A 40,446-nucleotide genomic window follows, 5' to 3' on the forward strand; every position below is an offset into this window, starting at 1 on the left:
AAACCCGAAGCGGCTCCGGTGGCTGCAGCTGCCGTGCCGACAAGCCCGGCCGTGGCCACGCCAGCCGTGGTTGAAAAGGGCTTTTTTGGCTGGCTGAAAAACATCTTTTCACCCGCGCCAGCAGTTGCCCCTGAACCCACCCCTGCGGTGGCACCCGCTGCACCACAAGGCGAAGAAAAACGCAACAACCGCGAAGGCAGGCCGCCTCGGGATGGTTCACGCCGGGGTGAAGGTCGCTCTGAGCGCGCACCACGCCAAGAAGGCCGTGGACCACGCGCCGAGGGTCGTCCAGAGGGACGCAACGAACCTCGCAATGGACGCAACCGGGGTGAACGCACTGAGCGTGGCTCTCGCGAACGTGCCGAGGCTCAAACAGACAGCCTGGTGGCAGAGAACATGCAAAGCACAGCCCCTGATGCTTTGGCCATGGCTGGCAATGTGCGTAATGAAACGCGCACCGAGCGTGCCCCTCGAAACCCTGATAGAACTGAGCGCGGCAACCGCCCGGAACGGGGTGAACGTCGACCACGTCAACCCCGTGCTGAGAATGATGCCACCGCACATGTCGTCGAAAACCAACCTGAGCAGGGCACAACCGATGTCGTTTTAGCCAACCTGGAAGGTGCCGAGGCACCCACAGCACCAGATACCGCTGCGGCACCACGCGAGAAACGCTCGCGTGACCGCTACGGACGCGAACGCAGACCACGTGGCGAACGCGCCGAGCGCGCAGATGCTGGCAATGCCACTGAGCTGATGGCACCTGAACAAGCTGCTAGCGCTGAAGAAGCCCCCAGAAAGTCGTATTTCACGACCTCTGCACCTGTGGCTGAGACGGATGTCACATCCCCCAATGAGGTGAGCACGGTTGCTGCGGAAACACCCGCTGAAACGCTGGTGCAAGAAAGTGAACCCACAATACCTCTCCAACCCTCAAGCGTAGAAACAAGCCAGCCAGTTGAAGCGAGTCCTGTGCCCGCCAACACAACCACCTCTTCCACGCCAGCGCCAGTGGCTGCAAAAGTGATGGTCGAAGTGCCAATCGCCATCCCTAAAGTGGCGGCCTACGAATTGCCTTTGGCAGATTTGGCAGCCTTGGCGCAGCAGTCTGGTTTGAATTGGGTGAACTCAGACCCTGCCAAAATTACAGCCGCACAAGTGGCCATCGCAGCTGAAGTCAAACCAGTGCGTGTGCCACGTGAACGCCCAGCAACGGTGAAACTTGACTCGCAACCTTTGATTTTGGTGGAGACCAAGCTGGACTTGCAAAAGATCACCTTGCCGTTTGAGAAAACCCCTCAAGCCTGAGCTTATGCAAAATGACAAAGGGCACTCAAGGTGCCCTTTTTTGTTTTGGTGAAGCCTCACAGCTTAGCAAAAGTACCGGTCGTGGCAAGCAAGTGCCAACGAGCCATTTGCGATTTCTGCCTCTCTCAAACCACTTTCACCTCCTGAGTGGGCTCAGGCACCCCAAAAAATCCTCGTTGAGCCAAGCCAGGATAACTGCAAGCTTTATTGCCCCCACTGCGTTTGGCAAAGTCCACCGCCTTGACGGTTTTATCAAGTGCACTGCGGGGCGAGTCATCGGCCAACACATTGGTGAAACCACAACTCACCGTGACCCGACCCACTTGGGTGAAGGTGTATTTTTCGACGTTCGATTTGAAGCGCTCAAAAGCACCCAGCACCAAAGCCTCATCAGGGCAATGCAACAGCACCCCAAAGTGGTCATCTGAGAGCCGATAAAGCCGGTCATATGTACGAAACGTATTGCTAAAGATGCGCGCCACCCGCGACAAAATCTCGTCTGAAGCTGCCCGACCGTGTTGCTCGGCAATCAAACTGAAATTGTCAATCTTGACTGAGCCCAGCCAATAATTTGCAGGCACATGGTGTCTGCGCTCTTGGTGGGTCAAATTTTCACTGGTACGAGTGCCAGGCAATTCATTCATGTCTTCGAGCACCGCACTGTAAAAAGCATCGTCAAGCGATTTGCGGTTTAACAGACCCGTGAGGGCATCTCGGTCACTGAACTCCAGCAAGCTGTACATGTTGCGGTAAATGCGGCACATGCTGTCTATCACCAACAAATGCGCTTCATTCAAGGGCGCTTCGGAATGCAGCTCTAACACACCCTGGTCTTCTTCTCTGAGTTGGGAGAACAAGGGCAGCAGGGTGATGCGTGGCCCCTCAGCGCCAGCCCAGGCAATTTCAACCCGGTCACGCAGCGCAAGGCACTTGACCCGATCCGGGGCATCGTCAAATTTGACCAACGCAGAAAAATCAATGCGCGTGGGGTCGATGACACGACCACCGCCTTTGGCGTCGAGCCGAGCCACTTCAAGCCAGCGACTCTCGCCTTCTTCGCGCATGACCCGAGCAATCACAATTCGGCTCACCGGCAATAGCTCCAACAACGCTTTGGACAGCGTAAGCTCCAACAAATCGCGGTCCCGGTGATCTGTCAACCTGACAATGTGTTCAATGAAAGTACTCATGGGTAAATGATAGACGCGAAACCCAGCCACGTCACGAAATAGCTGGCGCTCAATTGAATTGCATCAGCCCGATCTGCATCCCTCAGACTACGCTAGCCCTTGCGACGCAACCTCAGCTGTGCTGCCTCACGCCAAGCCGCGGCAGCTTGGGGCTCATCGCCCAAGCGCTGTGCCAGTTCAGCCAAAATTTGCCAAACTTTGGCTTGTAGACCTTCATCTTCCAATCGTGGCAAGGCTTGGGTGAGCAGTTGGTGTGCTTTGCCCCACAGTTGGGCATGGAAACAAGCCACACCGGCTAAATACTGAAACACCACTTCGCCAGGATAAGTCTCGCGCGCACGCTCAACGCGCGCTAACCAAGGCGACTGCACCACACCTTCGCTGGCTGAAAAAGCGTTCTCCATGACTCGCACCAACATCGTTTTTTGCTCTGATGAAAAATCTTGCGGCGCTTTGACCAAGTGATCCCACACTGGCAACAACCAGTCAAACGCCAGGCCTGGGGATCCACCCAAGCGCAAAGCTCGGCCAGCACCGGCACAAGCCACCTCGGGCATGGACTTTTCATGGGCTTCAAGCTGCGCCCAAACCTGCTCGAGCTGCGACACATCAAACGTGTTGAGGAGCCAGTCTTGTGCCAACGAGCGAATCAAACCCTTGGCAGAATCCGGTGAAAAAGCCCTGTGCTTGGCCAGCAACCGCGCTGTCTCCAAAGCCAAGGCTTGTTTGCCAGCTAACCGAGCCACTTTCAGCCGCATGCGCAACGCCACTGTGCGGCGTGCCACCCCTGAAGGCAACAGCTCCAGCCACCGCAGTGCTGCATGTGCATCTGAATCTTGCAAAGACCAACGCACAGCTCGCAACAACAAGCCTTCTTGTATGCCCCCACTGTGCCGCAGGTGTGACAACTGCATGGCTTGCTGAAAATGCGACTCGCGTGCCGGATGATCTTGCAGCGCTTGCGAACTTTCTGCCGCCAGCAAGTGGGCCATCACGCGCAAGCGGGTGGCTTGCGGCCAATCCTCACCACTTTGCGACAAAGCGGCCTCTTGTTCCAACAATGTCAGCGCGGCCTTTCGTGCCCGCAAATATCGACCAGCAACAAAATGAAAGATGGCATCCAGCAAAGCGCCATAAATCATGCGCTCCTGATGCCGCAAACGCCAAGACCGCGCCTGCGTGGGCAAATCAAACAAAGCAGACAGTGCCTTCAAAGCCAAATGCAACAGCACAAACAACAGCCCCAACAACAGCACCACCATGTTGAGCGACAAATCGACCCGGTGCGGTGGCCAAAACACCGTGATGGTGGCAGTGTTGTGGCTGGCAAACAGCGCCAGCGCCACCGCCACACCAAACAAACCTAAAAACCACAATGCCAGCCGCATGGTTAACGCCCAGCCGCGGCAGTGGCCAGAACCGCCAGCGTTTCGTCAACCCTTGGGATTTGCAACGCACGCATTTGCACCTGCACCTGTTGCAGCAAAGCAGCGCTGGCTTGCGTCGGGCGGGCATTGGCCTGAAAGTATTTTTTCAACATGCGCTCAGCATCGGTCAAGTCAGCACGCGCTGACTCAATTTGCCGTGCCAGCAAGCCTAAACGCGCATTGAGCAGCTTGAGTTTGAAATTTTCTTTGAGGAAAAAGGCTTGTCCTGGTGACAACAACGCCGCCTCTGGCGACTGAATTTGGCTGACCCTGACGAGGTTTTTGGCTTCCCCCAAAAACACCTCCAATCCGGTTTGCCACCAACTTACTGCAGCCTTGGGGGGGATCGCCACATTTTTATCATGTTGCCCTGTAAGCAGGGGAGCATTGGCGGGCTGAAGTTCATCGGCCAAACGCACCAATTCATCGAGCTTGATAAGCAGCATGGGGGTGTCGCTGACGGCTGCGGCCTTGACCCGGTCAATGTCACGCGCTACGGCGCGCTGCAGCAATGTCAAGCGCGGTTGAGCCGCCCGGATGATGCGCTGCTCAGCACTTTTAAGCGCCGCCAGCAAAGGCTCCACACTGCCCGTCAGCTGCGCTTGTTGTTGTGCCAAACGGACAGCAGCTTCTATATCTACCACCAGATTTTCATCGCGTGAGCGCGACATGCTTTGCATCAATTCATCCAACTGGCTGCGCTGCAAAGCCACTTCAGTCAAGCGGGCATCAAGCACAGCAGCGCGGGCGGCAGACTCTTGCGCCAAAGAAACCGCCTGTTTGGCCATGGCATTGGCTTCTACCGCTTGCACCTGCGTTTGCGCGCTTTGGCGCGCCAGCGCTTCTTGCATGCCACTGACTTTTTGCCACAACACCACCACGCTCACCAAAGCGATCCCGCTGACTCCCGTCAGCAGCGGCAACAACCAACGTGAAGACCCAGCGTGCACAACGCCTTCAACCACAGTGGGAGCGGGACGCGCAGGCGCAACATCTAGCGACTCTGCGGGTTGGAGGGTGTCTGGGGCAGGCGCAGAATTCATTTGAAGGATTCTATCGAGGCCAATACATCCGCCACCACCGGGCGCGCTTGGCGCACCTGGCCAAAACCCAAGCTGCTTGCGGCCTGGGCAATGCGTGGATGGGTGGCAACGGCAACGGCTTGCGACCAGTCTTGCTGGGGCAGGAGTTCATTCAAATAACCAATCGCCTCGGCACTGCTGAACAGCCACACTGTGCCGTCCACGGCTGCCGTTTGCGCCTGCGTGCGTTGCTCATCCCCCCACACCGGTGCACCGCGTTGGTAGCTGACCACAAAATCAACCTGCACACCCGCTTCAGTCAAGCGCTGTGCCAACCAGTCTCGCCCCACGCCCGCCTCAGCAGGCGCGTCTTCCAGCCCGGGCAAGGGTTGACTAAAACCGCGCACAATCAGCACCAGGTCGTCCCGCTGCACCTGGCTCTGCACCCGCTGCCACAGCGCTTCAGAGTCAAACTGCCCGGACTGCTCATCGGGCGCGTCCAGCACGCTGGCGGGCAAACCTTGCGCTAACAGCGCTTTGGTGGTACCAGGCCCAGTTGTCCATACTCTTGTTTTTATAGCTAATTGTGCTTTTATATCAAGCGCTAGAACCTGATTTTCTTTAAAAAAATAATTGACTGCATGATGGCTGACAAACATCACGGCGCGGTAGCTAGACCAACGCCGACCTGCAGCCTGCACGGCACTGACATCGGTCAAGGCGTGCACTTCAATCAGGGGCAAGGCCTGCGCCTCATGCTTTGCAGCACACAGCTGGCGCACCCAGGCATCGGCCTGCGGCTGCACCCGGGTCACCAAAAGTCGCATGGGTCAGGCGGTTTAAGCCGCCGGCAGGTCAAGATGCGCCAAACTGCCGCCTTGTGCCAGCACCAACCGGCGCAGCTCTTGCGCAGCTTGTTCCCCTATGGCCGCAGCGCTGTCCAAGTCTGTCACCTGGCCAGACAGCCGCACCCGCACCAGTGGCAAAACACCCGCAGTGTCGCCCCAAGCGGCATCCAGGGTGAGCTGGTCTTGCGCCAACGTGGCATAAGCCGCCAAGGGCATGGAGCAACTGCCCCCCATGGCACGGCTGACCGCACGCTCGGCGGCCACCGCCAGCCAGGTGGTGTGATGCACCAAAGGCGCAAGCGCCTGCACCACATCGGCGCGGTTGGTGCGCACTTCAATGCCCAAAGCGCCCTGCCCGGCTGCAGGCAACATCACCGCGGGGTCAAACTCAGACCGAATGCGGGCGGACAGCCCCAAGCGCTTCAGCCCTGCAGCGGCCAGCACAATGGCGTCATACAAGCCGTCGTCGAGCTTGCGCAGGCGGGTGTCAAGGTTGCCACGCAAGGGCTCAATCTTCAAATCTGGCCGCAACGCGCGCAACAAAGCCACCCGGCGCAGGCTGGATGTACCCACCACCGCGCCTTGTGGCAAGGCATCCAGGCTGTCATATTGGTTGGAAACAAAGGCATCGCGCGGGTCTTCCCGCACCATCACACAAGCCAGGCTAAAGCCCTCAGGCAACTCCATGGGCACATCTTTGAGTGAATGCACCGCCAAATCCGCGCGCTGCTCGTGCAGCGCCACTTCCAGCTCTTTGACAAACAAGCCTTTGCCGCCCACTTGGCTAAGGGCGCGATCCAAAATTTGATCGCCCAGGGTGGTCATGCCCAACAGGGCGACTTGGTGCCCTTGGCTGGTGAGCAACGATTGAACGTGCTGCGCCTGCCACAAAGCCAATCGGCTTTCGCGGGTTGCAATGGTGAAGGAGCTGGTTGGGGTGGTGGTGATGGTCATCGCGCAAGGCCTGGAGCCGTAACTTTGTGGTAATTGATCTTGAGCGGGGAATGCTAGCATGGCTTTTGCTTACCTTTTGAGCTTACCCCCTACCGAGACCCGCCATGACCCAACGTGCGCCCGTGCCTACTTCCAGCCCCTTTTCTCCAACCGAACGCCCTTTGGTGGAAGACATTCGACTGCTTGGGCGCATCTTGGGCGATGTGATTCGCGAACAAGAGGGCGACGCGGCCTTTGCGCTGATCGAACAGATTCGCCAGCTCTCCGTCAGCTTTCGCCGCCATGCCGACACCGCAGCCGACAAAGCGCTCAACACGCTGCTGAAATCGCTCAGCAGCGACCAAACCGTGAGCGTGGTGCGCGCCTTCACCTACTTCAGCCATTTGGCCAACCTGGCCGAAGACCGCCACCACATTCGCCGTCGTGCGGTGCACGAGCGCGCCGGCAGCACCCGCCCGGGCAGCATCGAGATGAGCTTGGCCAAGCTGCAAGCCCAAGGCATCACACCCCAAGCCATACGCGACATGTTGGCACGCAGTTACGTGTCGCCCGTGCTCACGGCTCACCCAACCGAGGTGCAGCGCAAAAGCATTCTGGACGCCGAGCGCGCCATTGCCCAACTGCTCACAGCTCGCGACGACATCCTGGCGCAAGCCAGCGCCCAACACGTGGCACATGATGCGTTGACCCCGCGTGAACTTGCCGCCAACGAAGCCCAACTGCGCGCCCGTGTGCTGCAGCTGTGGCACACCCGCTTGCTGCGCTTTTCCAAGCTGACAGTGGCCGATGAGGTGGAAAACGCGCTGAGCTATTACGAATCCACCTTTTTACGTGAAATACCCAAGCTTTATGCCAACTTGGAACAAGCCCTGGGCACCGAACCGGTGCACAGCTTTTTACGCATGGGGCAGTGGATTGGCGGCGACCGCGATGGCAACCCCAACGTCAACGCCCAAACCCTGACCCACGCCCTCAGCCGCCAGGCCGACCTGGTGCTACGCCATTACCTCACTGAAGTGCACTACCTGGGTGGCGAGTTGTCGCTCTCGGCCATGCTGATGGACTTCCCCGCTGAAATGCAAGCCCTGGCCAGCCAGTCGCCCGACCACAACGAACACCGCAAAGACGAGCCTTACCGACGCGCCCTGATTGGTGTCTATGCCCGGCTGGCGGCCAGTTTGAAAGCGCTCAGCGGGGGCGATGCTGCCCGCCACGCTGTGCCACCGCAAAACCCTTACCTCACCCCTGAAGAACTGCTGCACGACCTGCGCGTGATTGAGGCTTCTTTGCTCGGGCAGCACGCTGCCGCGCTGGTGACACAGCGCTTGCAGCCCCTGATTCGCGCTGTGGAAGTGTTTGGTTTCCATTTGGCCACGGTCGATTTGCGTCAAAGCTCAGACCAACATGAAGCCGTCATGACCGAGCTACTGGCCACCGCCCGACTTCACCCAAGCTACACCACGCTGGATGAAGCCGCCAAGTGCGTGCTGCTGCAGCGCTTGCTGTGCGATGCCCGCCCGCTGCGCGTGCTGGGACACAGCTACAGCGCCCACGCAGTCAGCGAGCTGGGGGTGTTTGAAGCGGCAAAAGATGCCCGTAAGCGCTTTGGCAGCCAGGCCATTCGGCACTACATCATCAGCCACACCGAAACCGTGAGCGATTTGCTGGAGGTGATGCTGCTGCAAAAAGAAGTCGGATTGATGCATGGCACGCTGGATGCGCAAGCGCGCTGCGACCTGATCGTGGTACCCCTGTTTGAGACCATCGAAGACCTGCGCAACGCAAGCCAGATCATGCGTGAGTTTTACGCCCTTCCTGGCATTTTGGCCATGGTGCAGCGTGGCGCAGCTGACCAGTATGGCGAGCAAGACATCATGCTGGGCTACTCAGACAGCAACAAAGACGGCGGCATTTTCACCAGCAATTGGGAGCTCTACCAAGCTGAAATAGCGCTGGTCAATGAATTTGACGGCATCAACCAAACCACTGGTGGCCATCCGATTCAAATCCGCATGTTCCATGGCCGTGGCGGCACGGTGGGGCGTGGCGGCGGCCCCAGCTTTGAGGCCATTCTGGCGCAGCCCCCGGGCACAGTGCGTGGGCAAATACGCCTGACCGAGCAAGGCGAAGTGATTGGCTCCAAGTACGCCAACCCTGAAATTGGCCGCCGCAACCTGGAAACCCTGGTGGCCGCCACGCTAGAGGCCACGCTGCTGCACCCCACCGAGTCTGCCCAACCGGCCTTTTTGGAAAGTGCTGCTGAATTGTCGTTGGCCAGCATGGCGGCCTACCGTAAGCTGGTGTACGAAACTGCCGGTTTTACCGAGTATTTTTTTGAAGCCACCCCAATCCGTGAAATTGCCGAACTCAACATTGGCTCGCGCCCGGCATCGCGCAAAGCAACGCAAAAAATTGAAGACTTACGCGCCATACCCTGGGGCTTCAGCTGGGGTCAGTGCCGTCTGACGCTGCCGGGTTGGTTTGGCTTTGGCAGCGCGGTAGAGGCGTTTTTGAACCCACCAGCGGCATCCGCCAAGCTCAAAAAACAACGCCTGGCGTTACTGCAGCAGATGCAAAAACAATGGCCTTTTTTCAGCTCGTTGCTGTCCAACATGGACATGGTGATGGCCAAAGGCGACCTGGCGCTGGCCTCGCGCTACGCTGAGCTGGTAGAAGACAAACGGCTGCGCAAAAAAATCTTCAGCGCCATTGAAGCCGAATGGCACCTCACCGCCCAAGCCCTGGAGTTGATCACCGGCGACAAAGAGCGTTTGAGCCACAACGCGGCGCTGCAACGCTCCATCCGGCACCGCTTTCCCTACATTGACCCGCTGCACCACTTGCAAGTGGAACTGGTGCGCCGTTTCAGAGCCGGCCAAAGCGACGACCGGCTCAAGCGCGGCATTCACATTTCCATCAACGGCATTGCGGCAGGGCTGCGCAACACGGGTTAACTAACCGGTCAGACCGCGCGCTGATTAGCGCGCGTAGCGCAACTTGCGCAGGGGCAGACCCAGGTAATACTTGCGGAAGAACTCAAATCGGGCGGCGAATGAAAACGTGTACGCCGTGCTGGCGGGCACATACCAGCTGTTCAAGCCAGTGCGCAGCAGCAGCTGGTAACCAGCTTGCGTCATGAGTTGGTGTTTTTTGTGGTGGGTCACGTGGTCTTCAATCAACACCAAACGTGGCCGCCAGGCGGCAAAGTCAAACCCTGACAACGCCACCAGCTCATGGCCTTCAATGTCAATCGACAGCAGATCAAAACCCACGGGTGCGTGGTGCGTGCGCAAAATCGTGTCCAGGGTTTCGCACTGCACCGACACCGTGGCACGCACCACCGCACCAATGGCAATGGGTTGGTCTTCCAGCGTGGAATGGGGGCCGGCGCGATTGAGCTGCAGCTGTTTGCCCGCATTTTCCGGGCTGGAGCAGGCCATTTCCACCACCACACCCTGGCGTGACTGACGCAACAGGGCGCAACAGTCTGGGTCTGGCTCGACCAGCAGCCCGGTCCACCCCAACGCTTCCAAATGCTGCGATTGGGAGTCGAGCACTGGGTCGTTGGCACCCACATCCACATAAAACCCGTCAGTTTTGTTGAAAAAAGACTGCACCAGCGCTTGCTCAATGGCCGGCTCGTTGTTGAATTGATGCACGTGGCGGCCGACAAAATCAGCGCGGTCAGACAAAAGTGAGGACATGGGCGACCTGAAAAATAAAGGTGTGCAGATTATCCTGCGCCCGCCCCACCCAAAGTCGCACTACAGCCGACGCACCAACCCGCGCACCGCGGCCAGCTGGCGGCGTGAGACAACCAGCACTTCATCAATGCCATCAAGCCGCACCGCCCAACCCTCGCCCTCTTCCGGGTCATGGTGCTTTTCCAAGGCTCGCACGGCGCGCCGTGCCACCAGCGCATTGCGGTGTATGCGCATGAAACGGCTGGCATAACGCGCCTCCAGTTCAGCCAGGGCGCCCTCCAGAATGAAGCTGCGTGCAGCGGTGCGAACGGTGATGTATTTCAGCTCGGCCTTTAAGTACAACACCTGTTCTAGCGGCACCCGCTCGGTACGGCCACGCTCTTGAATCACCAAATAATTATCAGTTAAATCAGGCTCTAGAGCTTTATTTACTTGCGTAAGCCGCTCTACTTTTTGAAGTGTTGCCTGGAGCCGCTCAAGCCGTACTGGCTTGGTCAAGTAGTCCAGTGCTTCGAGCTCAAAGGCCTGCACGGCGTGCTCTGCATAGGCCGTGACAAACACCACCACAGGCGGTTTGGGCAAGGCACGCAAAGTGTGAACCAAAGCCAGCCCATCCATGCCTGGCATGTGAATGTCCAGCAGCACCACATCAGCCTCATGATGCTGCAAAAACGTCACGGCTTGAACCGCGTTGGCCGCCTCGCCCACTGTGATGGCAGCAGGCTCGGTGCAATCGGCCAGCAGGCAACGCAAGCGCTCACGGGCCAGGGTTTCATCATCAACCAGCAACACTTTGATGCTCATGTCACCTCCTCGGCTTTCCTGATTTTCATAGGGGCAACTCAATTCTGACCTGAAACACACCGTCTTTCAGGCCACTTTGAAAGCGTGCCTGCACGTCGTGCAACAAGCTCAAGCGCTCACGCACATTGGCCAGCGCCAAACCACTGCCCTGCGATGCCTCTGGCACAGGCACGGTGTTGGTCACTTTGATCACCACCCGTGAGCCCTTGCGCTGGGTGCTGACGCGAATGTCGGCACCACTGGCGCTGGGCTCCACGCCATGCTTGACGGCGTTTTCAACCAAAGGTTGCAGCAGCAAGGGCGGCAAGCGAGCGGCATTGGCCTGCGCATCCAGCGCCCAGTCAATGCGCAGCCGGGAGCCAAAACGCACGGCTTCGATGGCCAAATAACGCTGTGCCAGTTCAATCTCTTCTGCCAAAGACACGGCTTCGCCCTGCTCGATCAAGGCATGGCGAAACAGGTCGCTCAAATCTTCCAGCAAGCGCTCGGCTTTGCGCGGCTCTTGGCGCACCAGGGCAATGGCACTGTTGAGGGTGTTGAATAAAAAATGGGGGCGAATGCGGGCTTGCAGTTCGGCCAGGCGCGCCGCCGTGTGGGCGGGGGTGCGGCTTTTGACCCGCCACACCAAAGTCATGACCAACACGCCCGAGAGCAATGCTCCGGCGCAGGCACTGGCCCACCAGGCTCCGGTCGTCAACACCCCGGCCCAAACCAGCACCCCACACCCATACAAGCCAGCCAATGCGCCCAAGCCCACACCGGCGGCTTGCTGCCACAGCTCGGGTAAGCGTGCCAGCAGTTTTTTCAGGCTACAAGCCACCAGCAACCAAAGCAGCGTGGCGGGCAAGGCGCCGCCAGTGAGCAAGGCCGCCCGCATCAGCGCGTTCCACACCGATGCCGCACCAAACAGAGCCGCCACCGCCATCACGGATTCAACAAACAACAATGCCCGCAGCACCACCCCCACGTGACACGCATCAAACAGCAAAGCCGGCGGCGGGCGTGGCAGCGGTGGTGGCAAGGTGGGGTTTTGGAAGACCGATAAAATTTGGCTGTCTTGCATTGATCTGTCTGGCGCACACCAAGCGCGTCAAGGTCAATCATTATTGATGATTCACCAGGCTTGTGTCCTGTCCAACTTAGAGGCCTCCATGAGCCAAAACCAATTTGACAAAAAATCCCAAGCCTGGTCGGCACTGTTTTCTGAACCCATGAGCGATCTGGTCAAGCGCTACACCTCCAGCGTGTTTTTTGACCAACGCCTGTGGCAAGCCGACATCACAGGCTCGCTGGCACACGCCAGCATGCTGGCCGCTCAAGACATCATCAGCGCCCAAGACCTGGCTGACATCCAGCGCGGCATGGCGCAAATCAGCCAAGAAATCGAAGCGGGGCAGTTTGACTGGAAGCTTGACCTGGAAGACGTGCACCTGAACATCGAAGCCCGTTTAACCCAACTCATAGGCGATGCCGGCAAGCGCTTGCACACCGGGCGCAGTCGCAACGACCAGGTGGCCACCGACGTGCGGCTTTGGCTACGCAGTGAAATTGACTTGATCAGCGCTTTGCTGGTGGATCTGCAAAAGTCGTTGCTGGAAGTGGCACAACGCCATGTCGACGTGATCTTGCCGGGCTTTACCCATCTGCAGGTGGCGCAGCCGGTGAGCTTTGGCCACCACATGCTGGCTTATGTGGAAATGTTCAGCCGCGATACCGAGCGCATGCAAGAGGTTCGCGCCCGGGTCAACCGCCTACCACTGGGTGCGGCGGCTTTGGCGGGCACCAGCTACCCGCTGGATCGCGAGCGGGTAGCTACCGCACTGGGCATGGTCAATGCGCAAGGCTTGCCACAGGTCTGTCAAAACAGCTTGGATGCCGTCAGCGACCGGGACTTTGCCATCGAATTCACCGCTGCTGCCAGCCTGTGCATGGTGCACATCAGCCGCATGAGCGAGGAACTGGTGCTGTGGATGAGCCAAAACTTTGGTTTCATCAAGATTGCAGACCGCTTTACCACCGGCAGTTCCATCATGCCGCAGAAAAAAAACCCCGATGTGCCCGAACTCGCACGTGGTAAAACAGGGCGTGTGGTGGGGCATTTGATGGGCTTGATCACCCTCATGAAAGGTCAACCGCTGGCCTACAACAAAGACAACCAAGAAGACAAAGAACCGCTGTTTGACACGGTAGACACCCTCAAAGACACGCTGCGCATCTTCTCGGAAATGCTGGGCGGCCAGCTTGACCCAGCCACGGGGCGCAAAGAAGGTGGCATCAGTGTCAATGCAGCTGCCATGGAGCAAGCCGCTCTGCGCGGCTACGCCACCGCCACCGATTTGGCCGACTACCTGGTGAAAAAAGGCCTGCCGTTTCGCGATGCCCATGAAACCGTGGCGCATGCGGTCAAAGCCGCCATCACACACCAAGTGGACTTGTCGGAACTGCCCTTGACTGTGTTGCAAGGCTTCAATGGCAGCATTGAAAAAGATGTGTATGAAGCGTTAAGCTTGCGCGGTTCGCTCAACGCGCGCAACACGCTGGGTGGTACGGCACCGGCGCAAGTGCATGTTCAAATTGCCAAGCACTTTGCACGCTTGGCTTGATCGTTTTGACCTCAGCCCCTCACCCCAGCCCCTGATTTAAAGCACATGATGATCTCAACCCCCTCTGTTTACACCCTGGCTGCAGCGCTTTGCCTCACCTCTTTCACAGCTTTTGCGCAAAGCGGCAAAACGCCGGTGGATTTGACCGCTCGCTTGGCACAGTCGCAGACCGATGCCAGCTTGGCGACTGAGCTGATGAGCAAAGGCCGCCGTGCCGCAGCGGTTTGCGCCAATTGCCACGGTGCCGGCGGCAACAGCACCAAACCCGACATTCCCAACCTGGCCGGACAAAACCCAGCCTACTTGCTCGATCAAATGCGTTTGTTTGCCGATGGCAAGCGCCGTTTTGAGTTCATGGAAGGCATGATCAAAGCCATGAGCGCTGACGAAAAAGTGGGCGCAGTGCTGTTTTACGCCGCCCAACCCGTGATCACCTCGCCGGCAAAAAACGCCGCGCTGGCCGACAAAGGCAAGGCCTACTACGACAAAGTGTGCTTTCGCTGCCACGCCAATGACGGCCATGGCAACAACACCTTTGCCCGCATTGCCGGTCAACAAAGCGTGTACCTGACCACTACCCTGAAAAACTACCGTGATGCCAAAGGGGGCCGCACCAACCCGCTGATGGCCGACAACACCCGCCACATGTCCGATGCCGACATTGAGGCCGTTGTGACCTACGTCTCTTCCATGAAATAACCTGAACTTAAATTGACCTATGACTGAAGCCACCGCCCCAACGCCCGAAGTGATCCCCCCTTACACCACTGGCTGGCGGCTGCTGGCCATCAGCTTGCTGGTGGTGGTGGCCGTGGGCGCAGCCACTGGCGTGGGCATGTATGAAATGTTCAACGCCCAAATCACCCACTTGCAAGCCAAATTGAAAAATGTGCCGCAAACCAAATACGTGGCGGTGTTGCTGGATGCCAAGCAAGCACCGGGCATGCTGGTGACGTTTGACCCGCAAGACAGTTTTGTCATGCTGCAACGCCTGACAGACATCAAGGAAGGTCCTGACGACAGCATGCAGTTGTGGGACAACACCGACCCCGCTCGCCCCGTGTCGTTGGGGGTGCTGACCCCCAAGTTGCGCACTGCGCAGTTGCCCATGACCGAAAAAACCCTGGCCAAGGTCACGCAACTGGCCATCAGCGTGGAAAACCGGGGTGGCACTGAGCCCGGCAACATGCCCTTGTTGCCCTACTTGTACAGTGGCGCGCTGATTCTGAAAGCCTTGTAACAGCCCTTGGCGTCGAGCCAATTCGCAACCGCTTGCGGCCGTTTCAATCATTTATTTGATAGCTGCTAGCGCTTTATTTATAAGCGCTAGAGCACTAAAAGATGCTTAAGATTCAGCTCTGGCAGACTGTCAAATTGATGCCAGGCTGACGCTCAACCACGGTGCCAATGTCTGCCGCGTCGTGAAAGCCCAGGCGTTCAAAAATAGCCAGCACTTCTGGTACCGACTCAGGCGCACAGCTCACCAGCAAGCCACCGCTGGTTTGGGGGTCAGTCAACAGCGCTTGGTCTAGCGCTGAAAAACCGTCTGGCAAGTGCACCTCGTGCCCATAGGCAGCCCAGTTGCGCCCGGAGGCACCGGTGGTGCAACCCTGCTCGGCCAGGGTGCGCACACCAGCGAGCAACGGCACGTGGTCCCAATCCAGTTGCACCGTGCAGCCCGCACCACGCGCCATTTCCAGCGCATGTCCAGCCAGGGCAAAGCCAGTGACATCGGTCATGGCGTGCACGTCGTCAAGCGCCGCCAGCACCGGTCCCGGGGTATTGAGCTGGGTGGTGACTTGCAGCATGTGGGCATAGCCTGCGGCATCGAGCTTGTCTTTTTTCAGCGCCGCCGACATCACGCCCACGCCCAACGGTTTGCCCAAAATCAGCCGGTCGCCGACCCGGGCACTGGCGTTGCGTTTGACCCGTGCCGGGTGCATCAAGCCCATGGCCACCAGCCCGTAAATGGGCTCGACCGAGTCAATGGTGTGCCCCCCTGCAATAGGGATGCCGGCCGCCTGGCACACGCTGGCGCCACCCGCCAGAATCTGGCCGATGGTTTCCACCGACAGCACCGCAATCGGCATGCCCACCAGCGCCAGCGCCATGATGGGCGTGCCGCCCATGGCGTACACATCGCTGATGGCATTGGTGGCAGCTATGCGGCCAAAGTCAAACGGGTCATCCACAATGGGCATGAAAAAATCGGTGGTGGCAATCAGCGCCTGCGTCTCATTGAGCTGGTACACCGCCGCGTCGTCAGAGGTTTCAATGCCAACCAGCAGCTCTTTGGGCATGGGCATGGCCGTGCTGCCCTTGAGAATGTTGGTCAACACGCCTGGGGCAATCTTGCAGCCACAGCCGCCTCCGTGTGACAGGCTGGTCAGGCGTGGCTCTTGGCGAGCAAGCTGTGGCGCGGGGTTAGAGAATGACGGCGTGGTGTGTGACGACATGATGGCGGGTATTTCTGAAGAGTTTTGAGGCGAGCTGTGTTAAACAACTTACTCCGATTATCTGGTGCGCAAGCGCCGCCAAGCGGGTCACTTGACCCCACTTGCCCTTGCCGCCATACTCGCGGCCAAATGACTGGAGCCTGACATGACCCAAGAGACAAACCCCCTGCCAGCAACGCCCCTGCCCGCACCGAATTTTTTGACCGCGGCGCTGCCGCACATTGGCGCTTGGACACACTATTTTTTAAGCGCCGACATCCCCATTTTGGCCAGCACCGCACAAGCGCTTGAAACGCTGCGCGCCAATGAAGATGATGTGGATGCCAATCAACTCACTTCAGTCATTCAAGTGGATCCCCTGATGACTTTGAAACTGCTCTCACGCATGGCCAGTCTGCGCCGCCCTGGCAGCAACACGGAAACAGAGTCCATCACAACATCGCTGGTGTTGATGGGTATTTCGCCTTTTTTTCGTCATTTTGGTCCCCAGGCGACCATTGAAGAATGGTTGGTCAATGAACCAGAGGCCAGGCAAGGCCTGCAACAGTTGCTGACGCGCGCCGAGCGGGCAGGTCAATTTGCCCTTGGCTTTGCGGTGCACCGCGCCGATACGGATGCCACCATCATTCACCAAGCGGCTTTTCTGCACGATTTTGCTGAAATGCTGCTGTGGCTGCATGCACCCGCGTTGATGGTCAAAATCCGAGATGCCCAGGCCGCAGATGCCACCTTGCGCTCCAACGTGGTTCAAAAAGAGGTGTTGGGGGTCGAAATCAGCGACCTGCGCCAGGCGCTGATGAAACTCTGGCACTTGCCCGAACTGCTGGTCAATATCAGCGATGAACGCCATGCGGAGCAAGGCAGTGTGAAATGTGTGGTGCTGGGTGTGCGGGTGGCGCGCCACAGCGCCAACGGCTGGGACAATGCCGCATTGCCGGATGACTATGCTGACATTGCCGCTTTGCTGAACGCATCGGTGCGCGTGGTGCCATCGTTTTTACACAAAATCGACCACCCTATTTTGGAAGCCGCCACGCTGGGTGACCACACTGAAACGCCCCAACCCACAGCGCCTGCGCCACTTTGACCTGAAGCCTTGTGCATGAGTGCGTCTGCAGTGACTTAAAACCTCTCCAAGCTGTTCTAAAAGTTCAAGCAGGGATGATTGAACTTTTCAATTAGCACTCACTCATACAGAGTGCTAACATACCCCTGATTCAGCATAAGGAGGTTTGAAATGACGACTTTGTCTGGTGTTTCTGATTCGGCACTGACGCTGCCTAACCCTTGGTCTATGGTGCCTGCACTGGGTCACCTTGAGGCCTATATTGCTGCGGTCAATCGCATGCCCATGCTGACCCTGGAAGAAGAGCAATCTGCTGCACGCAAACTGCGCCAAGACAACGATGTGGAAGCCGCAGGGCGCTTGGTTTTGTCGCATTTGCGGCTGGTGGTGTCGGTATCTAGGCAGTATTTGGGTTATGGGCTGCCGCATGCTGATTTGATTCAAGAAGGCAATGTGGGACTGATGAAAGCCGTCAAGCGCTTTGACCCGGATCAAGGTGTGCGTTTGGTCAGCTATGCCATGCACTGGATCAAGGCGGAAATTCATGAATACATTGTCAAAAACTGGCGCATGGTCAAAATGGCCACCACCAAGGCGCAACGCAAACTGTTTTTCAACTTGCGCTCGATGAAACAACGTTTTCGCAGCGAAGACGCTGCGGCCGACCTGGACACTTACCGCGACACGCTGACAGAGCATCAAATTGATGCCATGGCCACTGAGTTGAACGTCAAACGTGAGGAAGTGATCGAGATGGAGGCGCGCCTGTCTGGCGGTGATGTGGTGCTGGACCCCACTTCAGCAGATGACGGCGAAGACGCTTTTGGCCCCATTGCTTACTTGACAGATGCCGCGCATGAGCCCACGGCCATGCTGGAAGCGCAACACCGCGATGGCCTTGCCAGCGACGGCTTGACCCATGCACTCAGCACGCTTGACGCGCGCAGCAGGCATATTGTGGAAGAACGCTGGCTGAAGGTGAATGACGACAATTCTGGTGGCATGACCTTGCATGATTTGGCTGCAGTGCATGGCATCAGCGCCGAGCGGGTGCGTCAAATTGAGGTTGCAGCCATGAAGAAAATGAAGAAATCGCTGGTGGAATTTGCCTGATTCAACCCTATCAAAGTAAGCCTGCCCTGCCGGGCGCACCATAAAAAAGGCCGCCAGTTTCAACTTGGCGGCCTTTTTTTGGAGCTGAAATTACTCTTGCACTGCCCGAATGGTGTCACGGGCGTTGCGGTCTTTGGCACGACCCAAGTCGTTGTCAAGGGCACGCTCAAGCTTATCAATAGCAGCCACAAATGCGGCCGCCATTTTGTCGGCTTCAGCGGTGACAGTCACGGGTTGACGACCTGCGACACGGGCTTCAGCACGGCAACGTTTGTCATTGACACCTGATTTGGAGCCATCCAGGTCAGACAAAAACACTTCAACGCGCGTGACGTTTTCTTTAAAACGCGACAAACGCGTGCTAGCTTCGTCTTGAATCCATTTGGCTAAAGATTCGCCACCTTGGATATGGTCATCGGTATTGACTTGGATTTGCATGGTATTTTTCTTTAAATGAGTCGGCTTAAAACCGAACGAGTGGATGAAACAGCGTAACTTTACCTCATGACAGAATGCCAAATGGCTGCGCCAGGGGTGATCAAAGCGGTGGTAACAATTGCTTGATGTCTGCCACGGTGAGCGCAGGCGCGGTGCCATAGCGGGTGAAAAGTCGGAGCTTGCCTTGGGTGTCATACACATAGCTACCCGCTGTGTGGTCAATGGTGTAGCTTGTGGGGGTGGGACCCGCCACCTTTTTGTAATACACCTTGTACTCTTTGGCCAGGAGTGCCGTTTGCTCGGGCGTGGTGTAGAGCGCCAAAAAAGTGGGGTCAAAGTTTTCCATGTAGGCCTTGAGCATGTCGGGCTTATCGCGTTCGGGGTCAACCGACACAAACAAGCACTGAATGCGATCACCGTCTTTGCCAAGCAATTTTTTAATCTCGGTCATCTCGGCCATGGAGGTGGGGCACACATCAGGGCACTGGGTGTAGCCAAAGAACATCATCACCACCTTGCCCTGAAAGTCTTTCAGACTGCGGGTCTGGCCATTATGGTCAGTCAAGACAAAGTCTTTGGCATAGTCAGCGCCGGTGATGTCTATCGCCGTGAATTTGGGGGCATTTGGGGAACAACCATAAAAAACACCTGTAGCGCTTATAAACAGTGCACAAGTAGCTATTTTTTTTAGAGCATTTCTTTTGTTCATGAATGTCATCATACGCGGAAATGAAGCGTATTCTGGCGTGCCTCAGAGGTAATGATCCAGCAACAAAGCAGCAAACAGCAAGCTCAAATGAATGAGCGAAAAACGAAAGGTTTTGCGCGCCAATGCGTCAGAGTATTCACGCCACAAAGCAAAGGCGTAAAACACAAACCCAGCGTTAAGCAGCAACGCAGCGCCCAAGTAAAGCCAGGAACTCATGCCGTAAATGAAGGGCAACATGCAAGCGGCCAACAAAATGAAGGTGTAGAGCAAAACCATCAACCGGGTGAAGGCGTTGCCATGCGTCACCGGCAGCATCGGCAAGCCAGACTTGCGATAGTCTTCCACCCGGTACATGGCCAACGCCCAAAAATGCGGGGGGGTCCAAAGGAAAATAATCAAAAACAAAATCAACGCCTCAGGCCCCACCTGGCCAGCCATGGCCGCCCACCCCAACACAGGTGGCATGGCACCTGACGCGCCACCAATCACAATGTTTTGCGGGGTCAGGGGTTTCAAGATCACGGTGTAGATGACGGCATAACCAATGAACGTGGCAAAGGTCAGCCACATGGTCAAAGGGTTGACTTGAAAGTACAACAACGCCGAACCCAACGCGCACAAGGTGGCAGAAAACAGCAGCGTTTGACGGTCTCCCAACTGGCCTTTGGCAGTAGGACGCCAGGCGGTACGCTTCATTTTGGCGTCAATACTTTTTTCAATGATGCAATTGAATGCTGCTGCAGCGCCCGCCACCAGCCAAATGCCCAAGCAGGCCAGGGCCGCTTTGCCTGCCTCATGCCACGAAGGCACCCCTGGCACGGCCAGCACCATGCCGATCAAGGCACAAAACACAATCAATTGAATGACGCGGGGCTTGGTCAGCGCGTAGTACTGTGCCAAGACTGACCAGACCGGGCTGGTTGGAGCAACAGGACTCACGACAGCGTTCCTTTGAGTGAGGCGGGCATCGTTTCAACATGTCGCACTGCAACAGCAGATTTTTTGCTGGCGATGACGCCCACCAAGGTCACAACCAGCGCAGCCGCACCCCCCGTGTGCAGCAGGGCAGCCAACAACGGCCAATCGAACACCACATTGCTTAACCCTGTTGCAAACTGCAAACCCACCAATGCAGCCAATACGCGGCTGTGGCTTCGCCAAGGCGCTTGGCGATTCAGTTGCCAAGCCAGCGCAGCAAGCACCCCCAACACCAGGTAAGCCATCAAACGGTGCATGTAATGGATGCCCGTGAGTGCGGCGAAACTGATGGGCTCGCCAGTGCCGGTCACGCCCAAATGCCGCCACAACTCAAAACCCTGCGTTAAATTCATGTCAGGCCACCAATGTTTTTGACATTGCGGGAAATCACTGCATGCCAGCACCGCGTAATTGGTGCTCACCCAGCCCCCCAGCAGCACCTGAAACACCAGCAGCACGGCGGCCACCCACAGCCAACGAGCCAGCCCCTGCGAGAGCGGCAAACGACCCGCCCACCCCAAGTCGCGCACCACTTGCACTCCCAGCAGCGCGAACAACACCAAAGCACCAGCCAAATGCAGGGTCACAATGGCGGGGAACAACTTCATGGTCACCGTCAGCGCACCAAAAGCGCCTTGCAAGCAAACCCATGCCAGGGTGAAGGTCGCCCAAAGCGCGGAGGAGAAAAGTACAGCGGCATCGGTGCTGCGGCAAGACGACATAGCCCGGCGGCTGTCACGCCAGGCCTTCCAACCAAACAAGGTCAACATCAAAATCAAACCGCCCACGGCCGTGGCCAAATAACGGTGAAGCATTTCGATCCAGGCTTTGGCTTGTGTGACCGGCCCAGTGGGCAACGCTGCTTGAGCCGTGGCAATGGCATGGTTGGCACCCCAGGGGGAGGTGCTGCCATAGCAGCCAGGCCAATCTGGGCAGCCCAGGCCAGAGTCAGTCAACCGGGTGAATGCACCGAACAAAATCAGGTCAAAGGTTAAAAAAAGTGTGAGCATGCGCAGCGCTTGAATGCGTTGTGTAGACGCTTGGTGCGGGCTGCGTCGGTACACCCAGATGACGGGTCCCAAAGCCAAAACCAACCCCACCAGCAACAAACTGGCAAGCGGCGTGAGGTCGTAAAGGGGTTGAGTGTTCATGATGTAAAAACAAACACTGTCAGCGCCCCGGGGCATCCCAGGCCAATGAGGCACGCAGCAAGTGCTCCATGTCACGCTTGGCCTTGGCTGCTGCAGCGCTGTCAAGCTGCGCAGGGAAACGCATCATGGTGTTGCCCATGGGGTCGACGACATAAAAATAGTCTGACTGGACTTGACTGGGTGGCGTGGGCAGCCAGGCTTGCAACACCTTGGCATCAACCCGCAAGATTTTGGCTTGGTCACGTTGGAGCAAGGTTTGAAGCTTCTCATCGACCACAGCTTGGTCATTGATCAACCACAGCCAATCCACCCGCTCCATGTCTTTGCCCAGCATCAAGCGAAACTGACGCAACACCGTCAGCTGTTTTTGACAGTCATTCATGCAAGCGCCAGCATCCACCTTTACCAGCAACCACTGCGCCTTGAGTGAAGACAACGGCATGGCGCGCCCTTGCAAGTCTGTGGCTTGCACATCAGGCATGGTGCGAACGGGGGTGATGAGTTCACCAAATGCGGCCTCACCATGCGGGCGCACTACATAAAAGACAAAATAAGCAACCAGCAAAGGCAATGAACAGGCCACCAAAATGGCCAACAACTTCAGTCGTCCGGTCAATGCCGAGCTTGCCGCGACACCCGGCGTAGGCATCGAGTGCACCGCCAAACCCAACATCTCTTGTGACGGTTCACTCATAAGGATCGACCTTTGCGAAAACTGGCAAACGCATAAAACAAAAACAATGCCACGGCCATGCCATACCACTGAAAAGCATAGCCACGGTGTTTGCCCACACGGTCATCCGGTGGCGGCCAGTGGCGCACCAAGGCATCAGGGGCATCACCCCCCGTTTGCAGCAACACCACAGGCTGCAGCGGTGTGCCTGTCAACTTTTGAAAACGCGCCATATCGAGCTTAGACCAAAGCTTGGCAGAAGCCTCGGGGTGGTCTGGCATCAAAAAGAATTTCTTGGTGGACGGCGTGCTGGCCAGCCCCACAATGTGAACGCGTCCCGAAGGGGTAGCCACAACGGGAAGCACCGAGCGCCCCAAAGTCCAGCCGACCCAACCACGGTTGATCAAAATGCGGGTTTCCGAGCCTTCTATCTTCAAAGGTGTGATGACATGGACACCAGGCTGGTCATTTTCTTGGCGGTTATCCAAAAACACCTGATGCTGTGCGTCATAAGTGCCCACCACAGCAAAAGGTGCATCTTGCGCAGCCTGAGGATCAAGCAGCTTGTCAGTCACCCATACCGGCCCCAACTTGCCACGCTCGGCACGCTGCGCCAACTCAAGTTCCAAACGATCGCCCTTACTCCCTTGCCACGCACCGAGGTAAACAAAAAGGGATACACCCAGCAGCATGGCTAGTGTTGGGATCAATCGAGGTTGAAAAAGCATGGCACTGAAGAAAGTGGGAGAAATAAGCATAATGCGGTCTCTCATCAATGAAAGACCGTCATGCTTGCAAAAATTTTAATTCTGTCGACCTTGGCACTGATCCTTGCAAGCCTATTCAGCGCATTGGCCATGTTGTTTAAAAAAGATAACGAGGACAAACGCAAATTGGTGGTGCAAGCCTTGACGGTGCGGATCAGTTTGTCCATTGCGCTGTTTATGGCTTTGATTGCAAGTTTTTATTTTGGCTTGATCCCTGGGCGGGTTTGAAAAATCAGCTCTTTAAGAGCACACGCCAAAAAACACAAAGCCACTGACTGTTCAGTGGCTTTTTTGTGAAGGTGTGACTGACAACTCAACCGACAGCTAAGTCAGTTGAACCGACCAAGCCACATCAAAGAATGTAGACGAAAACAAACAAAATTAACCAAACCACGTCCACAAAGTGCCAATACCAGGCCACTGCCTCGAAAGCGAAATGGTTGTGCTCTGAGAAATGGCCTTTCATGCCGCGCCCCAGCATCACGATCAACATGATGGTACCCAAGGTGACGTGCAAGCCATGGAAGCCGGTCAGGATGTAAAAAGTGGCACCATAAACACCCGCTCCCAGGGTCAAACCCATTTCTGAATAAGCATGGGAGTATTCAAAAATTTGAAATCCCATGAATGTCGCCCCCAAAGCCACGGTCAAGGCCAAGCCTAAATTAAGTTGACTGCGTTTACCTTTGATCAAACCCCAGTGCGCCCAAGTCAGTGTGGCACCCGAAGTTAACAGCAACATGGTGTTGATGGCTGGAATGCCCCAGGCATGCATGGGCGAAAAACTGTCACCCAAGGGGCCTGAACTGGGCCACACGTTGGTGAATTTGCCATAGGGAGACAGAGACTCTTCAAACCCGGCCATTTCAGGCAACGAAATACGTCGAATGTAGTAGAGCGCGCCAAAAAAGCATGCAAAAAACATCACCTCAGAAAAGATGAACCAAACCATGCCAATGCGGTATGAACGGTCTTCCCAGAGCGAATAGGCACCGCGCAAATTTTCGGCAATGATTTCACCAAACCATCCCACGATGACATACACAATGAGTGCAGCGCCCAGCAACATGCTCCAGATGCCTGGGGGCGTGCCGTTGATTCTGAAGATAAAACCAAGCGCCAGCATAAAAATCCCCACCGACAAAAAGGTGGAGTAATGACTCGCCGCAGGCACAAAATAGTGCCCACGAATGGCAGGTTGAGCGACGTGTGACATGCTTGTTTCCTTATCAAATCAGCTTTTAGGCTTGATGGCTTCAAAAAATGTGTACGAAAGCGTGACAGTTCCAAAGTCTGGGTCAAGCTTGGGGTTGACCACAAACACCACCGGCATGGTGCGGGTCTCGTTGGGCGCAAAGGTTTGTTGACTGAAACAAAAACATTCCAGTTTTTCAAAATATTGTGCCGCCACAGCCGGGGTAATGCTGGGAATGGCCTGACCGACAAAAACCTTGTCTGTGGTGTTGGTGATGGTGTAGTTCATGCGAGAAATTTCACCCGGATGCACCCGAATAGAAAAACCTTCAGGCTTGAATTGCAACCCGACACCTGGCATGGAGTGGCTTAAAAACTCCACCTTGACCGAACGTGAAAAATCGACCTGGGTGTTTTTGTCGGCCACCATCGCCACTTCGTTGGTTTTGCCATTGAGCCCGGTAATGCGACAAATCAAGTCGTAAAACGGCACCATGGCAAAACCAAACCCAACAAAAAACAAAGCAACAAAGCCAAGTTTGAAGCCCAAGCGCAAGTTGTGACGCTGGCGCTCGGCGGCAGGCATACCCATCAGAACGGGCGGTATTTCCATATGGAACCTAAAAATATCGCCAGCACAACAGCACCAAAGATGTAACCCAAGCGTTTGTTACTGCGCTTGCGTTTTTCCCATTCAGCCGCATCCATCACAGGCACATTGGACTCAAACAATTTCATATTCCGTTTCCGTGTTCGAGTTAAGCAATCACTGGCGGTTTTTCAAAGGTGTGGTAGGGCGCTGGTGAAGGCACTGTCCATTCCAGACCCTCTGCACCTTCCCAGGCCTTGTCAGCGGCTTTTTCACCACCTTTGACGGTGCGGTACACGTTGTAGATGAAGATCAAGTGCGCAGAACCCAACACAAATGCCCCCATGCTGGAGAGCATGTTCCACTCGGCAAACATCACTGGGTAGTCAGGAATACGACGCGGCATGCCGGCCAAACCCACAAAAAACTGCGGAATGAATGTCAGGTTAAAGCCCACGATCGTGACCCAGAAGTGCCACTTGCCAATGGTTTCGTTGAGCATGTGACCCGTCCACTTGGGCAGCCAGTAGTAAATGGCGGCCATGGCACCCATCACCGCAGTGGGGTAAAACGCGTAGTGGAAATGCGCCACCATGAAATACGCGTTGTGGTATTGCGGGTCTGCCGCAGCATCCGACAAAGCCAAGCCTGTCACACCGCCCCAGCCAAACAACACCAGTGAGCCCAAGGCAAACAGCATGGGTGTCTCAAAACTCATGGAACCCTTCCAGATGGTGGCAATCCAGCAGAAGAACAGCACTGCCAGCGGGAACGAAATGGCCATGGTGATGTACATGAAGTAAATCTGGCTACCCAGCGACATGCCGCTGGTGAACATGTGGTGTGCCCACACCACCAAACCCAAGCCAGCAATGGCCCAGAAAGAATAAACCTGGGCTTTGTAGCCATAAATCGGTTTGCGGGCAAAAGCCGAGAACACGTGAGGCAATGCGCCAGCAATTGGCAACAGCAGCACATACACCTCGGGGTGACCCATGAACCAGAAAATGTGTTGCCACAGCACCGGGTCTCCACCACCAGCAGCATTGAAGAAGTGGGTGTCAAAGTGGCGATCCATCAGCACCATGGTCACACCACCGGCAAACACCGGCATGATGGTGATGAGCAGCACAGCAGTCATCAGGAAGCCATGGGCAAACAGCGGCATTTTCATGAGCGTCATGCCAGGCGCGCGCATGTTGAGGATGGTGACAATGACGTTAATGGAGCCCAAAATGGACGACACACCCAACATGTGAATGGCAAAAATGGCAAAGTCCATGCCCCAGCCGCTTTGAATGGACAACGGTGCATACATTGTCCAGCCGGTATCTACTGCACCAGGCCCGACACCCATCAAGCCCAAAAAGAACGGCAAGGTAAGCATGATGGCGGCAGGCGGCAAAATCCAGAAACCCCAGTTGTTCAGCCGGGGCAAAGCCATGTCAGGCGCGCCAATCATCATCGGCAACATGTAGTTGGCCAGACCTGTGGCCGCGGGCATGGCAAAGCCAAACACCATCACCAAGCCGTGCAAGGTGATCAACTGGTTGAATAACTCAGGTTGCACAAATTGCAATCCCGGCTGAAAAAGTTCGAGACGCACCGTCAAAATCATGCCGCCACCCACAAACAGCATGACAAAACCGAAGATCAAATACATGATCCCGATGTCTTTGTGGTTGGTGGTTTCCAACCAGCGAACCCAGCCACCTTTGTAATGCCCGTCGTGCGAATCACTGACCGGCAAGCCGTGCGTCATATCATGTGCCATTGACAACTCCTTCTACTTGATTTTTAAAACGGATACGCGTTTACTGAGCTTTGGCTACAACCGCAGCTTTGGGCGACTCAATCACTGCCACGGGTGCAGCAGGTGCGACTGGTGGTGCAATGGCGGCTGCAGCGGGTGCAGGTGCGGCAGCTGCTTTTTTGCTGGCAAGCCACGCCGCAAATTCCTCTTGACTCACAACATTGACCACCACCGGCATGAAGCCGTGCTCTTTGCCACACAGCTCAGAGCATTGCCCACGGTAGGTACCTGTTTTTTCAACAGTGGCCCAAAACTCACGCAAAAAGCCAGGAACAGCGTCGCGTTTGACACCAAAAGCGGGCACCCACCAGCTGTGAATGACATCATTTGACGTGGTCACAAAACGAATTTTTTTACCCACTGGCAGCACCAACGGGTTATCAACCTCCAGCAAGTAGTTCTCGCCTTTGGCGGCGCCACTGTCGATTTGGTCACGTGGTGTTGTCAAACGGCTGGTGTAGCTCACACCCTCTGCCGGGAACTCATATTGCCAGAGCCACTGGCTGCCAGTGACCTTGACCACCATCTCGGCATCGGTTTTGGTGTCTTCATACAGCACCACCGCATGAAAAGCCGGAATGCCAAACACGCCGTAGTCGATCACAAACAACAGCGCAAAGGGTGACAAAGCCCACAGCCATTGTTTGCGGTTGGTGGGACCTGAGAACTGAGCGGCTTTGTAACCTGCAGCCTTGTTGTGGGTGCGAAAAGAATAGATCAACATGCCCAGCACCACAAAAAACATGATCAAGATGACCACCATCACCAAGTTGTGCATGTGCAATGTTTCTCGCGCAATGGGGGTCACGGGCTCAGGAAAGTTGAACGCATACCCTGCCATGGCAGCCACTGAACACAGCGTCAAAATGACACCCAGACCAAACCTGTAGAAGCTACGCATAAACCGATGTCCTTTGATTAAGATTAAATCAATACAAACAAAAATTTGATATTTGTCAAACAATTGTAGGAGATCATCGTCTAGCCAACCCACAAAAACTACAGGGGAAAACCCGATAACTGAAATTCTTTAAGCGTTGACTCCCTGACCGTCAAGGTGTCCAGAACATGCGAGCGGTGGGCCACACCAACAGCAGCACAATCACGCACGGCGCTACTGTCCAAGCCATCTCAACGGCCAGCGAGCTGTGAAAGTTGAGTCGCTCGGGTGAGCCGGCACGGTGATGTTGCCACGAAGCCCACAGCAGGGCGATGAACGATGCCCCCAAAATCACCAGGCACACCATCATCAAAGCCCATCTGAAGCTCAATTCGGTCATGTGTTTCCTCAATTTGAATGATGTCCACCTGTCAACTGACTGCGCTTCAAAGCGCTGCGCATCTCGCTCAAAGAAATTTCACTTTGAGCGCTGACTTTTAACCTTGGCGCTGGCTTGAACGCGTGGCCATACAGCACTTCAAACGTCAATTGCAATGGCTTTTTCGCAAGCTCAGCAAGCAGCCGTTGATGCCACGCGTGCCCGCGCAGTGAGGTGAAGCGCTGCACATGCAAATTGCGCCCCAGCCCCCGCAATTCTTGGAGCAAGCGCTCAGGCGTTTCAAAGGTGAGCGTGATGCGCTCCATGTCCATCACCGGCTCGGCAAAACCTGCCGCAACCAGCTGGTCACCCCAATCATGCATGTCAGTGAACGCATGGCAGGGCGCTAACCAGCCCAGGCTGCGATAAAGGTGCTGGAGCTCTTGCAGGGAATCAGGCCCCAGGCATGAAAACATCAAAAACCCATCCACTTGCAACGCACGGTGCCAATCGGCCAGCACGGACTGCGGGTCAGATGCCATGTGCAACTGCATGTTGGCCCACACCATTTGAGCGGGCTGCACCACGCTGTCAACCACTTGCACCCGTGGGCGCAACCAGCGTTGCGCAGTCCACCAAGGCGATTGCAACAGCTGGGTGACATGGTGATGGGCAGACGGCGCTTCTAGCACCGTACAAGATGCCTTGGCATAGCGCTGCATCAGCGCGTCGTGCGCCTTCACGCCACCTTTCAGGGGCTCCCAGTGCACCCAACTTTGCGGCTGCTGCTTGATCAAATCAAGACGCTCCTGCATGCGCTGCGCTACCTCTTCATGCAGCCAAGGTGATGCTGGCAAACGCAAACGCTGCCAGCGCTGGGCGGCAACAGGGTCAATGGTGGGCGGGCGGGATGAGTTCATAGGCAGCAGGGCACAGAGTATATTGATGCCATGCTGTCCAAGATGTTCACAGGGCTGATTGACACCGTGGCGAGCCAATGCCAGGTTTGCCGCCAATGGCCTGCTCATGCCATTTGTGAAGACTGTGTGAACCAGTTTGCCCAACCCCAACCACGCTGCTTGACTTGCGCACTGCCCGTGCCAGCGGGCTTGACGCAATGTGGTGCCTGCTTGAAAGCGCCACCCCCACTGGATCAGTGCCTGGCGGCGGTTGACTATGCCTACCCTTGGTCAAATTTGATTGCAGACTTCAAATTCCGCAGCCACACTGGTTTGGCACATCACTTGGCCAAGCTGCTCAAAGCCAGCCCGTGGGTCGAGCCCACTTTAGACGAAGCAGATGTGTTGCTCCCCATGCCCTTGTCCAAAGAACGTCTGGCTGAACGCGGCTACAACCAAGCACTTTTGTTGGCCAAAGCGCTCTGCCCCGCCAAAACACAGCCTGAAGTTTTGCTGCGGTTGTTGCACACACCCGCCCAACACACGCTGGGCAGGTCAGAGCGCCTGCACGCGCTTGACCATGCCTTTACGCTGGAGCCGTTTTTGGCGGCCGGCCTCAGTGGGGCACATGTGGTGTTGATCGACGATGTCATGACCACCGGCGCATCCCTTTATGCCGCGGCTCAAGTGCTGCGCAGCGGCGGTGTCAAACGCATCACGGGCATGGTCTTTGCGCGCACTTGCTAAGGCGTGTACGACAATACGTGCCATGTTTCACATTGTTTTGGTTCAGCCCGAAATCCCACCCAACACCGGCAACGTCATCCGCCTGGCAGCCAACACCGGGTGCAGCTTGCACCTGATTGAACCCCTTGGCTTCTCCATGGAAGACAAGCACATGCGCCGTGCCGGGCTTGACTACCATGAATATGCCAGCGTCACCCGCCATGCCAACTGGCAAGCTTTCATGACCGCACAACAGCCCCAACCCGCACACATGTTTGCCATGACCACACGCGCCAGCAAAAACCTGTTTGAGGCCCAGTTCAAACCCGGTGACTATCTGGTTTTTGGTTCTGAAACCAAAGGCTTGAGCGATGAGGTGCGTGCGTGCTTTGCCCCAGAGCAAGCTGTCAAACTGCCCATGCTGGCTGGCCAGCGCAGCTTGAATTTGTCAAACACTGTGGCTGTGACGGTGTTTGAGGCATGGCGTCAGAACAACTTTGCAAGATGAACACGCCAACCATCAACCACATTCAACTTTGGGGCGAAACGCTGCGGCTGCTGGTTGAACTCTCTGGCACCGCAGCGTTTGCCTTGTCAGGCATCCTGAAAGGTGCTCAAAAGCGCCTGGACGCGGTGGGCGTGTGCGTGGTCGGTTTCCTGGCCGCTTTTGGTGGCGGCACGGTACGCGACCTGCTGCTCGATGAACGCCCATTTTTCTGGGTCAAACACGTCGAAATGCTTTGGGGGGTGTTGATGATGTGCGTCTTGGCCATGGTGTTCATGCGCCGCCACCACTTTGACCAAACCCGCAAAGCCATCGAATGGCCAGACGCACTGGGCTTGGGTCTGTTCACTGCCAGTGGCGTGCACCAAGCGTTGACAGGGCACTTGCCGGCGCTGGTGGCGGTGCTGATGGGCTTGATCACGGGTGTGTTTGGTGGCGTATTGCGAGACATCGTGTGCAACGAGATTCCAGCCGCCTTCAGCGACCACCGGCCATACGCGGTTTGTGCTTTTGCGGGTGGCTGGGTTTACATAGGCTTGTGGCAACTGGGCACACCGGGCTGGCTGTCACTGGTGGTGTGCGTGGCTGTCACGGCCGGGTTGCGCGTCATGGCCGTCTGGCGCAACTGGCAACTGCCCGCCTGGCAGCTGGATTAAGCAAAACTCTCACATCTTCAAGTCAAAGCACCCGCCCCATGTTCAACCCATCGCAAGCTGACGTTCGCCGTTTTTTTTGTTCTGTTTATGCCAAATCCAAGGCGGGAAAAGCGCTAGAAGCTATTGAAAGCATAGCTAGCTTATGGATTGACGAGCACCCCGAATACCATTTGGCGCTGTCAGATGTCGATGCAGCCTTGCAAAATATGGGGCAAACCGAGGCCGGTACAAGCAACCCTTTTTTGCATTTGTCCATGCACCTGTCGATTACCGAGCAGTGCAGCATTGACCAGCCGCGTGGCATCCGGCAGGCCGTGGAGTTGCTCACCCACCGAGTCGACTCATTGCACGACGCACACCACGCCGCCATGGACTGCCTGGGACGCATGCTGTGGGAAAGCCAGCGCGCCGGCCGCCCACCAGATGGCGATGCTTACGTGGCCTGCGTGCAACGCCACGCCACCCAGGACTGAAAGCCGTTTTATTTCACCCGGTCGCGCTGCACGGTTTGCATCTCGCCGGGCAAACTGCCCACGTAATCCGCCAACACTTTCAATTCTGCATTCGAGAACTGTTTGGCCACACCGCCCATGATCGGATGGCCACGGCCGATCAAAGGCTTGTCGTTGGTTTTGTATGAGCGCAACGCCACATACAAATAGTCACTGTGCTGACCGGCAATTTTGGGGTAAGAAGGGTCAATGGGTTTGCTCAGGTTGGCACCATGGCAAGACGTGCACCCCCCCTGTGTGACCAACGCCGCTGCTTTAGCAGTGCCCTCAGCAGCTTGCGCTGGCAAGGTCACACCTGTGCCTGTGGACTCATAAAAAGCCGCCAAATCGGCAATGTCTTGGTCAGACAAACTGCCAGCCAAGGTGCGCATGGAGGGGTGCTTGCGATCACCCGCCTTGTAGGCATGCAAAGCAGAGCGAATATAGCCAGCGCCTTGACCATTGATTTTCGGCACCTGGTGCACTTCAGGAAACCCGATGTGATAGCCTTTGATGCCATGGCAGCCAATACACAGCGCATTTTTCTTGCCACCCGCAGCTGCATCACCCTGCAAGTCTTGAGCATGAACCGTCAACGAACTGGCGCAAGCAACCACCAAGGAAGACAGGACTAACTGAAATGAGTTCATTTTGTTAAGACAATCCATAAAAATATGTTGCACGATTTGATAAATGTCAAATAATTATAGAAACCCATCTGGCATGCACAACATGGCGTAAACCCGATGGTCAGCGCCAAAATCACTACCACAAACCTCTCCCACTTCACCACGCATGCCCCCTTCTGCGCGCACACCCAACCCTATTTATGAAATTCCAAGGCACCTCCAACTACGTCGCCACCTCTGATTTGATGCTGGCCGTCAACGCCGCCATCACCCTGCAACGCCCGCTGCTGGTCAAGGGCGAGCCCGGCACTGGCAAGACCATGCTGGCCGAAGAAGTGGCCACCGCCCTGAACCTGCCGCTGCTGCAGTGGCACATCAAAAGCACCACCAAAGCGCAGCAAGGCCTGTATGAGTACGACGCGGTCAGCCGTCTGCGCGACTCACAACTGTCTGACGTAGACGGCGGTGAGCGCGTCAAAAACATCCATAACTACATCGTCAAAGGCGTGCTGTGGCAAGCGTTCACGGCCGATGCGCCGGTAGCACTGTTGATCGACGAAATCGACAAAGCCGACATTGAGTTCCCTAACGATTTGCTGCGTGAAATTGACCGCATGGAGTTTTACTGCTATGAAACCCGTGAGCTGATCCGCGCCAAACACCGCCCGCTGGTGTTCATTACCTCCAACAACGAAAAAGAGTTGCCTGATGCGTTTTTGCGCCGCTGCTTCTTCCACTACATCAAGTTTCCCGATGCCGTGACCATGAAGCAAATTGTGGACGTGCATTTCCCCGGCCTCAAAGCCGAGCTGCTCAGCGCCGCGATGAAGACGTTTTTTGATGTGCGCAACCTGCCCGGTCTGAAGAAAAAACCCTCTACCAGCGAACTGCTGGACTGGCTCAAGCTGCTGATGGCGCAAGACATACCCGCCTCTGTGTTGCAAACCAACGACGACAAGGTGGCAGTGCCGCCACTGGTGGGTGCACTGCTCAAAAATGAACAGGACGTGATGCTGTTTGAGAAGCTGGTGTTCATGCAAAGCCGCAATCGCTGAACAGCAATAAGCGCCACTCAGCGTTTGAAGACATTTTTTATCGGAGGACTTGATGACTTTTGTTGAACCTGTCACCCTCAACGCAGGCGGCATCACGCTGGTGCCCCTGGCGCTTGCGCATGAAGCGGGTCTGCGCACAGCCGCTGCTGACGGGGAGCTTTGGAACATTCGAGTCACTTCCGTGCCTGAGCCAGAGAACACCCGCCAATACATCGAAGACGCGCTAGCCATGCGCGAGGCTGGCAATCGGTTTGCGTTCGCCGTCACCGCGACCGACACCGACAAAGTACTCGGTTGTACCAGCTACCACGACATCCTACCTGCCGTCAAACGAGTCGAAATTGGCTGGACTTGGTACGCCCAAAGCGTGCAGCGCAGCTTTGTGAACACCACCTGCAAACTGCTGCTGCTGACCCATGCTTTCGAGACCCTCGGGTGCAACACCGTGGGCTGGCGCACAGACAATTTCAACTTTGCGTCGCAAGCTGCCATTGAGCGATTGGGAGCCAAAAAAGACGGTGTCATTCGCGGCCACGCGTTGCGCCGCGACGGCACCATCCGCGACACCGTGATGTACAGCCTGACGTGTGGTGAATGGCTTGAGGTGAAGAACCACTTGCGCTACTTATTAAGCAAACCGCGTTGAGGGTTTTGCCAAGTTTTTTTATTATTTTGATAGCTGCTTATGCTTTATCTATAAGCGCTAAGAGCCAATTTGGCATATAAATTTTTCATGACCATTGATCACTCAAACACCTTTAAATACAACCATATACAATTTGTATATGGCAACTTTGGGAGTACACCATGACCACCGCCACTGCCGCCGTTTTCATGTCTGGCAACAGCCAGGCCGTGCGTCTGCCCAAGGCGTTTCAGCTCAAATCCAAGCGCGTCACCATCGAGCGCCAGGGCGATGAGATTGTGCTGCGCGAAGCACCACAAACCATGAAAGAGTTTCTGGACAAGCTGCCCATCATTCCCGATGCGCCTTTTGACCTTGGCGACGAAGGTTCTGTCGAGCCCGTAGAAGCGTGGTGAACGCCATGCCGTTTGGACTGACGCATTACCTGATTGACACCAACATCTGGAGCCATCTCCAAAGGCGAACAACAAAAGGACTGTTGGACAGGTTTACCGAACTCAAACCTGGTCAGACTTTTCTATCTCCCGTGGTTTTGGGCGAGATGGAAACCGGGTATCTCAAGGGCGATCGTGCACCCTACCGCCGGGTTGCGTTGGATCAGATCATTGGTTCATGCCAGATGCTGAGCGTCAATCGACAAGTGGCGATTGCATATGCTCAACTGCGCGCCCAACTTGAGCAAGCGGGCACCCCCATCGGCTCCAACGACACCTGGATTGCCGCCGAAGCCTTGCACCACAAGCTGGTGCTGGTGACTGACAACGTGCGTGATTTCTCACGCGTACCAGGGCTTGTGGTCGAAAACTGGCTTTAAGTCCAATGCAGTCCCCATTGAATTCACCCCATGCTGATCGACTTCTTCTACACCCTGCGCGCCGCCAAACTCCCCGTCTCGGTCAAGGAATTCCTGACCCTGCTGGAAGCCTTGAAACTCGGCGTGGTGGGCCCCAAAACACCGCAGGCCGATGACAGCGACGACACCCCCAGCGGCTACAAAATCGACGACTTCTACTTTCTGAGCCGCGCCACCCTGGTCAAGGACGAAAAGCACTACGACAAGTTTGACCGGGCCTTTGCCGCCTACTTCAAAGGTGTTGAGCTGGTGACCGATTTCACCAAGGAAATTCCGCTGGACTGGCTCAAGAAAACAATCGAACTCAACCTGAGCCCCGAAGAAAAGGCGGCCATCGAAAAAATGGGCTGGGACGAGCTGATGGACACGCTCAAAAAACACCTGGAAGAGCAAAAAGAGCGCCACGAAGGCGGCAGCAAGTGGATTGGCACCGGCGGCACCAGCCCATTTGGCAACAGCGGCTACAACCCGCAGGGCATCCGCATTGGTGGCAAAGGCGGCGGCAAATCGGCCGTCAAGGTGTGGGAGCAGCGCGCCTACCGCGACTATGACGACACCCAAGAACTCGGCACGCGCAACATCAAGGTGGCGCTGCGCCGCCTGCGCAAATTTGCGCGCGAAGGCCACATCGAAGAACTTGATCTAGGGGGCACCATCCGCGCCACCGCAGCCAATGCCGGCTACCTTGACATCAAAATGCAGCCAGAGCGCCACAACAACGTCAAAGTGCTGCTGCTGATGGACGTGGGCGGCACCATGGACGAGCACATTGCCCGGGTTGAAGAGCTTTTTTCTGCGGCCAAGGCCGAGTTCAAGCACCTGGAGTTTTATTACTTTCACAACTGCGTGTACGACTTTGTCTGGAAGAACAACCGCCGCCGCTTTGCCGAGAAATTGACCACCTGGGATCTTTTGCGCAAGTACAACAAAGACTACAAACTGATCTTCATTGGCGACGCCACCATGAGCCCCTATGAAATTCTGCAACCCGGCGGCAGCGTGGAATACAGCAACGAAGAAGCCGGTGCCCAGTGGCTGGCCAGGCTCACCAGCACTTACCCGCACTTTGCCTGGATCAACCCCGAACCCCAAGGCGTGTGGCAATACCGCCAAAGCATCAGCATCGTGCAGCAGATCATGAGTCAGCGCATGTTCCCCATGACGCTGCGTGGGCTTGAAGACGCCATGCGGTTGCTCAGCAAATGACCCGCCTGACCCAGACGCTTGGCCTGCTGGCGCTGTGGTTGGCAGTCAGCCAAACCACCTGCGCGGCAGACCCCCCCCCGCGAATGTCTGAGCTTGCAACAGCACCCACCATGGCAGCAGCGACGCAAAGTGGGTTTGACATTCGCATTGAGGCGCCCAAAGACGTTGAGCAAGTGCTCAGCCGCCATCTGGAGCTGCAACGCTACCGCGACCAGACTGATTTGAGCGAAGGCGAGCTCGACCGGCTGCAAACCCAAGCCCAGCAAGACGCCAGGCAACTGCTGGGCACGCTGGGCTATTTTTCACCCACCGTGGTGGTAGACCGTGAAAGCGCTGCACCGCCTGCCACCGGCCAAGTGATCCGCATCCAGGTCACCCCTGGCGCGCCCACGCGGGTAGACCAAGTGCAGCTGACATTCACCGGTGCCATTGCCACACAGGCAAACGCTGCCAGCCAGCGCGATGAAATTCAAACCAGCTGGTCGCTGCGTGCAGGCCAGCCCTTCACCCAAACCGCCTGGGACAGCGCCAAACAGCTCGCGCTGCGCCAACTCACCGCAGACAACTACCCCGACGGCCGCATTGTTGAGGCGCTGGCCGACATCGACCCTGACCGCCATCTGGCTCACCTGCACCTCACGCTTGATTCTGGCGCTGCGTATCGCACCGGTAGCCTGGCCATTGAAGGCTTGCAGCGCTTTGATGCTGAACTGGTGCATCAACTCGCTCGCCTCACACCCGGCACACCCTACCGCCAACAAGATTTGGTGGCCGCCCAACAGCGCTTGTCTGACAGCGGCTACTTTGACGCCGCCTTTGTCACCATCGACACCACTACCCCGCCAGAGCACGCCACCGTGCAAGTCAAGCTGCGCGAGGCCAAGTTGCAAAAACTGGTGTTGGGCGTGGGTGCCAGCACCGACAGCGGACCGCGCCTGTCGCTTGAGCACACCCACCACAAAGTCCCCGGTCTGGGCTGGCGCGCGGTCAGCAAAGCCCAGCTGGAGCGCAACAACAGCGCGCTGGGCACCGAGCTGACGGCGCCACCCAATGCCGACAACTGGCGCTGGGTCGCCTCTGCCCTGCTGCAAAACCAGCTGCTGGGCAGCTTGAACGTGGCCAGCCAACAACTGCGCGGCGGGCGCAAACAAAGCAGTGAACGCATTGACCGCAACATTTACATCCAATACGACCGCGCCACGTCTGCCAGCAGCGCCACCACCAGCCTATCAACTGACATTGCCCAGTCGCTCAGTGCCAACTACGCCTTTGCGGTGCGGTATTACGACGATTTACCGTTTCCCAGCAGCGGCTGGGGCTGGGGTGCTGAACTCGGCGGCGGCACCACACTGGGCACTCAGCCCCAGGCCTACACCCGCTGGCTGACCCGCTGGCAGGGCTTTCTAGGCTTGGGTACGCAGGGGCAAACCACAGCCAGCGCCTCACGGCTTTCCATGCGAGCCACGCTGGCAGGCATCGTGGCGCAAGACGGCATCAACCTGCCCAGCACCCAGCTGTTTTTGGCCGGTGGCGACAACAGCGTGCGCGGCTACGCCTTGAACGACATTGGCATCACGCTGGCCGACGGCAGCATCACCGCCGGCCGTTACCTGGCCAGTGGCAGTGCCGAATGGCAGCGCCCGGTGCGCATCGATGGCCGCCTGACCGACTGGGAAAGCACGCTGTTTGTCGATGCCGGTGCGGTAGCCAACCAGCCGGCCGCGCTCAAAGCCAAGGTCGGCGTGGGGGCAGGCGCTCGCTGGAAAAGCCCGGTGGGGCCGCTGCAAATTGACCTGGCCTATGGCGTGGACGTGCGCCGCTTTCGTTTGCACATGAACCTGGGCTTTACCTTCTGATGCGCGCCCTGGCTCTGAAACTGCTCCTGAGTGGGGTGCTGGCCATGCTGGCACTGCTGACCGCCGCGTGGTTGTGGAGCAGCAGCGCGGGCTCGCTGGCAACCCTGCTCACGCAGTTGAATGCTTTCTTACCTGCTGGCCAAACCCTGCAAGTCAGCGGCGTGCAAGGCTCTGTGCACCAGGGCGGCCGCATTGGGCAGCTGCGCTGGAGCCAAGGTGATTTGAGCGTAGAGGCCACCGACGTGGTCATCAGCTGGACGCTGCCCCCCTTGCTGGACAAAGAATGGCGACTGACGCAACTGCGCATGGCCACCCTGACGGTACAAGACCACCGCCCACCTGCGCCCACCGAGCCCAAACCAGCGCCAACCGAGCTTAGGTTGCCGCTGCGCCTGACGCTGCCCTTCCAAATCGAACGGTTCAGCCTTCAGGGCAACACCGCTTTTGAAGCTTCAGAACTTTCTGGGAAATATATTTTTGATAGTGCCTTGCACAGTATCCATAAGCTCTATGGGCATATTTCATCTGGAACATACCAACTTGAAGGCACCCTTGAAGCCGCCGCCCCCATGGCGCTGGCGCTGCAGTTGCAAGGCCAAGTGCACAGCCCCATGCCTGGCACTGACAAACCGCTCAACGTGGCTGCCAGCGCCAGCCTGACCGGCCACCTCAGTGGTACAGACGCATTGCTCACGCTGCAAGCCAGCCTGACGCCTGAACAGGTCAACACGGCTCGCGCCATGCAAGCCCAAGTCACAGCGCAGATAGCCCCCTGGCAAGCCCAACCCCTGCGCCAAGCCAGCGCCCAGTGGCAAGCGCTGAACCTGGCTGCGCTGTGGCCGCAAGCTCCGCAAACCCTGCTCAGTGGCCAAGCCGAGGTGCGCCCCAGCGCACCGGGCTGGCTGGGTCAAGTGGCGCTGACCAATGCCCTGGCCGGCCCCTGGAACCTGCAACGCTTGCCACTGCAAACACTGCAAGCCACCTTCAGCCACGCGCAAGACCAGTGGGTCGTCACCGCACTCAACGCTGCGGCTGGGGGCGGACACATCACCGGCACTGGCCAGCTCAATCAAGCGCAGTGGCAGGGAAGCGCCAGCGTCAAAGGGCTCAACCCCGCCGCCATCGACTCCCGGTTGGCACCAGCCAGCCTCAGCGGCACGCTGCGAGCCCAGCCCGCTGGCGACGGCATGGGTTTCTCTGCACACATCAAAGCGGGTGCCGCCCCTGCGCCCCAAACGCTTGGCAAAACCACGCCCACACCCATTCAAGCCATTCAACTGCAAAGCCTGCAAACCCAGGGGCTATGGGCGGGCGGCGTGCTCTCGCTCACCCATCTGAACATTCAGGCTGAAGCTGCCCAGCTGCTCGGGCAACTGGCCTACAACACCCACACCCAAGCCGCTCAGGGCAAGCTCAACCTCACCTTGCCTGGCCTGCAAGGCCGCATTGACGGGCAAATCGCCCCCACCAGCGGTCAAGGCAGCTTGTCAGTCAATGTGTTGCAGGCACGGCAAACCACCGACTGGCTCAAACGTTTCGCCACAGCCAGCCAGCCACTGCACCAGTTGCAACTTGAGGGGCAAACCCAGTTAGAAGCCCAGTGGCAAGGGGGCTGGCAGCAGCTTGGCCACACCCTTCACATTGAAGGTGTGCTGCACATTCCCCAGCTTGACTGGCGCTCACCAGCCACTGCGGCCAACCTTCCCCCGGCCACCGGCCAATTGCGTCAGGCCCAGCTGCAGGTGTCTGGCACCCTGCCCGCTTTGACGCTCAGCAGCCAAGGCCAGCTGCTCATGGATCAGCGAGAGCTGCGCTGGCACACCCAAGCCAGCGCCGGCCAGCGCCAGCCAGGTCACTGGCAAGCCAGCGTGGCCACCTTGCAACTGCAAGCACAAGACCCGAAGCACCCCGGCCTGTGGACGTTGACCTTGGGTGACCACACAGCCACAACCGATGCCGCGCTCGCGCTGGACTGGCAAGACACGGGCACGCTGCAACAGCTGAGCGTGAGCCACCACACCGCACAGATCACCGGCCCCATGCCAGGCCAGGCGCAGTTGAGCTGGCAACCCCTGCACTGGTCACAGCCTGTCAGCAAGCCCGCACCCGGCAAGCACGCATCTCCCCCGGTACAGCCACCTGCACAGTGGCAAAGCCAGGGGCAAATCAGCCAGCTGCCACTGGCCTGGCTCGATGCCTTCAGCGGCAAATCTTTATCTGAGCTGGGGCTCTCTAGCGACCTGCTGTTGACCGGCAGTTGGGAGGCTCGCCAAGCCAGCAACCTGAATGTGAGCGCCATGCTAGAGCGTAGCAGCGGCGATGTGCGCCTGCATACCGATGCCAAAAACCAAGCGCCCCTACCCGCCCAGCTCCAAGAAGCACGCCTGAACGTCAACCTGACAGACAACGACCTGGCAGGCAGCCTACGCTGGACCAGCCAGCGCGCCGGTCATGCGCTGCTGGCCTTCAGCACCCAACTGCAAACCCTTGACGCGGGCTGGCAGTGGCAGCAAGACGCTCCGGTGGGTGGCAGCCTGCAGCTGCAACTGCCGCCCATGGATGCCTGGACGGCACTGGCGCCCCCCGGCTGGCGCATGCGCGGCACGCTCGATGCCAATGCCACGCTCACTGGCACGCGCCAACAGCCGCACTGGGCAGGCACTTTGCAAGCTCAAAACCTGGCCGTGCGCTCGGTAGCCGTCGGCATTGATTTGCAGCAAGGCAGCTTGTTGGCGCGGCTCGACGGGCAGCAGTTGCACCTGGAAGATTTCTCCCTTTATGGGGCTGGCGGCGCCGCTGGTGGCCAAGTCACGCTCACGGGCCTGGTGCAGTGGCTGCCCGCCCACGCACCCAACACC

At 57.2% G+C, this 40,446-nt stretch carries 42 protein-coding genes (1 of these 42 running past the window's edge); 19 read left to right on the top strand and 23 right to left on the bottom strand.

All coding sequences use genetic code 11. The annotated features are described in order from the left end of the window. Positions 1-1,308: the end of an Rne/Rng family ribonuclease gene (locus tag PHT20_RS01370; RefSeq protein ID WP_301019095.1), read on the top strand. 1,623 nt of this gene lie to the left of the window's left edge; the window shows 1,308 of its 2,931 coding nt (coding positions 1,624-2,931); the start codon falls outside the window, past its left edge; its stop codon occupies positions 1,306-1,308. Between the two features lie 125 nt (positions 1,309-1,433). On the opposite strand, the gene PHT20_RS01375 is transcribed toward PHT20_RS01370, so the two are convergent. The 5 genes from PHT20_RS01375 to hemC all read right to left on the bottom strand — a co-directional run bounded on the left by PHT20_RS01375 (position 1,434) and on the right by hemC (position 6,749). Next, on the bottom strand, positions 1,434-2,498 hold the full coding sequence (locus tag PHT20_RS01375; protein ID WP_301019096.1) for a GGDEF domain-containing protein: 1,065 nt from the start codon (positions 2,496-2,498) through the stop codon (positions 1,434-1,436). A 92-nt stretch (positions 2,499-2,590) separates the two neighbouring features. After that, the gene (locus tag PHT20_RS01380; protein ID WP_301019097.1) at positions 2,591-3,886 is read right to left on the bottom strand and encodes a heme biosynthesis HemY N-terminal domain-containing protein; all 1,296 of its coding nucleotides are present in this window, start codon (positions 3,884-3,886) and stop codon (positions 2,591-2,593) included. A gap of 2 nt (positions 3,887-3,888) precedes the next feature. Next, positions 3,889-4,968: a uroporphyrinogen-III C-methyltransferase gene (locus PHT20_RS01385; RefSeq protein ID WP_301019098.1), complete on the bottom strand. Its 1,080-nt coding sequence runs from the start codon at positions 4,966-4,968 to the stop codon at positions 3,889-3,891. Next, complete coding sequence (locus PHT20_RS01390) at positions 4,965-5,774, bottom strand: uroporphyrinogen-III synthase (protein WP_301019099.1); 810 nt, start codon at positions 5,772-5,774, stop codon at positions 4,965-4,967. Before PHT20_RS01390 ends, PHT20_RS01385 begins: the two co-directional genes overlap by 4 nt. Before the next feature lie 12 nt (positions 5,775-5,786). Continuing rightward, entirely contained in the window at positions 5,787-6,749 is a 963-nt protein-coding gene (gene hemC, locus PHT20_RS01395) for a hydroxymethylbilane synthase (protein ID WP_301019100.1), read from the bottom strand. Between the two features lie 104 nt (positions 6,750-6,853). On the opposite strand from hemC, the gene ppc reads away from it, so the two are divergent. After that, positions 6,854-9,703, top strand: coding sequence for a phosphoenolpyruvate carboxylase (gene ppc / locus PHT20_RS01400; RefSeq protein WP_301019101.1), 2,850 nt, complete (start codon positions 6,854-6,856; stop codon positions 9,701-9,703). Positions 9,704-9,727: 24 nt separating this feature from the next. Here the strand turns inward: ppc and PHT20_RS01405 are convergent, their stop codons facing one another. Genes PHT20_RS01405 through PHT20_RS01415 form a run of 3 tightly spaced genes read right to left on the bottom strand, consistent with a single transcriptional unit; the run spans position 9,728 to position 12,320 of the window. Then, a complete protein-coding gene (locus tag PHT20_RS01405; protein WP_301019102.1) occupies positions 9,728-10,453 on the bottom strand; it encodes an FkbM family methyltransferase in 726 nt (241 codons plus the stop codon). A gap of 60 nt (positions 10,454-10,513) precedes the next feature. After that, a complete protein-coding gene (locus PHT20_RS01410) occupies positions 10,514-11,257 on the bottom strand; it encodes a LytTR family DNA-binding domain-containing protein (protein ID WP_301019103.1) in 744 nt (247 codons plus the stop codon). 25 nt (positions 11,258-11,282) lie between these two features. Further along, positions 11,283-12,320, bottom strand: coding sequence for a sensor histidine kinase (locus tag PHT20_RS01415; RefSeq protein WP_301019104.1), 1,038 nt, complete (start codon positions 12,318-12,320; stop codon positions 11,283-11,285). An 88-nt stretch (positions 12,321-12,408) separates the two neighbouring features. On the opposite strand from PHT20_RS01415, the gene argH reads away from it, so the two are divergent. Genes argH through PHT20_RS01430 form a run of 3 tightly spaced genes read left to right on the top strand, consistent with a single transcriptional unit; the run spans position 12,409 to position 15,100 of the window. Beyond that, positions 12,409-13,860 carry an argininosuccinate lyase gene (gene argH, locus PHT20_RS01420; protein ID WP_301019105.1) on the top strand — a complete coding sequence of 484 codons (1,452 nt, stop codon included), beginning with the start codon at positions 12,409-12,411 and terminating at the stop codon, positions 13,858-13,860. A gap of 48 nt (positions 13,861-13,908) precedes the next feature. After that, complete coding sequence (locus PHT20_RS01425) at positions 13,909-14,559, top strand: c-type cytochrome (protein ID WP_301019106.1); 651 nt, start codon at positions 13,909-13,911, stop codon at positions 14,557-14,559. A gap of 19 nt (positions 14,560-14,578) precedes the next feature. Next, entirely contained in the window at positions 14,579-15,100 is a 522-nt protein-coding gene (locus PHT20_RS01430; RefSeq protein WP_301019107.1) for an anti-sigma factor, read from the top strand. A 112-nt stretch (positions 15,101-15,212) separates the two neighbouring features. On the opposite strand, the gene selD is transcribed toward PHT20_RS01430, so the two are convergent. Further along, positions 15,213-16,316, bottom strand: coding sequence for a selenide, water dikinase SelD (gene selD, locus PHT20_RS01435; protein ID WP_301019108.1), 1,104 nt, complete (start codon positions 16,314-16,316; stop codon positions 15,213-15,215). Positions 16,317-16,461: 145 nt separating this feature from the next. Here selD and PHT20_RS01440 point away from each other — a divergent pair, with 145 nt between their 5' ends. After that, the gene (locus PHT20_RS01440; protein ID WP_301019109.1) at positions 16,462-17,403 is read left to right on the top strand and encodes an HDOD domain-containing protein; all 942 of its coding nucleotides are present in this window, start codon (positions 16,462-16,464) and stop codon (positions 17,401-17,403) included. Between the two features lie 150 nt (positions 17,404-17,553). Then, on the top strand, positions 17,554-18,495 hold the full coding sequence (gene rpoH, locus PHT20_RS01445; RefSeq protein ID WP_301019110.1) for an RNA polymerase sigma factor RpoH: 942 nt from the start codon (positions 17,554-17,556) through the stop codon (positions 18,493-18,495). 90 nt (positions 18,496-18,585) lie between these two features. Here the strand turns inward: rpoH and PHT20_RS01450 are convergent, their stop codons facing one another. The 6 genes from PHT20_RS01450 to PHT20_RS01475 all read right to left on the bottom strand — a co-directional run bounded on the left by PHT20_RS01450 (position 18,586) and on the right by PHT20_RS01475 (position 23,172). Then, positions 18,586-18,933: an HPF/RaiA family ribosome-associated protein gene (locus PHT20_RS01450; protein WP_301019111.1), complete on the bottom strand. Its 348-nt coding sequence runs from the start codon at positions 18,931-18,933 to the stop codon at positions 18,586-18,588. Between the two features lie 100 nt (positions 18,934-19,033). Next, positions 19,034-19,642: an SCO family protein gene (locus PHT20_RS01455; protein ID WP_300084764.1), complete on the bottom strand. Its 609-nt coding sequence runs from the start codon at positions 19,640-19,642 to the stop codon at positions 19,034-19,036. Between the two features lie 42 nt (positions 19,643-19,684). Beyond that, a complete protein-coding gene (gene cyoE, locus PHT20_RS01460; protein ID WP_301019112.1) occupies positions 19,685-20,581 on the bottom strand; it encodes a heme o synthase in 897 nt (298 codons plus the stop codon). Continuing rightward, positions 20,578-21,771 carry a COX15/CtaA family protein gene (locus tag PHT20_RS01465; RefSeq protein WP_301019113.1) on the bottom strand — a complete coding sequence of 398 codons (1,194 nt, stop codon included), beginning with the start codon at positions 21,769-21,771 and terminating at the stop codon, positions 20,578-20,580. Before PHT20_RS01465 ends, cyoE begins: the two co-directional genes overlap by 4 nt. 19 nt (positions 21,772-21,790) lie before the next feature. Continuing rightward, a complete protein-coding gene (locus PHT20_RS01470; RefSeq protein ID WP_301019114.1) occupies positions 21,791-22,465 on the bottom strand; it encodes a hypothetical protein in 675 nt (224 codons plus the stop codon). After that, the gene (locus PHT20_RS01475; RefSeq protein ID WP_301019115.1) at positions 22,462-23,172 is read right to left on the bottom strand and encodes an SURF1 family protein; all 711 of its coding nucleotides are present in this window, start codon (positions 23,170-23,172) and stop codon (positions 22,462-22,464) included. The genes PHT20_RS01470 and PHT20_RS01475 overlap by 4 nt, the downstream gene beginning before the upstream one ends. 60 nt (positions 23,173-23,232) lie before the next feature. Here PHT20_RS01475 and PHT20_RS01480 point away from each other — a divergent pair, with 60 nt between their 5' ends. Then, entirely contained in the window at positions 23,233-23,439 is a 207-nt protein-coding gene (locus tag PHT20_RS01480; protein WP_300084759.1) for a DUF2909 domain-containing protein, read from the top strand. Between the two features lie 124 nt (positions 23,440-23,563). Here PHT20_RS01480 and PHT20_RS01485 read toward each other — a convergent pair whose 3' ends face one another. The 7 genes from PHT20_RS01485 to PHT20_RS01515 all read right to left on the bottom strand — a co-directional run bounded on the left by PHT20_RS01485 (position 23,564) and on the right by PHT20_RS01515 (position 28,986). After that, positions 23,564-24,427, bottom strand: coding sequence for a cytochrome c oxidase subunit 3 (locus PHT20_RS01485; protein WP_301019116.1), 864 nt, complete (start codon positions 24,425-24,427; stop codon positions 23,564-23,566). A gap of 18 nt (positions 24,428-24,445) precedes the next feature. Further along, entirely contained in the window at positions 24,446-24,997 is a 552-nt protein-coding gene (locus tag PHT20_RS01490) for a cytochrome c oxidase assembly protein (RefSeq protein ID WP_301019117.1), read from the bottom strand. Then, on the bottom strand, positions 24,997-25,143 hold the full coding sequence (locus PHT20_RS01495; RefSeq protein ID WP_301019118.1) for a hypothetical protein: 147 nt from the start codon (positions 25,141-25,143) through the stop codon (positions 24,997-24,999). Before PHT20_RS01495 ends, PHT20_RS01490 begins: the two co-directional genes overlap by 1 nt. Before the next feature lie 20 nt (positions 25,144-25,163). Beyond that, on the bottom strand, positions 25,164-26,768 hold the full coding sequence (locus PHT20_RS01500) for a cytochrome c oxidase subunit 1 (RefSeq protein ID WP_301019119.1): 1,605 nt from the start codon (positions 26,766-26,768) through the stop codon (positions 25,164-25,166). A 40-nt stretch (positions 26,769-26,808) separates the two neighbouring features. Beyond that, positions 26,809-27,708 (bottom strand): cytochrome c oxidase subunit II, encoded by a 900-nt coding sequence (coxB, locus tag PHT20_RS01505; RefSeq protein WP_301019120.1) that lies wholly within the window; start codon positions 27,706-27,708, stop codon positions 26,809-26,811. Between the two features lie 151 nt (positions 27,709-27,859). Next, on the bottom strand, positions 27,860-28,087 hold the full coding sequence (locus tag PHT20_RS01510) for a cytochrome c oxidase subunit II transmembrane domain-containing protein (protein ID WP_301019121.1): 228 nt from the start codon (positions 28,085-28,087) through the stop codon (positions 27,860-27,862). A gap of 8 nt (positions 28,088-28,095) precedes the next feature. Further along, the gene (locus tag PHT20_RS01515; protein WP_301019122.1) at positions 28,096-28,986 is read right to left on the bottom strand and encodes a biotin synthase; all 891 of its coding nucleotides are present in this window, start codon (positions 28,984-28,986) and stop codon (positions 28,096-28,098) included. Between the two features lie 30 nt (positions 28,987-29,016). Here PHT20_RS01515 and PHT20_RS01520 point away from each other — a divergent pair, with 30 nt between their 5' ends. The 4 genes from PHT20_RS01520 to PHT20_RS01535 are packed head-to-tail and all read left to right on the top strand — an operon-like array spanning position 29,017 to position 31,325. After that, entirely contained in the window at positions 29,017-29,712 is a 696-nt protein-coding gene (locus PHT20_RS01520) for a ComF family protein (RefSeq protein ID WP_301019123.1), read from the top strand. 22 nt (positions 29,713-29,734) lie between these two features. Then, complete coding sequence (locus PHT20_RS01525; protein ID WP_301019124.1) at positions 29,735-30,199, top strand: tRNA (cytidine(34)-2'-O)-methyltransferase; 465 nt, start codon at positions 29,735-29,737, stop codon at positions 30,197-30,199. Next, entirely contained in the window at positions 30,196-30,852 is a 657-nt protein-coding gene (locus PHT20_RS01530; protein ID WP_301019125.1) for a trimeric intracellular cation channel family protein, read from the top strand. The genes PHT20_RS01525 and PHT20_RS01530 overlap by 4 nt, the downstream gene beginning before the upstream one ends. Positions 30,853-30,890: 38 nt before the next feature. Beyond that, positions 30,891-31,325 carry a DUF1841 family protein gene (locus tag PHT20_RS01535; protein ID WP_301019126.1) on the top strand — a complete coding sequence of 145 codons (435 nt, stop codon included), beginning with the start codon at positions 30,891-30,893 and terminating at the stop codon, positions 31,323-31,325. An 8-nt stretch (positions 31,326-31,333) separates the two neighbouring features. On the opposite strand, the gene PHT20_RS01540 is transcribed toward PHT20_RS01535, so the two are convergent. After that, entirely contained in the window at positions 31,334-31,993 is a 660-nt protein-coding gene (locus PHT20_RS01540; RefSeq protein ID WP_301019127.1) for a c-type cytochrome, read from the bottom strand. A gap of 179 nt (positions 31,994-32,172) precedes the next feature. On the opposite strand from PHT20_RS01540, the gene PHT20_RS01545 reads away from it, so the two are divergent. From PHT20_RS01545 to PHT20_RS01575, 7 genes are all read left to right on the top strand, one after another. Further along, positions 32,173-33,027 carry a MoxR family ATPase gene (locus PHT20_RS01545; RefSeq protein ID WP_300084747.1) on the top strand — a complete coding sequence of 285 codons (855 nt, stop codon included), beginning with the start codon at positions 32,173-32,175 and terminating at the stop codon, positions 33,025-33,027. Positions 33,028-33,079: 52 nt separating this feature from the next. Then, positions 33,080-33,673 (top strand): GNAT family protein, encoded by a 594-nt coding sequence (locus PHT20_RS01550; protein ID WP_300084746.1) that lies wholly within the window; start codon positions 33,080-33,082, stop codon positions 33,671-33,673. 161 nt (positions 33,674-33,834) lie between these two features. Next, entirely contained in the window at positions 33,835-34,068 is a 234-nt protein-coding gene (locus PHT20_RS01555) for an AbrB/MazE/SpoVT family DNA-binding domain-containing protein (RefSeq protein WP_300084745.1), read from the top strand. 5 nt (positions 34,069-34,073) lie between these two features. Next, the gene (locus PHT20_RS01560; RefSeq protein WP_300084744.1) at positions 34,074-34,487 is read left to right on the top strand and encodes a type II toxin-antitoxin system VapC family toxin; all 414 of its coding nucleotides are present in this window, start codon (positions 34,074-34,076) and stop codon (positions 34,485-34,487) included. Positions 34,488-34,517: 30 nt separating this feature from the next. Further along, on the top strand, positions 34,518-35,732 hold the full coding sequence (locus PHT20_RS01565) for a hypothetical protein (protein ID WP_301019128.1): 1,215 nt from the start codon (positions 34,518-34,520) through the stop codon (positions 35,730-35,732). Further along, positions 35,729-37,588, top strand: coding sequence for a BamA/TamA family outer membrane protein (locus PHT20_RS01570; protein WP_301019129.1), 1,860 nt, complete (start codon positions 35,729-35,731; stop codon positions 37,586-37,588). The genes PHT20_RS01565 and PHT20_RS01570 overlap by 4 nt, the downstream gene beginning before the upstream one ends. Continuing rightward, positions 37,588-40,446, top strand: a 2,859-nt coding sequence (locus tag PHT20_RS01575) for a hypothetical protein (RefSeq protein WP_301019130.1), incomplete at its 3' end; no start/stop codon positions are given. The genes PHT20_RS01570 and PHT20_RS01575, both read left to right, overlap by 1 nt.

It is taken from the genome of Rhodoferax sp. (genome assembly GCF_028715765.1).
Classification (GTDB): Bacteria; Pseudomonadota; Gammaproteobacteria; order Burkholderiales; family Burkholderiaceae_C; genus Rhodoferax.

Bases quoted from the DNA above. Each gene is read 5' to 3' on its own strand.
- PHT20_RS01375 (WP_301019096.1), bottom strand. From the start codon at position 2,498: ATGAGTACTTTCATTGAACACATTGTCAGGTTGACAGATCACCGGGAC.
- PHT20_RS01380 (WP_301019097.1), bottom strand. From the start codon at position 3,886: ATGCGGCTGGCATTGTGGTTTTTAGGTTTGTTTGGTGTGGCGGTGGCG.
- PHT20_RS01385 (WP_301019098.1), bottom strand. From the start codon at position 4,968: ATGAATTCTGCGCCTGCCCCAGACACCCTCCAACCCGCAGAGTCGCTA.
- PHT20_RS01390 (WP_301019099.1), bottom strand. From the start codon at position 5,774: ATGCGACTTTTGGTGACCCGGGTGCAGCCGCAGGCCGATGCCTGGGTG.
- hemC (WP_301019100.1), bottom strand. From the start codon at position 6,749: ATGACCATCACCACCACCCCAACCAGCTCCTTCACCATTGCAACCCGC.
- ppc (WP_301019101.1), top strand. From the start codon at position 6,854: ATGACCCAACGTGCGCCCGTGCCTACTTCCAGCCCCTTTTCTCCAACC.
- PHT20_RS01405 (WP_301019102.1), bottom strand. From the start codon at position 10,453: ATGTCCTCACTTTTGTCTGACCGCGCTGATTTTGTCGGCCGCCACGTG.
- PHT20_RS01410 (WP_301019103.1), bottom strand. From the start codon at position 11,257: ATGAGCATCAAAGTGTTGCTGGTTGATGATGAAACCCTGGCCCGTGAG.
- PHT20_RS01415 (WP_301019104.1), bottom strand. From the start codon at position 12,320: ATGCAAGACAGCCAAATTTTATCGGTCTTCCAAAACCCCACCTTGCCA.
- argH (WP_301019105.1), top strand. From the start codon at position 12,409: ATGAGCCAAAACCAATTTGACAAAAAATCCCAAGCCTGGTCGGCACTG.
- PHT20_RS01425 (WP_301019106.1), top strand. From the start codon at position 13,909: ATGATCTCAACCCCCTCTGTTTACACCCTGGCTGCAGCGCTTTGCCTC.
- PHT20_RS01430 (WP_301019107.1), top strand. From the start codon at position 14,579: ATGACTGAAGCCACCGCCCCAACGCCCGAAGTGATCCCCCCTTACACC.
- selD (WP_301019108.1), bottom strand. From the start codon at position 16,316: ATGTCGTCACACACCACGCCGTCATTCTCTAACCCCGCGCCACAGCTT.
- PHT20_RS01440 (WP_301019109.1), top strand. From the start codon at position 16,462: ATGACCCAAGAGACAAACCCCCTGCCAGCAACGCCCCTGCCCGCACCG.
- rpoH (WP_301019110.1), top strand. From the start codon at position 17,554: ATGACGACTTTGTCTGGTGTTTCTGATTCGGCACTGACGCTGCCTAAC.
- PHT20_RS01450 (WP_301019111.1), bottom strand. From the start codon at position 18,933: ATGCAAATCCAAGTCAATACCGATGACCATATCCAAGGTGGCGAATCT.
- PHT20_RS01455 (WP_300084764.1), bottom strand. From the start codon at position 19,642: ATGAACAAAAGAAATGCTCTAAAAAAAATAGCTACTTGTGCACTGTTT.
- PHT20_RS01465 (WP_301019113.1), bottom strand. From the start codon at position 21,771: ATGAACACTCAACCCCTTTACGACCTCACGCCGCTTGCCAGTTTGTTG.
- PHT20_RS01470 (WP_301019114.1), bottom strand. From the start codon at position 22,465: ATGAGTGAACCGTCACAAGAGATGTTGGGTTTGGCGGTGCACTCGATG.
- PHT20_RS01475 (WP_301019115.1), bottom strand. From the start codon at position 23,172: ATGCTTTTTCAACCTCGATTGATCCCAACACTAGCCATGCTGCTGGGT.
- PHT20_RS01480 (WP_300084759.1), top strand. From the start codon at position 23,233: ATGCTTGCAAAAATTTTAATTCTGTCGACCTTGGCACTGATCCTTGCA.
- PHT20_RS01485 (WP_301019116.1), bottom strand. From the start codon at position 24,427: ATGTCACACGTCGCTCAACCTGCCATTCGTGGGCACTATTTTGTGCCT.
- PHT20_RS01490 (WP_301019117.1), bottom strand. From the start codon at position 24,997: ATGGGTATGCCTGCCGCCGAGCGCCAGCGTCACAACTTGCGCTTGGGC.
- PHT20_RS01495 (WP_301019118.1), bottom strand. From the start codon at position 25,143: ATGAAATTGTTTGAGTCCAATGTGCCTGTGATGGATGCGGCTGAATGG.
- PHT20_RS01500 (WP_301019119.1), bottom strand. From the start codon at position 26,768: ATGGCACATGATATGACGCACGGCTTGCCGGTCAGTGATTCGCACGAC.
- coxB (WP_301019120.1), bottom strand. From the start codon at position 27,708: ATGCGTAGCTTCTACAGGTTTGGTCTGGGTGTCATTTTGACGCTGTGT.
- PHT20_RS01510 (WP_301019121.1), bottom strand. From the start codon at position 28,087: ATGACCGAATTGAGCTTCAGATGGGCTTTGATGATGGTGTGCCTGGTG.
- PHT20_RS01515 (WP_301019122.1), bottom strand. From the start codon at position 28,986: ATGAACTCATCCCGCCCGCCCACCATTGACCCTGTTGCCGCCCAGCGC.
- PHT20_RS01520 (WP_301019123.1), top strand. From the start codon at position 29,017: ATGCTGTCCAAGATGTTCACAGGGCTGATTGACACCGTGGCGAGCCAA.
- PHT20_RS01525 (WP_301019124.1), top strand. From the start codon at position 29,735: ATGTTTCACATTGTTTTGGTTCAGCCCGAAATCCCACCCAACACCGGC.
- PHT20_RS01530 (WP_301019125.1), top strand. From the start codon at position 30,196: ATGAACACGCCAACCATCAACCACATTCAACTTTGGGGCGAAACGCTG.
- PHT20_RS01535 (WP_301019126.1), top strand. From the start codon at position 30,891: ATGTTCAACCCATCGCAAGCTGACGTTCGCCGTTTTTTTTGTTCTGTT.
- PHT20_RS01540 (WP_301019127.1), bottom strand. From the start codon at position 31,993: ATGAACTCATTTCAGTTAGTCCTGTCTTCCTTGGTGGTTGCTTGCGCC.
- PHT20_RS01545 (WP_300084747.1), top strand. From the start codon at position 32,173: ATGAAATTCCAAGGCACCTCCAACTACGTCGCCACCTCTGATTTGATG.
- PHT20_RS01550 (WP_300084746.1), top strand. From the start codon at position 33,080: ATGACTTTTGTTGAACCTGTCACCCTCAACGCAGGCGGCATCACGCTG.
- PHT20_RS01555 (WP_300084745.1), top strand. From the start codon at position 33,835: ATGACCACCGCCACTGCCGCCGTTTTCATGTCTGGCAACAGCCAGGCC.
- PHT20_RS01560 (WP_300084744.1), top strand. From the start codon at position 34,074: ATGCCGTTTGGACTGACGCATTACCTGATTGACACCAACATCTGGAGC.
- PHT20_RS01565 (WP_301019128.1), top strand. From the start codon at position 34,518: ATGCTGATCGACTTCTTCTACACCCTGCGCGCCGCCAAACTCCCCGTC.
- PHT20_RS01570 (WP_301019129.1), top strand. From the start codon at position 35,729: ATGACCCGCCTGACCCAGACGCTTGGCCTGCTGGCGCTGTGGTTGGCA.